At 72.3% G+C, this 57671-nt stretch carries 49 protein-coding genes and 1 pseudogene (2 of these 50 cut by a window edge); 31 read left to right on the top strand and 19 right to left on the bottom strand.

Going from position 1 to position 57671, the window contains the following annotated elements; genetic code table 11:
• On the top strand, positions 1-329 hold the 3' end of the coding sequence (locus AQI70_RS05105) for a hypothetical protein (RefSeq protein ID WP_062144658.1). It extends 730 nt beyond the left edge of the window; the window shows 329 of its 1059 coding nt (coding positions 731-1059); the start codon falls outside the window, past its left edge; its stop codon occupies positions 327-329.
• A gap of 92 nt (positions 330-421) precedes the next feature.
• Here AQI70_RS05105 and AQI70_RS05110 read toward each other — a convergent pair whose 3' ends face one another.
• The 3 genes from AQI70_RS05110 to AQI70_RS05120 all read right to left on the bottom strand — a co-directional run bounded on the left by AQI70_RS05110 (position 422) and on the right by AQI70_RS05120 (position 4138).
• A complete protein-coding gene (locus tag AQI70_RS05110) occupies positions 422-1564 on the bottom strand; it encodes a serine hydrolase domain-containing protein (RefSeq protein ID WP_062144660.1) in 1143 nt (380 codons plus the stop codon).
• Positions 1565-1656: 92 nt separating this feature from the next.
• A complete protein-coding gene (locus tag AQI70_RS05115) occupies positions 1657-3447 on the bottom strand; it encodes a TIGR03767 family metallophosphoesterase (RefSeq protein ID WP_062144661.1) in 1791 nt (596 codons plus the stop codon).
• Between the two features lie 232 nt (positions 3448-3679).
• Positions 3680-4138 (bottom strand): NUDIX hydrolase, encoded by a 459-nt coding sequence (locus tag AQI70_RS05120; protein ID WP_079051142.1) that lies wholly within the window; start codon positions 4136-4138, stop codon positions 3680-3682.
• Between the two features lie 195 nt (positions 4139-4333).
• Between AQI70_RS05120 and AQI70_RS05125 the strand changes: the two genes are divergently transcribed.
• Positions 4334-7621: a S8 family serine peptidase gene (locus tag AQI70_RS05125; RefSeq protein ID WP_062144663.1), complete on the top strand. Its 3288-nt coding sequence runs from the start codon at positions 4334-4336 to the stop codon at positions 7619-7621.
• 51 nt (positions 7622-7672) lie between these two features.
• Here the strand turns inward: AQI70_RS05125 and AQI70_RS05130 are convergent, their stop codons facing one another.
• Together AQI70_RS05130 and AQI70_RS05135 are read right to left on the bottom strand one after the other, a co-directional pair.
• Positions 7673-8419 carry a hypothetical protein gene (locus AQI70_RS05130; RefSeq protein ID WP_062144664.1) on the bottom strand — a complete coding sequence of 249 codons (747 nt, stop codon included), beginning with the start codon at positions 8417-8419 and terminating at the stop codon, positions 7673-7675.
• A gap of 1 nt (position 8420) precedes the next feature.
• Positions 8421-8969, bottom strand: a complete 549-nt coding sequence (locus tag AQI70_RS05135; protein ID WP_208607282.1) for an RNA polymerase sigma factor — start codon at positions 8967-8969, stop codon at positions 8421-8423.
• A gap of 341 nt (positions 8970-9310) precedes the next feature.
• Here AQI70_RS05135 and AQI70_RS05140 point away from each other — a divergent pair, with 341 nt between their 5' ends.
• Together AQI70_RS05140 and AQI70_RS39510 are read left to right on the top strand one after the other, a co-directional pair.
• Positions 9311-10327, top strand: a complete 1017-nt coding sequence (locus AQI70_RS05140) for an aspartate-semialdehyde dehydrogenase (protein ID WP_062144666.1) — start codon at positions 9311-9313, stop codon at positions 10325-10327.
• A gap of 149 nt (positions 10328-10476) precedes the next feature.
• Positions 10477-10584: pseudogene (locus AQI70_RS39510) on the top strand (aspartate-semialdehyde dehydrogenase); the annotation flags it as partial.
• Between the two features lie 69 nt (positions 10585-10653).
• Here the strand turns inward: AQI70_RS39510 and pepN are convergent.
• On the bottom strand, positions 10654-13233 hold the full coding sequence (pepN, locus tag AQI70_RS05145) for an aminopeptidase N (RefSeq protein ID WP_062144668.1): 2580 nt from the start codon (positions 13231-13233) through the stop codon (positions 10654-10656).
• Positions 13234-13345: 112 nt separating this feature from the next.
• Between pepN and AQI70_RS05150 the strand changes: the two genes are divergently transcribed.
• A complete protein-coding gene (locus AQI70_RS05150) occupies positions 13346-13822 on the top strand; it encodes a DUF1203 domain-containing protein (protein ID WP_062145100.1) in 477 nt (158 codons plus the stop codon).
• Between the two features lie 92 nt (positions 13823-13914).
• On the opposite strand, the gene AQI70_RS05155 is transcribed toward AQI70_RS05150, so the two are convergent.
• Genes AQI70_RS05155 through AQI70_RS05165 form a run of 3 tightly spaced genes read right to left on the bottom strand, consistent with a single transcriptional unit; the run spans position 13915 to position 16835 of the window.
• Complete coding sequence (locus tag AQI70_RS05155; protein ID WP_062144671.1) at positions 13915-14856, bottom strand: LysR family transcriptional regulator; 942 nt, start codon at positions 14854-14856, stop codon at positions 13915-13917.
• A gap of 14 nt (positions 14857-14870) precedes the next feature.
• Entirely contained in the window at positions 14871-15785 is a 915-nt protein-coding gene (locus tag AQI70_RS05160) for a DMT family transporter (protein WP_062144674.1), read from the bottom strand.
• Between the two features lie 57 nt (positions 15786-15842).
• Positions 15843-16835 carry an EamA family transporter gene (locus tag AQI70_RS05165; protein WP_244181447.1) on the bottom strand — a complete coding sequence of 331 codons (993 nt, stop codon included), beginning with the start codon at positions 16833-16835 and terminating at the stop codon, positions 15843-15845.
• A gap of 106 nt (positions 16836-16941) precedes the next feature.
• Here AQI70_RS05165 and AQI70_RS05170 point away from each other — a divergent pair, with 106 nt between their 5' ends.
• A complete protein-coding gene (locus AQI70_RS05170; protein WP_062144677.1) occupies positions 16942-17457 on the top strand; it encodes a MarR family winged helix-turn-helix transcriptional regulator in 516 nt (171 codons plus the stop codon).
• Positions 17458-17518: 61 nt separating this feature from the next.
• On the opposite strand, the gene AQI70_RS05175 is transcribed toward AQI70_RS05170, so the two are convergent.
• Complete coding sequence (locus tag AQI70_RS05175) at positions 17519-19048, bottom strand: FAD-dependent monooxygenase (protein ID WP_062144680.1); 1530 nt, start codon at positions 19046-19048, stop codon at positions 17519-17521.
• A 128-nt stretch (positions 19049-19176) separates the two neighbouring features.
• Between AQI70_RS05175 and AQI70_RS05180 the strand changes: the two genes are divergently transcribed.
• A complete protein-coding gene (locus AQI70_RS05180; protein ID WP_062144684.1) occupies positions 19177-19758 on the top strand; it encodes a TetR/AcrR family transcriptional regulator in 582 nt (193 codons plus the stop codon).
• Positions 19759-19885: 127 nt separating this feature from the next.
• Here AQI70_RS05180 and AQI70_RS05185 read toward each other — a convergent pair whose 3' ends face one another.
• The 3 genes from AQI70_RS05185 to AQI70_RS05195 form a co-directional block, all read right to left on the bottom strand.
• Positions 19886-20143: a hypothetical protein gene (locus AQI70_RS05185; RefSeq protein ID WP_004001241.1), complete on the bottom strand. Its 258-nt coding sequence runs from the start codon at positions 20141-20143 to the stop codon at positions 19886-19888.
• Between the two features lie 90 nt (positions 20144-20233).
• Positions 20234-22366: a 4-alpha-glucanotransferase gene (malQ, locus tag AQI70_RS05190; RefSeq protein ID WP_208607283.1), complete on the bottom strand. Its 2133-nt coding sequence runs from the start codon at positions 22364-22366 to the stop codon at positions 20234-20236.
• The gene (locus AQI70_RS05195) at positions 22367-22576 is read right to left on the bottom strand and encodes a hypothetical protein (RefSeq protein ID WP_244181473.1); all 210 of its coding nucleotides are present in this window, start codon (positions 22574-22576) and stop codon (positions 22367-22369) included.
• Between the two features lie 285 nt (positions 22577-22861).
• Between AQI70_RS05195 and AQI70_RS05200 the strand changes: the two genes are divergently transcribed.
• The 5 genes from AQI70_RS05200 (at position 22862) to AQI70_RS05220 (ending at position 27378) form a co-directional block, all read left to right on the top strand.
• Positions 22862-23467 carry an RNA polymerase sigma factor gene (locus AQI70_RS05200; protein ID WP_062144688.1) on the top strand — a complete coding sequence of 202 codons (606 nt, stop codon included), beginning with the start codon at positions 22862-22864 and terminating at the stop codon, positions 23465-23467.
• Positions 23464-24471 (top strand): zf-HC2 domain-containing protein, encoded by a 1008-nt coding sequence (locus AQI70_RS05205; RefSeq protein WP_062144693.1) that lies wholly within the window; start codon positions 23464-23466, stop codon positions 24469-24471. Before AQI70_RS05200 ends, AQI70_RS05205 begins: the two co-directional genes overlap by 4 nt.
• Positions 24472-24614: 143 nt before the next feature.
• Positions 24615-25415: an ABC transporter ATP-binding protein gene (locus AQI70_RS05210; protein WP_244181449.1), complete on the top strand. Its 801-nt coding sequence runs from the start codon at positions 24615-24617 to the stop codon at positions 25413-25415.
• On the top strand, positions 25412-26773 hold the full coding sequence (locus AQI70_RS05215; protein WP_062144695.1) for a hypothetical protein: 1362 nt from the start codon (positions 25412-25414) through the stop codon (positions 26771-26773). The genes AQI70_RS05210 and AQI70_RS05215 overlap by 4 nt, the downstream gene beginning before the upstream one ends.
• The gene (locus AQI70_RS05220; RefSeq protein WP_062144698.1) at positions 26770-27378 is read left to right on the top strand and encodes a hypothetical protein; all 609 of its coding nucleotides are present in this window, start codon (positions 26770-26772) and stop codon (positions 27376-27378) included. The genes AQI70_RS05215 and AQI70_RS05220 overlap by 4 nt, the downstream gene beginning before the upstream one ends.
• A 205-nt stretch (positions 27379-27583) precedes the next feature.
• On the opposite strand, the gene AQI70_RS05225 is transcribed toward AQI70_RS05220, so the two are convergent.
• Positions 27584-28120, bottom strand: coding sequence for an HNH endonuclease (locus tag AQI70_RS05225; RefSeq protein WP_004001233.1), 537 nt, complete (start codon positions 28118-28120; stop codon positions 27584-27586).
• A gap of 331 nt (positions 28121-28451) precedes the next feature.
• On the opposite strand from AQI70_RS05225, the gene AQI70_RS05230 reads away from it, so the two are divergent.
• From AQI70_RS05230 to AQI70_RS05245, 4 genes are read left to right on the top strand one after another with little or no spacing between them, the layout of a single operon-like run.
• The gene (locus tag AQI70_RS05230; RefSeq protein ID WP_062144701.1) at positions 28452-29546 is read left to right on the top strand and encodes a mechanosensitive ion channel family protein; all 1095 of its coding nucleotides are present in this window, start codon (positions 28452-28454) and stop codon (positions 29544-29546) included.
• A 36-nt stretch (positions 29547-29582) separates the two neighbouring features.
• Positions 29583-30413, top strand: a complete 831-nt coding sequence (locus tag AQI70_RS05235; protein WP_063801548.1) for an ATP-binding cassette domain-containing protein — start codon at positions 29583-29585, stop codon at positions 30411-30413.
• Positions 30413-31714, top strand: coding sequence for a DUF7224 domain-containing protein (locus AQI70_RS05240; protein WP_062144704.1), 1302 nt, complete (start codon positions 30413-30415; stop codon positions 31712-31714). The genes AQI70_RS05235 and AQI70_RS05240 overlap by 1 nt, the downstream gene beginning before the upstream one ends.
• Positions 31711-32409 carry a hypothetical protein gene (locus tag AQI70_RS05245; RefSeq protein ID WP_062144708.1) on the top strand — a complete coding sequence of 233 codons (699 nt, stop codon included), beginning with the start codon at positions 31711-31713 and terminating at the stop codon, positions 32407-32409. The genes AQI70_RS05240 and AQI70_RS05245 overlap by 4 nt, the downstream gene beginning before the upstream one ends.
• A 134-nt stretch (positions 32410-32543) precedes the next feature.
• On the opposite strand, the gene AQI70_RS05250 is transcribed toward AQI70_RS05245, so the two are convergent.
• The gene (locus tag AQI70_RS05250; RefSeq protein WP_062145107.1) at positions 32544-33476 is read right to left on the bottom strand and encodes a LysR family transcriptional regulator; all 933 of its coding nucleotides are present in this window, start codon (positions 33474-33476) and stop codon (positions 32544-32546) included.
• Between the two features lie 153 nt (positions 33477-33629).
• On the opposite strand from AQI70_RS05250, the gene AQI70_RS05255 reads away from it, so the two are divergent.
• The 14 genes from AQI70_RS05255 (at position 33630) to AQI70_RS05320 (ending at position 53644) form a co-directional block, all read left to right on the top strand.
• Positions 33630-34865, top strand: coding sequence for an MFS transporter (locus AQI70_RS05255; protein WP_062144711.1), 1236 nt, complete (start codon positions 33630-33632; stop codon positions 34863-34865).
• Positions 34866-35035: 170 nt separating this feature from the next.
• Positions 35036-36247: an ROK family transcriptional regulator gene (locus AQI70_RS05260; protein WP_062144714.1), complete on the top strand. Its 1212-nt coding sequence runs from the start codon at positions 35036-35038 to the stop codon at positions 36245-36247.
• A 100-nt stretch (positions 36248-36347) separates the two neighbouring features.
• Positions 36348-37685, top strand: a complete 1338-nt coding sequence (locus tag AQI70_RS05265; RefSeq protein ID WP_062144717.1) for an ABC transporter substrate-binding protein — start codon at positions 36348-36350, stop codon at positions 37683-37685.
• Between the two features lie 7 nt (positions 37686-37692).
• The gene (locus AQI70_RS05270; protein WP_062144720.1) at positions 37693-38634 is read left to right on the top strand and encodes a carbohydrate ABC transporter permease; all 942 of its coding nucleotides are present in this window, start codon (positions 37693-37695) and stop codon (positions 38632-38634) included.
• Positions 38635-38636: 2 nt separating this feature from the next.
• A complete protein-coding gene (locus AQI70_RS05275) occupies positions 38637-39527 on the top strand; it encodes a carbohydrate ABC transporter permease (RefSeq protein ID WP_062144723.1) in 891 nt (296 codons plus the stop codon).
• A gap of 7 nt (positions 39528-39534) precedes the next feature.
• Complete coding sequence (locus AQI70_RS05280) at positions 39535-40800, top strand: 6-phospho-beta-glucosidase (protein ID WP_062144726.1); 1266 nt, start codon at positions 39535-39537, stop codon at positions 40798-40800.
• A complete protein-coding gene (locus AQI70_RS05285; RefSeq protein ID WP_062144729.1) occupies positions 40791-41762 on the top strand; it encodes an N-acetylglucosamine kinase in 972 nt (323 codons plus the stop codon). The genes AQI70_RS05280 and AQI70_RS05285 overlap by 10 nt, the downstream gene beginning before the upstream one ends.
• A gap of 625 nt (positions 41763-42387) precedes the next feature.
• Positions 42388-43791: a hypothetical protein gene (locus AQI70_RS05290; protein WP_062144732.1), complete on the top strand. Its 1404-nt coding sequence runs from the start codon at positions 42388-42390 to the stop codon at positions 43789-43791.
• A 14-nt stretch (positions 43792-43805) separates the two neighbouring features.
• Positions 43806-44879, top strand: coding sequence for a glutamate ABC transporter substrate-binding protein (locus AQI70_RS05295; RefSeq protein WP_062145110.1), 1074 nt, complete (start codon positions 43806-43808; stop codon positions 44877-44879).
• Positions 44880-44968: 89 nt separating this feature from the next.
• Positions 44969-46300 (top strand): hypothetical protein, encoded by a 1332-nt coding sequence (locus tag AQI70_RS05300; protein WP_062144735.1) that lies wholly within the window; start codon positions 44969-44971, stop codon positions 46298-46300.
• A 22-nt stretch (positions 46301-46322) separates the two neighbouring features.
• Complete coding sequence (locus tag AQI70_RS05305; protein ID WP_062144738.1) at positions 46323-49049, top strand: serine/threonine-protein kinase; 2727 nt, start codon at positions 46323-46325, stop codon at positions 49047-49049.
• 3 nt (positions 49050-49052) lie between these two features.
• Positions 49053-50564, top strand: a complete 1512-nt coding sequence (locus tag AQI70_RS05310) for a PP2C family protein-serine/threonine phosphatase (protein WP_063801553.1) — start codon at positions 49053-49055, stop codon at positions 50562-50564.
• 96 nt (positions 50565-50660) lie between these two features.
• Positions 50661-52007: a vWA domain-containing protein gene (locus AQI70_RS05315; protein WP_062144743.1), complete on the top strand. Its 1347-nt coding sequence runs from the start codon at positions 50661-50663 to the stop codon at positions 52005-52007.
• A 125-nt stretch (positions 52008-52132) separates the two neighbouring features.
• A complete protein-coding gene (locus AQI70_RS05320; protein WP_062144746.1) occupies positions 52133-53644 on the top strand; it encodes an FHA domain-containing protein in 1512 nt (503 codons plus the stop codon).
• A gap of 54 nt (positions 53645-53698) precedes the next feature.
• Here AQI70_RS05320 and AQI70_RS05325 read toward each other — a convergent pair whose 3' ends face one another.
• Positions 53699-54724 (bottom strand): methyltransferase domain-containing protein, encoded by a 1026-nt coding sequence (locus tag AQI70_RS05325; RefSeq protein ID WP_062144749.1) that lies wholly within the window; start codon positions 54722-54724, stop codon positions 53699-53701.
• Between the two features lie 118 nt (positions 54725-54842).
• Between AQI70_RS05325 and AQI70_RS05330 the strand changes: the two genes are divergently transcribed.
• Complete coding sequence (locus AQI70_RS05330; RefSeq protein ID WP_004001214.1) at positions 54843-55256, top strand: globin; 414 nt, start codon at positions 54843-54845, stop codon at positions 55254-55256.
• A 32-nt stretch (positions 55257-55288) separates the two neighbouring features.
• On the opposite strand, the gene AQI70_RS05335 is transcribed toward AQI70_RS05330, so the two are convergent.
• The 3 genes in view from AQI70_RS05335 to ettA are tightly spaced (at most 6 nt apart) and all read right to left on the bottom strand, a layout consistent with a single transcriptional unit that may run on beyond the window.
• Complete coding sequence (locus AQI70_RS05335; protein WP_062144752.1) at positions 55289-55972, bottom strand: DUF8010 domain-containing protein; 684 nt, start codon at positions 55970-55972, stop codon at positions 55289-55291.
• Positions 55969-56385, bottom strand: coding sequence for an acyl-CoA thioesterase (locus tag AQI70_RS05340; RefSeq protein ID WP_062144755.1), 417 nt, complete (start codon positions 56383-56385; stop codon positions 55969-55971). Before AQI70_RS05340 ends, AQI70_RS05335 begins: the two co-directional genes overlap by 4 nt.
• A gap of 6 nt (positions 56386-56391) precedes the next feature.
• Positions 56392-57671 carry the 3' portion of an energy-dependent translational throttle protein EttA gene (gene ettA, locus AQI70_RS05345; protein ID WP_062144758.1) on the bottom strand. The gene runs 385 nt beyond the window's last position, so the window shows 1280 of its 1665 coding nt (coding positions 386-1665); its start codon lies beyond the right edge, outside the window; it ends in the stop codon at positions 56392-56394.

Raw genomic sequence — 57671 nt, forward strand, 5'->3', positions numbered from 1 at the left:
GCCTGCCCGACCCCGTCTGGAACGTCGACCTGCGTCTGCCGGGCGGCCCCCACCTCGGCGGCCTGGACGCCTACTGGCCGGAGCAGGCCGTGGCGGTGGAGCTGGACACGCGCGCGCCCCGCCAAGGGCATCGGCAGGACGACGACGCCCTGTGGTCGGAGTACGCCCGCAAGCGCGAGCACCTGGAGCGCCTCGGCATCACGGTCGTCCACCTCACCCCGAAGAAGCTCCGGGACGCGATGGAGCAGCAGGCGGCGGTGGTCCGTACGGCGCTGATGGCGGCGGCGGACCGTGATCCGGCCGCCTATGTCGTGGTGCTGCCCCGGTAGTGACGGACCGGGAGGGCAGCATCAGGAGGGGAGAGGAGGGGCCGCCGGGCACTGGGCCGGGTGGCCCCTCCTCGCGTTCGCCGGCCGGTTCCTCACCGGCCCTTGCCGCAGAATTCGGCCTCGATCACCGCGTCGCTGTCGCCCGACCAGTCCCCGTTGAAGTTGAACGCCAGGGCGTGGCGCCCGTCCACCGTCGTCACCGCGTCCGTGTTCGAGCCGTGGATGCCTCCGTCATGGCCCCAGACCTCGACACCGCAGCTGAGCTTGCGTTCGACGAGGCCCAGGCCGTAGCGGTTCGTGCCCCTGGCCCTGACCGTCGTCTTCATCTCCTTCAGCTGCTCGGGCGGGAGCAGCCTGCCGCGCAGCAGGGCCGTGTAGAAGCGGTTCAGGTCGGCCGAGCTGGAGATCATGTCGCCCGAGCCGAAGGCCAGCCGGGGGTTCAGTTCGGTGACGTCGTACGTCGGGCCCGTCGCCGTCCGGGCGAGCTTGGAGTAGGCGCGGCTGCTGGGCCGGGGGAGGGTGACCCGGGTGCCGGGGACCGATGTGGCCGTCAGGTGGAGGGGGGCGATGACGCGGTGGCGGATCTCGTCGGCGTAACTGTTGCCGGTGGCCTTCTCTATCACCCGGCCGGCCAGCGCGTAGTTCGTGTTGGAGTACCGCCAGGAGGTGCCCGGCGCGAAGTACGGCTCATGGGTCATGGCGATGGCGATGAAGTGCTCGGGTTCCTTCTGGTCGAAGCGGTGCTCGAAGAAGCCCTCCGCGGCCATGTACATCTGCTGGAAGGCCGGGTCCGCCAGATAGTCGTAGATGCCGCTGGTGTGGTTCAGCAGCTGGCGCAGGGTGATCCGGCTGCCGTCGTGGCCGTTGCCCCGGACCACTCCCGGCAGCCACTTCTCCACCGTGTCGTCCAGCGACAGCTTTCCCTCCGCCTCCAGTTGGAGCATCACGGTCGCCACGAAGGTCTTGGTGATGCTCGCGACCCGGTAGCGGTCGTGCGGCGAGCGCGGCTTCCCTGTCTCCAGGTCGCCCACGCCCGCGGTCGCCGTCCAGCCCCGCCGGCCGTCCTTGACCGTCGCCGTCACACCGGGAACGCCGTCCGCGACGGCTGCCTCCAGGGCCCGGCGGGTGGCCTCGTGGCCGTCCCCTCTGCCGGGCGACGCCGCGGCCGCCGGTCCCGCCAGAGCCGCCGACAGCACCACGGCCGTCACCGCCGTCATCGTCGTGCGCACAGTCATGACTACCCCCAGTCTCGCGCTCTGCTCGTTCGAGGGGACTGACCGGGGGCGCGAGACGAAGGTTGAGGAGCCGTGCGGCAGTTGGGCGGCTTTCAGCCCTTCTTCAGCACCAGCTCCGTGTTGCGGTCCCTGCGCTCCCCCGCCAGCGTCGTGCGCGCGCCCGGCGCGTTGAAGGACAGCTCGCGGTAGAGGGCGGCCAGGCCCGTCTGGGAGAGGTCCGTGAAGTCCGTGCGGTGCGGGGCCGAGGACTCGATCAGGGTGGTGAACAGGGAGAGCGTGCCGTCCTTGTTGTCCACGACCTCGATGATCCGGGCGAGTTGGGGGAAGTCGACGTGGGAGGCGGTGGAGATCTCCCAGAAGGAGCGGCCGTCGGGGGCGGAGTGCGGGGTGATGACGTTCTTGTGGATGTGGCCGTTCACCCAGGCGAGGACGTTGCGGTGACTGGTGAGCAGCTCCACCACCTCGGCGCCGCCCACCCGCCGCTCGTTCGGGCGGGCCGGGTCGCGGCGGAGGTTGTCCATCGTCTCGCTGGTGTGATGGCTGAAGATGATCGCGTACGAGTCCCTGTGCTCCCGCAGCGTCCGGTCCAGCCACTTGAACTGGGCCGCGCCGATGGACCCTTCGTAGTGGCCGCCGGGGTCGGTGGTGTCGAGGCTGATGCCGATGACGTCGTCGGCGATGCGGAAGCTGTAGTACTGGGTGCCTGCGTCCAGGTTGGCCGTCGAGTAGCCGTGCCCGACCGGGCCGAGGCCCCGGAAGGCCGGGTCGAGGTGGGCCCGCAGGTAGTCCCCGGGCGTGAACGGGGCCCGGCTCTCGTCGGGCGTGACCGAGCGCATCGAGCGGGCGTGCGCCTTGAGGAAGTCCTTGAAGACGGTGCCCCGCGGGTCCTTGTCCCGCTTCAGCGAGTCCTGGAGCTTCTTGGCGTCCGCCGCCGAGACGTTCATCAGCTTCTTGCCGCCGACGGCGAGGTCGGTGAGGTAGGAGTCGCTGTGCGAGGCGTAGGCGCCGAGCGGCATGGCGTCGTGGTTGCCGACCGTCGAGTACCAGGGGATGTTCAGGCCGGGGCTGCGCAGTTCCCGGATCGCGGCGGCCAGGAAGCCCTCGATGTGCGGGAAGCCGAGCTGCTTGTCGGCGTCGCGGACGCTGTCGTCGGCCTGCCAGTACAGCTTCAGGCCGCTGTTCTGGACGCCCTCGTAGTGCCGCGGGTCACCGGTGTTCGGGGTGACGCGGCCGCCGCTCATCACCGTCAGGAACCACTCCAGCTCGGACCCGCAGTTGTTGTCCGTGTTGTCGCCGGTGGTCATGGCGAAGTGCAGCGGGGCGCCGGTGACGGGGGCGCCCCGCAGCGCGTTGATCCGCTCGACCAGCGCCACCGCGCCCGGCACGGTCAGCGCCTCCTGCGGCCTCCAGGCGTGTACGTCCGTCGCGCGCAGGTACTCCAGCCGGAGCGGGTGCTGGGCGTCGATCAGATGCAGGTCGGTGAGCTGGACGAAGGCGGCGAGCGCGGTACGGCGCTTCTCGCGCCCCGACTTGGCGGCGGCCAGGTTCTCGCGGACGACGCGCCGCCAGCCGGGTCCGTGACCGAGCCGGCGGTAGCCGGAGGTGCCGCGCGGGGTGGCGACCGAGGTGAGGGTGGTCCCGCGGGTGTAGGGCGCGAGCGCGGCCGGGAGCTTGCGGGAGGCGCCGACGGGCACCTCGGCGGCGGCGCTGCCCGTGCCGCTGCCCGGCGGGCGCACGGTGCCCGTGGCCGTGGCGGCCTGACTGTCGGTGGGCCGCAGGGCGTAGCCGACGCCCGCGGAGAGGGCCACCGCTCCGGTGGCGGCGAGCAGGGTACGGCGGTGGACCCCCAGCGCGGAGCTGGCGACAGAGCGTATGCGCGACATGGCGCGATCTCCCCGAGTGCGAACGCGTCGGCAGTGGTCGCGAGCGTCCGCCGGTCGCGAACGTCCCGCTCACCGTGGATCGTTGGCACCCGGGGTGACCTGCGCATGAACATGACCGCAACGCGCAACGCCGATCACCATACGTGGATCTTGGACTACCTTGCGCGTTCACGGCCGCTCGTCGAACGGCCGGGGCCCGGTCACTCCGTGTTCATCTTCCGGGGTAGTGAAGCTATCTCCCGGCGGCCGGGATCCGCCCCGCGGCCGGCCTCTCGCGCCACAGCGACAGCCCCTTGTCGACCATCGACACCCTGGTCAGGCCGGTGACGTCGGCGAGCGCGTGCCAGGCGGCCATGTCCGTGGAGCCGTCGGCCTCGTGGCGAAGGTCGCCGCCGGTGATCCGGACCTCGTAGACGAGCCGCACGCCGTGATGGTCGACGGTCCGGCCGAAGCGGCCCGGGAAGCGGTGGCGGGAGGAGTCGACACCGAGCAGGCCGGTGGGTTCGACGAGGTAGCCGGTCTCCTCCTCCACCTCGCGCACGACCGTGTCGTAGGGGTCCTCGCCGTGCTCCATGCCGCCGCCCGGCAGCACCCACTCGAAGCCGCCGCGAGGCGCCGGGGAACGGGCGAGGAGGACTTGTCCGTCACGTACGCATATGACGTAGGCCGCCACCCTCAACTTCTTCCGCATGTAGGGACATTATCGCCAACAGCCGACTTACCCCTCTTTGTTACCCATCTCCCCAAAGTCCCTCGGGGGTTTTCCCCATCCGTCTATTTCGATTCGGTCAACTCTTCCCAAACATCCTTCCCTTGCATAAAGCTGTGCGGTCGTCCGGGATCACATACCGGACGACCCATGCTCCTTTACCAACAAGGGATGCCGATGACCCTCACCCCCCAGCGCGAGCCGCAGCCGGGCGCGAGACGCGCGGCCCGCATAGCCGTGGCCGCCGGCCTCGTCGCCGCGCTCTCCGCGGCCGGGCCGATACCCATGGCCGTCGCCGCGGACCCCGCGCCCGCCGCGGCGGACCCGAGCGTCAAGTCCGCGCACGACAAGCTCGGTTCGGACGACGCCGATCTGCTCGCCGAGGCCAAGGCCGACGGCGCCAAGAACGTCACGATGATGGTCGCGACCGCGCCCGGGCAGACCGAGAAGGTCTCCGAGCAGCTGGACGCGGTCGGCTCTGTGGGCCGTACCTACGACAAGCTCGGCTACGTCCGGGCCACCGTCCCCACCGGCAAGGCCGACTCGGCCATCGCCGCCGCGACGAAGCTCTCCTCGGTGCACGGCATCGACCTGCGCGAGGAGATACCTCTGGACGACCCCGCCGTCGACACGAAGAAGTCGACGGCCGCCGCCACCTCGTACTCCGCGCCGGACAAGAACACCCCGGCCGAGAACCCGTACAACCCCTCCTTCGAGACGGGCGCCGTCGACTTCGTCGAGGACCACCCGAAGGCGGACGGCCGCGGCATCACCATCGGCATCCTCGACAGCGGTGTGGACCTCGGCCACCCCGCGCTGCAGAAGACCACGACCGGCGAGCGCAAGATCGTCGACTGGGTCACCGCCACCGACCCGATAGTCGACAGCGACCGCACCTGGCGCCCGATGGTGACCTCCGTCTCCGGGCCCACCTTCACCTACGGCGGCAGGACCTGGACCGCGCCGGCCGGCTCCTACCAGGTCAGCACCTTCCTGGAGTCGTACACCACCGGCGGCGACGCGGCGGGCGACGCCAACCGCGACGGCGACAAGACCGACTCGTGGGGCGTGCTGTACGACGCGGCGGCCGGCACGGTCCGCGTGGACCTCAACAACAACAACGACTTCGGTGACGACACCCCGATGAAGCCGTACAAGGACGGCTTCCAGATCGGGTACTTCGGCACCGACAACCCGTCCACCGATGTCGCCGAGCGGCAGCCGTTCGTCGTGCAGATCCGCAAGGACGTGCCGATGGACCCGCTGGGCGGGACCTGGGTCGGCCAGAAGCGCGACTTCGTCAACATCGGCGTCATCGAGTCCGAGCACGGCACGCACGTCGCCGGCATCACCGCCGCGAACGGCCTGTTCGGCGGCGAGATGAACGGCGCGGCGCCGGGCGCCAAGCTCGTCTCCTCCCGTGCCTGCACCTGGACCGGCGGCTGCACCAACGTCGCGCTCACCGAGGGCATGATCGACCTCGTCGTCAACCGCGGCGTCGACATCGTCAACATGTCCATCGGCGGTCTCCCGGCGCTGAACGACGGCAACAACGCCCGCTCGGAGCTGTACACCCGCCTGATCGACACCTACGGCGTCCAGCTCGTCATCTCCGCCGGCAACTCCGGCCCCGGCGCCAACACCATCGGCGACCCGGCCCTGTCCAACAAGGTCATCTCGGTCGGCGCGACCATCTCCAAGGCGACGTGGGCCGCCAACTACGGCTCCGTCGTGGAGAAGAAGTACGCGATGATGCCGTTCTCCTCGCGCGGCCCGCGTGAGGACGGCGGCTTCACCCCGACCCTGGTCGCCCCGGGTGCCGCGATCAACACGATCCAGACCTGGCTGCCGGGCGCCCCGGTCGCCGAGGCGGGCTACTCCCTCCCGGCCGGCTACGGCATGCTCCAGGGCACCTCGATGGCCTCCCCGCAGGCGGCGGGCGCGTCCGCGCTGCTGCTGAGCGCCGCCAAGCACAAGGGCATCGCCCTCACCCCGGCGAAGCTGCGCACCGCGCTGACCTCGACCGCCGACCACATCAAGGGTGTCCAGGCGTACGAGGAGGGTGCCGGCCTCATCAACATCGAGGATGCCTGGGACTCGATCCGTGACGGCGCCACCGCCCACGAGTACACGGTGAAGGCCCCGGTCGACACCGCGATCGACCAGTTCCTGAAGACGCCGGGCTACGGCACGGGCGTCTACGACCGCGAGGGCGGCCTCAAGGCCGGGCAGAAGAAGACGTACGACGTCACCATCACGCGTACGTCCGGCGCGGACAAGGCGATCCGGCACGAGCTGCACTTCGAGAACAACGCCGGTGACACCTTCCGGATCGTCGGCTCCGACGAGATCAGCCTCGGCCTGAACAAGCCGGTCACCGTCCAGGTCGCCGCCAAGCCGTCCTCGGCCGGCATCAAGAGCGCGATCCTGGAGGTCGACGACCCGCGCACCGAGGGCATCGACAAGCAGGTCCTCAACACGGTCGTGGTCGCCGCGCCGCTCAAGTACACGTACTCGGCGTCCGGTTCGGTGCAGCGCAACAGCACCAAGCACTACTTCGTGACCGTCCCCGAGGGCGCCAAGTCGCTGGAGGTGGCGATCGGCGGGCTGAAGGACAAGAGCCAGACCCGGTTCATCGCCATCCACCCGTACGGCGTCCCGTCCGACCCGACCGGCACGCCGAACTGCTACAACAACTACCTCGGCGGCAACGGCTGCAAGCCGGACGTGCGTGCGTACGCCGACCCGCAGCCCGGCGTCTGGGAGATCGAGGTCGAGTCGCGCCGTACGTCGCCGCTGCTCGACAACCCGTACACCCTCGACGTCACCGTTCTGGGCGCGGCCTTCGACCCGGAGACCGTGACCGTCCCCGAGGCCAAGGTCGGCACCCCGGCCGCCGCCTCCTGGAAGGTGACCAACAACTACGCCGCCATCGACGGCAAGCTGGCCGGCGGCCCGCTCGGCTCATCGAAGACGGCGCGTCCGACCATCGCCGAGGGCGCCACCCAGACCACCACGGTCGAGGTACCCGAGGGCGCCACGTCGCTCGACGTCACCATCGGCAACGTCTCCGACGCCGCCGCGGACCTCGACCTGGTCGTCTACGACGCGGCCGGCACCGAGGTCGGCAGCTCCGCCGACGGTGACTCCGAGGAGTCGGTCAAGGTCGCGAACCCGGCCGCCGGGACGTACCGCATCGAGGTCATCGGCTACTCGGTGCCGGGCGGCTCGACGGCGTACGACTACCTGGACGTGTTCTACTCCGCCTCGCTCGGCACCGTCACGGTCGACGGGTCGGCGCCGGTGAAGCTGGGCACGGGTGACTCGGCCACGGTCACCGGCAGCGTCACCGCGAAGGCCGCCGCTCCGGAGGGCCGCGAGTTCTTCGGTCAGGTCCGCCTGGTGAACGCGCGCGGCACGGTCGCGGGCCTGGGCAACGTGAAGATCGAGAAGGTCACGCCGTAATCCGTGGTACGGCAGTGGGGGGCGGGCGTCCGTACGGGCGCCCGCCCCTCGTCATGCGCAGGTGAGTTTCCGTGCCTCGGGCAGCGCGGCGGTGATCCAGTCCCGTTCAGGGGCGATGTCCTGCTCGCCGACGGCCCAGAAGTCCGGTCCGGCGGCCCGCCGGGGAATGCCGACCAGGATGTGTTCGCCCTTGCCGACGGCGGCCTCCTCCATCAGGAAGGTCACCTCGTCCTCGCTCTTCTCCGGCTGGTAGGAGCGGGTCACCCGCAGCGTGATCCGCTCCTGTCCCGTCCCGGGAACCGGCAGCACGGCGGTGACGTCGCCCTCGGCGATCAGGCGGGCGCAGGCCAGGTAGCGGGGGCTGCCGAAGCCGGCTTCGGCCTGCTTGGAGCTCGCCTGGTCGGCGCTGCCTCGCGAGGACAGGCCGGCGTCCCCGGCCTGGGAGAGCAGCCAGCCCAGGCCGGCCACCACGGAGGCGACGGCGGCCACCGCGAGGGTGCCGAAGGCGAGGCTGAACCCACGCCGCCGGACGCGGGAGGGAGGGTCTCGTACGGGAACGGGTTCGGGCTCGGGAGCCGGGGCCGGGGCCGGGGCCGGTGGCTCGCCGAGTGCCCGCCCGACGATCTCCAGCTGCTCCCGCAGCAGCGTCACATCGGCGACGGCAGCGCGGTGCTCGTTCATGAAGGCGGCATCCGCGCGGGCCTCGTCCGGCAGCGGTTCGCCGGTGATCGCAGCCATCAGCGCGTCGGCGCCGGTACGGCCGTCACGGCCGTCACGGCCTTCGTGCTCGGCGGTCATCTCACACCACCTCGTCCTCGTGCAGGCGGGCGCGCAGGGCCCGTACCGCCGTGTGCAGCCTGCTCTTGACCGTGCCCTCCGGGATACCGAGCTCCTCGGCGATCCCGCGCACCGGCAGGTCGGCGTAGAAGCGCAGGACGAGGACCTGGCGCTGGGCGTCGGGCAGCTCGTCCAGGCCCCGGGCCACGGCGAGGGAGAGCAGGCTGGTGTCCTCGCCGGAGGGGTGTTCGAGCTGGCGCAGGGAGGCGAGCCGCTCCCCGAGCCGCTCCTGGCGCTTCTTGGCCCGGTGCCAGTCCATGGCGAGGTTGGAGGCGACGACCGCCGCCCACGCCGACACGTCCCGCGGCGCCTCGCGTCCGCTCGCGGCCCGCTCCAGCAGCCGCAGGCGGACCTGCTGCACCCCGTCCAGCAGGTCCGCCTGCGGCACCCCGCCCAGCGCGAGCACCGCGCGCACCCGGCGCTCCTGGGCCGCGTCCAGCGGATCGTCCAGCACGTCCTGGACGGCGCCGCCCCCCTGGCCGCGGCGGGCCTTTCTGCGCAGCACAGCCACCCCTCCCCTCGCCGTGTTGTCACTGTGACGCCGGGACGGGCCGAAACGTTCGGCGGAAGTCCCGGAGATTTCCCGGGACGGGACAGAGGCGTACGTCACACCGCCGCGTAGCCCAGTGGCGGGCGGGCAGGCGAGCTTGCGGCGCGGGGCGGCCGTAGGGCGAATTTCTGCAGCTCAGACCGGGTGGGAGCCGCAGAACCGCAACCGGGGCCCGGGCCCTGCGCGTCCCGGCCTTTGAGCATCCCGGTCAAACAATTGGACAGGCGGGCCGAGAGTCACCGCATGATGGAAACGCCTCGGCCATGCAGCAGACACAGACAAGCCACGTAGAAGGAGTCGCCGTGAGGGTCGGAATCGTCGGAGCCACCGGTCAGGTCGGCACGGTCATGCGCAGGATCCTCGCGGAGCGTGACTTCCCGCTCACCGAGCTGCGCCTGTTCGCCTCGGCCCGCTCGGCGGGGACGGTCCTGGACGGCGTGACCGTGGAGGACGCGGCCACGGCCGACTACACCGGCCTGGACATCGTGCTGTTCTCCGCGGGCGGCTCGACCTCCAAGGCCCTGGCCCCCAAGGTCGCCTCCCAGGGCGCCGTGGTGATCGACAACTCCTCGGCCTGGCGCCGCGACCCCGAGGTCCCGCTGGTCGTCTCCGAGGTGAACCCGCACGCGATCGCCGACCGCCCCAAGGGCATCATCGCCAACCCGAACTGCACGACGATGGCCGCGATGCCGGTGCTGAAGCCGCTGCACGCCGAGGCGGGCCTGGAGGCCCTGGTCGTCGCCACCTACCAGGCGGTGTCGGGCTCGGGTCTGGCCGGCGTCGACGAGCTGTTCGAGCAGATCAAGAAGGTCGGCGACGAGGCGCCCAAGCTGACCCACGACGGCTCGGCGGCGGAGTTCCCCGCGCCGAACAAGTACGTCGCCCCGATCGCGTACAACGTCCTGCCGATGGCCGGCTCGATCGTCGACGACGGTCTGAACGAGACCGACGAGGAGCAGAAGCTCCGCCACGAGTCCCGCAAGATCCTGGAGATCCCCGGGCTGAAGGTCTCCGGCACCTGCGTGCGCGTCCCGGTCTTCTCCGGCCACTCCCTCCAGGTCAACGCCCGCTTCGCCCGCCCGATCAGCGTGGAGCGCGCCAAGGAGCTGCTGGCCGGCGCCCCCGGCGTGGCCCTCACCGACGTCCCGACCCCGCTGCAGGCGGCCGGCCAGGACCCGTCGTACGTCGGCCGCATCCGCACCGACGAGACGGTCGAGCACGGCCTCGCCCTGTTCCTCTCCAACGACAACCTCCGCAAGGGCGCGGCGCTGAACGCCGTCCAGATCGCGGAGCTGGTGGCAGCCGAGCTCAAGGGCTGACGCCCCCACACACCCCGAGGGGGCGGCCACCAACAGTCGGTGGCCGCCCCCTCGTCGCCGCACGGCCCGCTACGGCCGGCCGGCCGCCGCATCCGCCGCCTGCGCCTTCAACGCCCGCTCCACGCCCGCCCGGGACTCGGAGACGAGGCATCGAGCGCGGCCTCGCCCTGTTCCTCTCCAACGACAACCTCCGCAAGGGCGCGGCGCTGAACGCCGTGCAGATCGCGGAGCTGGTGGCAGCCGAGCTCAAGGGCTGACGCCCCCACACACCCCGAGGGGGCGGCCACCAGCAGTCGGTGGCCGCCCCCTCGTCGCCGCACGGCCGACTACGGCTGATCGGCCGCCGCATCCGCCGCCTGCGCCTTCAGCGCCCGCTCCACGCCCGCCCGGGACTCGGAGATCAGGCGTCGCAGGGCCGCGTTCGGCTCCGCCGAGGACAGCCAGGCGTCCGTCTTGCGCAGGGTCTCCTCGGAGACCTGGATCGTCGGGTACAGGCCGATCGCGATCTGCTGGGCGATCTCGTGCGAGCGGGAGTCCCAGATGCCCTTGACGACCTCGAAGAACCTGTCCGTGTAGGGCGCCAGAAGGTCGCGCTGGTCGGTCTGGACGAAGCCGCCGATGACCGCCTCCTGGACGGCGTTCGGGAGCTTGTCGGAGTCGATCACCGACGACCAGGCCTCGGCCTTGGCCTCGGGCGTCGGGCGGGCGGCGCGGGCCGTGGCGGCGTGGCGCTCGCCGGCCGCCGTCTTGTCCCGCTCGTACTCGCCGGCGATCTCCGCCTCGTCGAACCGGCCCACGGCCGCGAGCCGCTGCACGAACGCCCAGCGCAGCTCCGTGTCCACGACCAGGCCCTCGATCGTCTGCGTACCGTCCAGCAGGGCCTCCAGCAGGTCCAGCTGCTCGGGGGTGCGGGCCGTCGCCGCGAACGCCCGCGCCCACGCCAGCTGGTGGTCGCTGCCCGCCTCCGCGGCGCGCAGGTGGGCCAGCGTGGCGTCCGTCCAGCGGGCCAGCAGGGCCTCGCGGGCGGCCGGGTCGGCGTACAGCTCGATCGCCAGCTTCACCTGGCGCTGCAGCGACTGCACGACGCCGATGTCGGACTCCTTGCCGATGCCCGACAGGACGAGGGAGAGGTAGTCGCGGGTCGCGAGCTCCGCGTCCCGGGTCATGTCCCACGCCGACGCCCAGCACAGCGCGCGCGGAAGCGACCACTCGAAGTCGCCCAGGTGCTGCGTCACGAAGGCGAGGGACTGCTCGTCGAGGCGGACCTTGGCGTACGACAGGTCGTCGTCGTTGAGCAGGACCACGGCCGGGCGGCGCTTGCCCACCAGCTGCGGCACGGCGGTCAGTTCGCCGTCGACGTCCAGTTCGACGCGCTCGGCGCGCACCAGCTTGCCGGTCGTGTCGTCGAGGTCGTACAGACCGACCGCGATGCGGTGCGGGCGCAGCGTCGGCTCGCCCTTGGCGCCGGCCGGGAGCTCCGGGGCCTCCTGGCGGATCGCGAAGGACGTGACGACACCCTCGGCGTCCGTCTCGATCTCCGGGCGCAGGATGTTGATGCCCGCCGTCTCCAGCCATGCCTTCGACCAGGTCTTCAGGTCGCGCCCGGAGGTCTCCTCCAGGGCGCCGAGCAGGTCGGACAGGCGCGTGTTGCCGTAGGCGTGCCGCTTGAAGTACGCCTGCACACCGCGGAAGAACTCGTCCATGCCGACGTACGCCACGAGCTGCTTCAGGACGGAGGCGCCCTTGGCGTACGTGATGCCGTCGAAGTTGACCAGGACGTCGTCCAGATCACGGATCTCGGCCATGATCGGGTGCGTGGACGGCAGCTGGTCCTGGCGGTACGCCCACGTCTTCATGGAGTTGGCGAACGTGGTCCAGGAGTGCGGCCAGCGCGACCCCGGCGCATGGGCCTGGCAGGCGATGGAGGTGTACGTGGCGAACGACTCGTTCAGCCACAGGTCGTTCCACCACTCCATGGTGACCAGGTCGCCGAACCACATGTGGGCCAGCTCGTGCAGGATGGTCTCCGCGCGGACCTCGTACGCCGCGTCCGTCACCTTCGAACGGAACACGTACTGGTCGCGGATGGTCACCGCGCCCGCGTTCTCCATCGCGCCCGCGTTGAACTCCGGCACGAACAGCTGGTCGTACTTCTGGAACGGGTACGCGTAGTCGAACTTCTCCTGGAACCAGTCGAAGCCCTGCCGGGTCACCTCGAAGATCGCGTCCGAGTCGAGGTACTCGGCCAGCGAGGGGCGGCAGTAGATGCCGAGCGGGACGGACTGGCCGTCCTTCTCGTAGACGCTGTGCACGGAGTGGTACGGGCCGACGATGAGCGCGGTGACGTACGTCGAGATGCGCGGCGTCGGCTCGAAGGACCAGACGTTGTCCTTGGGCTCCGGCGTGGGCGAGTTGGAGATGACCGTCCAGCCCTCCGGCGCCTTCACGGTGAACTGGAAGGTCGCCTTCAGGTCGGGCTGCTCGAAGGACGCGAAGACGCGGCGGGCGTCCGGGACCTCGAACTGGGTGTAGAGGTAGGCCTGCTGGTCGACCGGGTCGACGAAGCGGTGCAGGCCCTCGCCGGTGTTGGTGTACGCGCAGTCGGCGACGACCCGCAGGATGTTGCGGCCCGCCAGCAGGCCCGGCAGGGCGATCCGGGAGTCCTTGAAGACCTCGCCCGGGTCGAGCGAGTCGCCGTTGAGGGTCACCTCGTGGACGGTCGGTGCCACGAGGTCGATGAAGGAGTCGGCCCCGTTCTCCGCGACGTCGAAGCGCACCGTGGTCACGGACCGGTAGGTACCGCCCTCCTGCGCGCCGGAGAGGTCGAGATCGATCTCGTACGAGTCAACGGTGAGCAGCTTCGCCCGCTGCTGAGCCTCTTCGCGGGTCAGGTTTGTGCCAGGCACGCGGTCATCTCCTCGATATGTGTGGGTTGCGCCATCCTTCCATGGGTCCCGCGCGGAACGCGATGTCCGTTTACCGCCGGTGAGCGGGGCGGACGCGCGCGAGGCTGGGGACATGACGACCTCTCTCGTACGCCCCATCGATCCGAGGGCCCTGAAGGAGTTGCGCTCTGCTGACGACGCGGGGCGCCGAATGGTTCCCCTGACCGACGAGGAGGGCGGGCAACCGCTGCGCTGCTGCCTGCGCCACAGCGTGCCCGGTGAGCGGATCGCCCTCGTCTCGTATGCTCCCCTGCTCCGCTGGGCGGCCGAGTCCGGCGCCGATCCCGGGCCGTACGACGAGCAGGGGCCCGTCTTCATCCATGCGGAGGAGTGCGCGGGGCCCGGCGGGGACGCCCTGCCGTTCGGGACGTCGCAGCGCACGGTGCGCCGCTATTCGGCCGAGGGACGCATCCTGGGCGGACGGCTCGTCCCGGAGGGCGGGGACCTGGAGGCGGCCTTCCGGGAGGCGTTCGACGACCCGGCCGTGGCCTTCGTCCATGTCCGTGCCGTCGAGTACGGCTGCTTCCTCTACGAGGTGCGCAGGCGCTGAGCGAATACGAGGGGCGCGGAACGGAGCGGGTACGAGGCGCGGGACGGAGCGGGTACGAGGGGCGCGGGGTCCGAGCGGGGACTCCTCGCGGCTCAGGCACCGGACGCGGGTGAGCCGCGGGAGCCGCACTCCTCGGACAGCCCGGCCGCGGTCTCCCGCAGAGCGCTCAGCACCCGCCCCACCGCCGCCCCGGCCTCCGCGCCCTTGCGCACCGCTGCCACCACATGCCGGACCGGCCGTCCCTGCGCGACTTCCCGCATCACCACCCCGCCCCTGCCCACCGCGGCCATCCGCGGCACCAGCGCCACCCCCATCCCCGCCTCCACCATCGCCAGGATCGCCGTCCACCCGGCCGCCGAATGCCCCTGCCGAGGGCTGAACCCGGCCGCCTCGCACGCCCCCCGCGTGATGTCCGACCACGGCCCGCTCCCGCCGAAGATCCAGTCCTCCCCGGCGAGATCGGCCAGCCGCACCTGTCCGGCCGCCGCCAGCCGATGCCCCGGAGGCAACGCGACATCCAGCGGGTCGGCCAGCAACGGCACCCTCGTGAAGCGCGCGTCGCCCACCGTCGGCGCCTGCGCCGCGAGCGACAGCGCGAGGTCCACCTCCCCGCCGGCCAGCAGTTCGTACGCCTCCCCGGCCTCGGCCTCCCGGACCCGTACGACCACTCCGGGATGCGCCTCGCGCAGCACCCGCACGGCCGGTACGACCAGCGCGGGCACCGCCGTGGAGAAGGCCGCCACCCGCACCTCCCCCACCTCGCCGTGCACGTAGGCCGCCAACTCGGCGTCGGCCCGTTCCAGTTGCTCGAAGACGGCCTCGGCGTGCCGCAGCACCAGCCGCGCCGCGTCCGTCAGCCGCACCCGCCGCCCCTGCGCCTCCAGCAAGGGCACCCCGACCTGCCTGGCGAGGTTCGTCAGCTGCTGCGACACGGCCGACGGCGTCATCCGCAGCGCTTCGGCCGTCGCGGTCACGGTCCCGCGCTCCCGCAGCGTCCGCAGGATGTGCAGCTTGCGGATGTCCCACTCGACCATGGCGGCAACCTACGTCACCGCCGCGCCGCCGCGCCCAGGGCGACCCCGCCCAGGATCAGCGCCATGCACCCCGCCTGCGCCCAGCCGGTGGCCTCACCGAGGACGGCCCAGGACAGCAGGGCCACGCACACCGGCTGGAGGTGGTAGACGGCCCCGGCCCGGCTCGGGCCGACCAGCGCGATCGCCCGGTTCCAGGCGAAGAACGCGACGGCGGAGGAGGCGATGCCCACGTACAGGATCGGCAGGACCGTCCCGGCGGTCGGCTCGAAGCCGCCCTGCACCGCGAGGCTCACCCCGTGCGCGGGCAGCAGCAGCACCGTGCCCAGCAGGAAGGTGGTGAACAGGAAGGCAGTGCCGCCGAGTTCCGCCGGCTTGCGCCGCAACAGGCCGCTGTACGACGCGAAACAACAGGCCGCCGCCACCATCCACAGATCCCCGGCCGCGAAACCCGCCCCGCCCGTGCCTCCCCCGATCAGCAGCACGACCCCCACCCCGGCCGTCAGCAGCCCCACCACGCGGCGCGCCCCCAGCCGTACCCCCGCAGCCCGCTCGAACCCGGCCATCAGGACCGGTGAAGCGGCCATGATCATGCCCATGTTGGCGGCGGACGTGGTCGTTCCCGCCTGGTTGACAAGGGTGTTGTAGGCGGTGACTCCGAGCAGTGCGGCGAGGAGCACGAAGCCGAGGTGACGGCGGATCAGCTCCCGCTGCCGCCAGGCCTGCCGGGCCCCGAATGGAGCCACCGCGACCAGCGCCACCACCCACCGCCAGAACGCCTGCTGCACCGGCGGCACGCTGTCGTGCAGCGCGCGGGAGGTGACGAAGCTGCCGGACCAGACGACCGTGGCGAGGGCGGCGAGCGCGACGCCGAGGGCGGCTGCCCCGGGGAGGGGGGTCGGGGTGGCTGTCCTGGGGAGGACGACGGTCACGGAGATCCTTTCGCCGGCGGTGATCGGGCTCGATCTACCGTCGCAGCGCCAGATCCGTCACGTCCATCGAATCTTTTCGAGGCTTCTTTTCAGGAGAACTGAACGATCGCCGGGCCGCGGTCCGCGCACCCGCACCCACACTTGCACCCGCACCCGCACCCGCGCCCACTCCCGCGCCCGCGCCCCGCGCCCCGCGCCCGCACCGATCTGACCCAGGACCGTCGCCCCGAAGGCGAGAGCCATGCCCGCCAGCTGAAGCGGGGTCAGCGCCTGCCCCAGCGCCGCCCAGCCGACCACCGCGGCGGTCAACGGGGACAGCGGGCCGAGGAAGGTGACCTGAGTGGCGGCGAGGCGGCCGATGCCGCGGAACCAGAGCCAGTACGCGACCGCCGTGTTCGCGAGGGCCAGATAGAGGTAGCCGACGGTCGCCCGGCCGTCGAGCGCGGGCGGGGCGCCCTCGACCAGGAGGGCGAGCGGGGCGATGAGCAGGCCGCCCGCGGTGAGCTGCCAGCCGGTGAGGGCGAGCGGGCCGACACCCTCGGGGCGGCCCCAGCGCTTGGTCAGTACGGTGCCGGCGGACATGGCCGCCGTGGAGGCCAGGGCCGCCAGCACGCCGACGAGATCGAGGGCGCCGGCCGCCTTCAGCACGACCAGGCTGACGCCGAACGCCGCCACGATCCCGGTGAGGACGGTGCGGGCCGTCGGCCGCTGCCCCAGCAGCAGCGCCGAGAGGCCCACGACGAACAGCGGGCCGACCGAGCCGACCACGGCCGCCATACCGCCGGGCAGCCGGTAGGCGGAGAGGAACAGGAGCGGGAAGAAGGCGCCGATGTTCAGCGCGCCGAGGACCAACGCCTTCCCCCACCAGACACCGCGTGGCAGCACGCGGGCGGCGGCGAGCAGCAGCAGACCGGCGGGGAGGGCGCGCATCAGGCCGGTGAACAGGGGGCGGTCGGGCGGCAGGAACTCGGTCGTGACGGCGTAGGTGGTGCCCCAGGAGATCGGGGCGAGCGCGGTGAGGAGCGTCAGGGTGGCGCGGTCGGCGGCCATGGGAGGCACCCTTCGAGTAGATCAGTGAAAAGTAGCTTAGCAGTAAGCTACTTTCCGGCAAGCCACTTTCTTGCGGCCGACCCTCCCGACGCCCGATACTCGGCGCATGAACGCACGCTCGCCCCAGCGCAAGGACGCCGTCGACGCGATCATCGACCAGTGGGCGGCCGTGCGGCCCGACCTCGACACCGCCGCGATGGAGGTCTTCGGCCGGATCCACCGGCTGTCGCGCGCGATGAGCGACCGGGCGGAGAAGGCGTACGCGCCCTACGGCGTCTCACGCGGCGAGTTCGACGTCCTCGCCACCCTGCGCCGCGCCGGAGAGCCCTACGCGCTCTCGCCCCGCCAGCTCTCGGCGACGCTGATGCTCACCACCGGAGGCATGACCGGGCGCCTCGACAAACTGGAACGGGCCGGCCTGCTGCGCCGCTCCCCCGATCCGCACGACCGCCGCGGCCTTCAGGTCACCCTCACCGAGAAGGGACTGAACCTCATCGACGAGGCGGTCGGCGCCGGCCTCGCCCTCCAGACGGAGGCCCTGTCCGTCCTGAACGACGAACAGGCCGGCCAACTGGCCGACCTGCTGCGGGAGTTGCTCTCGGGAGTGCCCGAATCCCGGTAGGCGCCGGACCCGATGAGGGCCGGATCCCGGTAAAGGGCCGCGCGTCGGCACAGGCCTTCACTCACCCCACGTGCGCGGCGACCGCCCGCTCGATCCCCGCCGCGTCCGCGGCGTCCGCCGCCCAGGCCACGTATCCGTCGGGCCGCACCAGCACGGTCGTACGGCGGTCGCTCGCCCAGCGTTCCACGGCGAGCCTGTCCTTGCGGGCCGCCTGGCTCTCGTACGACGCCGCCTGACTCTCGTACGACCGAGAACCCCGCGGAGCGATCAGCACGAACCGCCCGCCGCGCAGAGCCTCATGCAGCCGGCCGCTCTCCAGCGCCACATCGGGGACACGGGTGCCGACCAGGCGGTGGGAGCCGCGCGGGGCCGCGTACCGGTAGCCGATGCCCGAGATCTGGCCGAGGACCTTCACCTGGGCGGGCCGGGCCGCGTTGACGAATGCCGCGACGACGGCGCGTACGGCGCGCAGCCCCGGGCTCTGGGCCCGCGCCAGCCGCACCAGCCCGCCGCTGCTGCGCAGCACGGCCTTGCCGACCGGGTGGCGCTCGGCCTGATAGGTGTCCAGAAGGCCGTCGGGCGCCCAGCCCTTGACGGCCGCGGCGAGCTTCCAGCCGAGGTTGGCCGCGTCCTGCAGGCCGGTGTTCATGCCCTGGCCGCCGGCCGGTGAGTGGACGTGCGCGGCGTCCCCGGCCAGGAAGACCCGCCCGACCCGGTACTCGGGCGCCTGCCGCTCGTCGCTGTGGAAGCGGGAGAGCCAGCGCGCGTCGTGCATGCCGCAGTCGCTGCCCAGGGCGCGGCGGGTGACCTCCCTGACCTCGTCGAGGTCGAGCGGGGTGTCGTCGGGGACCTCGTGGCGGCGGTTCCAGCCCATGACCCGGTACCAGCCGTCGCCGAAGGACACGATCCCCGCGAAGGCGTCGCCCGCGCCGTCGATGGTGAGCACACGGTCGGGCCGCTCGGTGAGCCGGACGTCCGCCAGGAACATGGACCTGATGACGGAGGCGCCGGGGAAGGGCAGGCCGACCGCCTGGCGTACGGCGCTGCGGTGGCCGTCCGCGCCGACGGCATAGGCCGCGCGATGCGTGCCGACCGTCCCGTCCGGGCCGCGCACGTCGAGGTCGACCCCGCTGTCGTCCTGCCGCAGCCCCACGACCTCGCGCTCGAAGAGGAACTCGACGCCGAGCTCGCGCGCCCGCCGCTCCAGCAGCCGCTCGACCTCGTACTGCGGAGTGACGAGCAGGAACGGGAAGCGGGACGGCAGCCTTCGCAGGTCGAGGGAGAGACGGCGGAAGAGACGCAGCTCGGTGATGGTGCTGCCGGTGGCGAGCAGGTCGTCGGCCAGGCCGCGGGCGTCCAGCTGTTCCAGGGTGCGGGCGTGGACGCCGAAGGCGCGGGAGAGGTTGCTGGTCTTGTGGCGGCGCTTCTCGACGAGGGTGACGGGGACGCCGGCGGCGGCGAGGTCACCGGCCAGGAGGAGACCGGTGGGGCCGGCGCCCACGACGATCACGGGGTCGGGGCCGCTGCCGTCGGTGCCGTCGCCGTTGCTCCTGTGGCTGTTGCTTTTGCTGTTGGTGCCGGTGCCGTTCATGGGGCCTCCTGGATGCCAACGCTCGTTGGCCAACATCCGTTGGTCAACGCTTGTTGGCAACCGTACGAGCCCCGCGACCGGAGTGTCAACACTTGTTGGCCCACGCACGTTGGCCTACGGTTGTTGACATGATGCAGAGCAAGCCCGCCGCCCCCGCCCGCCGCTCCGAGGCCACCCGCACGGCGATCCTCGACGCGGCCCGCGAGCGCTTCGCGGCCGACGGTTACGAGCGCGCCACCATCCGCGCCATCGCCAAGGACGCGAACATCGATCCGTCCATGGTGATGCGCTACTACGGCAACAAGGAGGGTCTGTTCGCGGCGGCCGTCGCCATCGACCTGAGGCTGCCGGACCCGGCGTCACTGCCCCGGGACGAGGTCGGCCGGGGCCTTGTGACGCACTTCCTGGGCCTGTGGGAGAAGAACGAGGTGCTCACGGCCCTGCTCCGGGTCGGCGCGACCAACGAGGCCGGGGCCGAGCGCATGCAGGGCATCTTCGCGGACCAGTTGCTGCCGATCTGCCGTCGGGTGTGCCCCGACCCCGAGCAGGCCCCCGCGCGGGCCGCGCTGGTGTCGTCGCAGGTGCTCGGGCTGGCGCTCACCCGCTATGTCCTGCGCTTTCCGCCGGCCGTGGCGCTGGCCCCCGAGGAGGTCGTGGCATGGCTGGGGCCCACGGTGCAGCGGTATCTGACCGCACCGCACCCGGCGTGACGTGACCTGCCGGGACGGCCGGAGAACACACCAGAACACACCGAGGGCGCCGGCCTCGTCGCATACGCGTACGCACGACGGGGCCGGCGCCCTCGGGCAAAGCTGGGACCGGGCGGAAACGCCCTGGTCAGGCCTTCGCCTTGGCCTTCACCTTCGGCTGGCGGTCCGTGGAGCGGTCCAGGACCATCACGAGGCCCGCGATGACCAGGAACAGCACGGTCGGGGCCACGACGAAGAGACCCAGCGTCTCGATGACGCTCAGGCCCGGACCGGGGTCGTCGCCGTCGTCACGCGTGAGCGCGAGCGCAGGGGACGACATGAGCAGCATCATCAGCGTCGTACCGGCGGCCAGGGCGCCGGCGCGCAGGGCGTTCTTCTTGTCCACGGGGCCAAAAGTACCGAACGCCGGAAGGCGCCGCGCGCCCGGGGTGCCGTATGGGACGCGACCGCCCGGCCGCCACGCCGGACCCGGCCGTCACCCCCGCCGGGCCACCCCGTCCCGCAGCACCTCCACCAACGCCCGCACCCTCGGCGAAGCCGCCAGCTCCTCCAGCGTCACCGGCCTCCCCGCCGCGTCCGCGATCGGCAGCCGCCAGTTCGGGTACTGGTCCCACGTCCCCGGCAGGTTCTGCGGCCGGCGGTCCCCCACGCCGTCCGGGAGCCAGACACCGACCATGCGGGCCGGAGTGCGCAGCAGGAAGCGGTGGACGGCCTGGATCTCGGCCTCCTCCTGCGAGGCGCAGTACCCGCCGTCCGTGCCCCGCAGCAGCCCCAGCCGGGAGAGCACCTCCAGCCACTCGCCCGTGTCCGCCGCCGCCTCCGCGCGCTCCTGTTCCAGGGGGCGGGTCGACAGGCCCAGACCGTCGCGGAGTTCGACGTGCTCGCCGGTGAGGCGGGCCGCGGTGGGCGGCAGGTCGTGGGTGGTGGCGGTGGCGAGGCAGTCGGCGCGCCAGGACTCCGGCGGCAGGGGCCGGCCGTCGCCGTCCCAGTCCCGCTCGAACCACAGCACCGACGTGCCGAGCACGCCACGCGAGCGCAGCCTCTCGCGGACCCCCGGTTCCACCGTGCCGAGGTCCTCCCCGATCACCACCGCCCCGGCCCGGGACGCCTCCAGCACCAGGATCGCGAGCATGGCCTCGGCGTCGTACCGGACGTACGTGCCCGCCGTCGGCGCCTGCCCCTGCGGCACCCACCACAGCCGGAACAGCCCCATGACGTGGTCGATGCGCAGGGCACCGGCGTAACGGAACAGCGCCCGCAGCAGTCGGCGGTACGGCTCGTATCCCGACGCGGCCAGCCGGTCCGGTCGCCAGGGCGGCAGCCCCCAGTCCTGGCCGCGGGCGTTGAAGGCGTCCGGCGGCGCGCCCACCGACATCCCGGCCGCGAGGTACTCCTGCTGCGCCCACGCGTCCGCGCCGCCGGGATGGACCCCGACCGCCAGGTCGTGCACGATCCCGACCGGCATCCCCGCCTCCCGCGCCACCCGCTGGGCGGCGGTCAGCTGGGCGTCGGTGAGCCAGGCGAGACGGCAGTGGAAGTCGACCCGGTCCATCAACTCACGCCGGGCGCGGGCGGTTTCCGGCGACCGCGGATCCCGCAGCCGCTCCGGCCACCGCTGCCAGTCCGAGCCGTACACCTCGGCCAGCGCGCACCACGTGGCGTGGTCCTCCAGCGCCTCCCCCTCCCCGGCGAGGAAGTCGACGTACGCGGCCCGCCGCCCGGGCCCCAGCGGCACCTCGCGCACCAGCTCCAGCGCCTCCCGCTTCGCCGCCCACACGGCGTCCCGGTCGATCAACGCCCCCTTCTCCAGTACGGCTTCCCGCAGCCGTCCGGCCCGCTCCAGCAGCGCCCGCACCCGCTCACGGTCCTCGATGTACGCGAACTCGGGCACGTCCTCGACCCGCAGGTGCACGGGGTCGGGGAAGCGGCGGGAGGACGGACGGTACGGGGAGGGGTCGGTCGGGTCTCCGGGTACGGCCGCGTGCAGCGGGTTGACCTGTACGAATCCTGCGCCGAGCGCCCGGCCGGCCCAGGCGGAGAGTTCGGCGAGGTCGCCGAGGTCGCCCATGCCCCAGGAGCGGCGGGAGAGGAGGGAGTAGAGCTGGACGAGGAGTCCGTAGGAGCGTGCGGTGGGCGTGGGCAGCCGGGGCGGGGCTACGACCAGATGACCGGCTGCCGTACGGCCGTCGGGTGCGGTGGCGGTCAGCCGGTGCACCCCGGGCGGGAGTTGGTCGGCGGCGGCGCGGGTCTCGCCCTGTTCGGTCTCGATGTGCAGCCGGGTGCCGGGCGGCAGCTCGGCCAGCGCCTCGGACTCGGCGCCGCTCCAGCACACCACCGTCGGCGGCAGCAGTCGTTCGCGCAGCTCACGCTCCCGCGCGGCGAGCGCGGCAACGACGGCGGCGGGCGTGCTCGTGTCGACGTCGAGGGCGGCCAGGGCGAGGGTGAGTGCGGTGGCGGAGGCCGTGACCGTGCGGTCCGCGGACGGCTGGTAGGAGGTGGCGACGCCGTGCAGCTCGGCCAGCCGGGACAGGTCGTCGGAGGGGAGGTCCTGGGGGCCCGGACCATCGGGGCCCTCGGCCGGGGTTTCGGCCGACCGCTGTGCTGTCATCTACGGCCTCGGGAGGTACACGTCCATGTCCATACCGGTGTCCATACCCATATCCATGTCCAGGTCCCAGGTCGCCGCCTCGCTCGTCAGCGGCGCGGCATCGGCGAGCGGCGGCTCGCTGGTGAGCGGCTCGGCGTCGGGGAGTGGCGGTTCGCTGGTGAGGGGGATCTCGGCGCAGGCGCCCTCGGCGCTGAAGACGCAGGCGTGCATCTCGGGCTCGATGGGCGCCTCGGGTTTGGACAGGGCCGATGCTGTGGCCACGGGGGCCTCCTCTTCGAGTGCGGCTCGGGATTACCGCAGCCCTACCCAGCAGGCGCGACGGCAGACGTACGGAACACAACAACGTGCCCCTCGTCACATCCGTACACCCGTTCCGCACATCTGTTCCGCACGTCCGTTCCGTCACCGCACCCATGCGCCCGGGTAAACCTCGGCGGACCGCGAACCGGCGGCGCCGAACTCGTCGATAGACGGGGTGTGAGACTGTTCCGCCCCATGGGGGGCCATCGGGAGAAGGACGAGGGGGACTCGGACGCGGCGCTGTTGCGTGCCGTCGCGGCCGGGGACTCGGCGGCGATGGCCGCGCTGTACGACCGCCACGCGGGGTGGCTGCACGCCCGGCTGAGCCGGCGCTGCGCCGATCCGGAGGTCGTGCGCGAGGTGCTGCAGGACACGTTCGTCACGGTGTGGCGGTCGGCGGACGCGCACCGGGGCGAGCAGGCCGGCGGCTGGCTGTGGACCATCGCGGCGCGGCGCCTGGTCGACGCGCTGCGCGTGCAGGAGCGGGCCGCGCGGCTGGAGACGACCCCGATGGACGAGGCGGGGGCCGGGCACGCCGCCGCGGCTGCCGCGCCGTCCGTGGAGGAGCGGGTGCTGGCGGGGCTGGAGTACGGCGATGTCGGCACCGCCCTCGACCGGATCTCGCCCGAGCTGCGCGAGGTGCTGCGCGCCACGGTCGTCGACGGGCTGACCACCCGGGAGACCGCCCGTCTGCTCGGTATCCCGGAAGGCACCGTCAAGTCCCGGGCGATGCGCGCCCGCGCCGAACTGCGCGCCGCCCTCGCCCAGTTGAACCCGTCCCCGTTGGGAGGCCCGGCATGACCGGCTGGCACGCGTCCGACGACCTCGTCACCCGTTACGCGAGCGGCTCGCTGCCGGAGCCGGACGCCTGGTCAGTGGAGAAACACCTGGAGTCCTGCGGCGGCTGCGCGGCCCGGGTGTCCCTGGCGGTACGGCAGACGGCGGCGGGGGTCGTGCTGGCCGACGTGCGGGAGGCGGTGCTGGGAGCGGGGCTGGGGACAGCGCTGGGTACGGCGCTGGGTACGGCGCTGGAGGCGGGTGCGACCCGGACGGCACCGGGTGCGCGGACGGGGCGAGGGGCGCGGGCGTCAGCGGCGCCCGGGGCACCTGCCCCCTCGACCCCCGTCACGTCCCGGGCCCGTCTGTGGGCGTCCCGCCGGCTCGCCCCTCCCCCCGCCGGATCCCGCGCGGCCCGTGTCCTGTGGGCCGCCGGCCCCGCCGTGCGCGGGGCCTGGCCGGTGGCCGTGCTGGGCGTGGCGCTCGCCGCGGTCCTACTGGCCCGGTTCGCCGACTTCGCGGGGGCGCGGCCCCTGTTGCTGGCCGTCGCGCCGGTGGTGCCCATCGCGGGGGTCGCCCTGTCCTACGGCGCGCACGCCGATCCCCTGCACGAGATCGCGGCGGCCACCCCCTCGGCCGGGCTGCGGCTGGTCCTGACGCGGACGGCGGCCGTGCTGGCGGTGAGCCTGCCGCTGCTGACCCTGGCCGGGTTCCTGGTGCCGTCGTCGGGTGCCCCGGGCGCGGCGGCCTGGCTGCTGCCCGGGCTCGCGCTGACGCTGGCCTCGCTGGCCCTGGCCGGTTACGTCGGCTTCCGTGCCGCCACGGCCGTGACCGGCGGCGGCTGGCTGTGCGCCGTACTGTCCCCGGTCCTCACCGCGGACGGCCGGCTGACCGCACGCCTGGCCGAACAGGTATCCGCCTGCCTCGGCGGCGCCACGGCCCAGGGCGGCTGGGCGGCGGCGGCAGTCCTGTGCGCCGCGCTGCTGGCCGCCCGCCGGTCGGCGTACGACCGCCTGGAGCGGCGTTGACGGCGGACCCGGGCGCCGGGCCCACCCCCGCCGCCGCCCCGACGTCGGTTCCGCCGCACTCCGCCGCGCACCCCCTCCGCCCCGAACCCGGCCGGTCCGCCCACTCGGCCCCCACCACCCCACCCCACTCATCTGGAGCCTCCTTGCCCACCATCCGCGTGACCGGCCTGCACGTCCGGCACCGCAAAACGGTCGCCCTCGACTCCCTGGACGTCGACTTCGGCCCCGGCGTCCACGGTCTGCTCGGTCCGAACGGGGCCGGCAAGACCTCGCTGATCCGCGTCCTCGCCACGGTCGCCGAACCGGCCGGCGGCCGGGTGGAGATACTCGGCGAGGACACCGGTGACCACCGGCGGCTCGGGGACGTGCGGCGACGGCTGGGTTATCTGCCGCAGGACTTCGGCTACTACCCGGGCTTCACCGTGCGGGAGTTCGTCGCGTATGTGGCGTGGCTGAAGGAGATGCCCGCCGCCGCCACCCCGTCCGCCGTCGAACGGGCCGTCGCCCGCGTCGGCCTCGCCGACCGGATCGACGCGAAGGTCAGGACGCTGTCCGGCGGCATGGTCCGCCGCGTCGGCATCGCCCAGGCCATCGTCAACGCTCCGCAGGTGCTGCTCTTCGACGAGCCGACCGCCGGTCTCGACCCGGAACAGCGCGTGGAGTTCCGGGAACTGCTGCGCGAACTGGGCACCTCGGCCACGGTCATCGTCTCCACCCACCTGGTGGAGGACGTGGCCGCGGCCTGCACGGAGGTCACCCTGGTCGACGAGGGCCGGGTCGCCTACCGCGGCACCCCGCAGTCCCTCGCCGCCCTCGGCGAGACGGCGGTGGGCGTCAGCGGCGACAACCCGATCGAGCGCGGCTACACGGCCGCACTGCGCGCCCACCGCGCCCACGGGTCCGCCGCCCAGGCGGTCCGCACCCTCGAAGGGACGGCGCGATGACCCTCGTAGCGGAGAAGAAGCGGGAGCACAGGCCGCCGGCCGGCGTCCCGGCCCGCGCGTCACGCCATCCCCTGCGCGCCGAGTTCCGCCGCGGGTTCGCCCCCTGGGCCGGCCTGGCCCTGCTTCTCACGCTCGCCGTCGCCCTGGCCGCCTCGTCCGCGCAGTGGCAGGGCGGCTGGGCCGAGACCCGGGAGCGGCTGCACACGACGGCCCAGCTGCTCGGCGTCCCGCTGGCCCTGGCCGCGGGCTGCTGGCAGGGCGGCCGGGAGCGCAGACGCCGTACCGAGGAGCTGATGGCGACGGCCGTGCGGGGCGGGCTCGCCCGGTTCCTGGCCGCCGCCCTGCCGGTCGTCTGCTGGGTGGTCGCCGGGTACGCGGTCGCCGCCGCCCTCGCCATGCTCGCCACCGGCCTGTATGCCACCGGTGACCGCCCGGACCTCGTCGCGCCGGTCACGGACGCGGTCGCCCTGGCGTCCGGCGCCCTGGCCGGGCACGCCCTGGGCCGGCTGCTGCCCTGGCGGCTGACGGCACCGCTGCTCGCGGTGGCCGGTTATGTCGTCCTCGGCGTCGTGGCGTACGACAGCCGGGGCCCCCTGCGGCACCTGTCCCCCATCGGCTACGCCTCGGACACCGACGTACCGGTGTGGTGGCAGCCGCCGGCGATGACGGTGTGGACGGGCGGTCTCGCGGCGGCCGTGGTCCTCGCGTACGCCGCCCGGCGCCGGTTCACGGCCCTGCTGCCGCTGGCCGCCGCGACCGCCGCGGGGGCGCTGCTCGTGCAGACGGGTGAGGGCCTGTGGCACACCAACCCGGCCGCCGGGCGCCAGGTGTGCGACACCTCCACCACCCCGCAGATCTGTGTCAACGGCCGCTACGAGGAGCTCCTGCCGCAGGTCACGGACGCCCTGTCCGGTCTGACGGGCCGCCTGGACGGCGTACAGAACCTCCCCGTCCGCTTCACCGATCTGCCGGGCGAGCCCGGCCCGGACGAGGCGCACCTGCCGATGATCACGCCGCTCGGCTGGTCCGTCGTACGGGGGCGGCTCACCGATCCGCAGCAGTTCGCGTGGGAGGCCGGACAGGCGCTGTACGGCCGGATCGAATGCGACGAGGCCGTGGGCCCGCGCGTGGCCGCGGTCGACGACGCCGTGGTGCACTACCTGGCGCCGAGTCCGGCGGAGCGGCGCTTCGACGAGCTGGCCGCCGAGGGCGACGCGGCCGCCCGCGCCGAACTGCGGGACCGGCTCGACGCCCGCGCCCGGCTGAAGGCGATGGGTGACGAGGAGCGCCGCGCCTGGCTGTCCGAGTACTTCGCGTCCGCGGGCACGTGCGACCCGAGCGAGGTGCCGGCGCTGTGACGACCTCCGGCCTGCTTCTCTACGCCCGCTCGCGCACGCTCCCGCGCACGGTCGCCGCGCTCGCCGCGACCGCGGCGCTGGCGGTCTGGGCCGCGCACGGCCTGGACGCCTACCTGGACCCCAGCCGACGGGTCCCGGTCGTCGCACTCGCCCCGCTGGCCGCGTCCGCGCTGATCGGCGCCAGCCTGTACAGCGCCTCCGACGAACTGGACCGCACGGCCGTACGCCCGTGGTGGCGCCGCCGCCTGGTCCACCTGCTGGCCCTCACGGCCCTCGCCGCCGCCCTGCTGCCGTGGGCGGTGCTCGGGCACACGTCGTCGTTCGGCCCGCCCGCCATGATCCGCAACACCCTCGGCTGCGTCGGCCTCACCGCGGCCTCGGCCGTGCTGCTCGGGGCCCGGCTGAGCTGGCTGCCGGTCTTCGCGTACGTCAGCGCGGTGTATGTGGCGGCCGCCGGTGTGGACGGGGGTTCGGTGCCGGCCTGGGCCTGGCTCATGCAGCCGGCCGGGGAGCGGGGCGCGTGGCTGGTGGCGCTCGTCGCCTTCGCGGCGGGAACCGTGCTGTACCTGCTGCGCGGGGCGCGAGCGGAGGGGACGCGCGACTGAGGCGGGGCAGGCCGGGTGCCGGACGCGGGTCGGTTCCCGCGCCCGGCACCGGGCCGCCGCACCGGCGTGCGCTTCGTCGGCGTATACCTCGTCGGCGCAGCCGCGTGGGCGTATGCCTCGCGGGCGTATGCCTCGCGGGCGTATGCCTCGCGGGCGTATGCCTCGCGGGCGTATACCTCGCGGGCGTATGCGAAAGCCCGGACCGTCAGGCGGAAATGCCGTCGATCCGGGCCATGGCGTCCTCCGCGCCGAACGGCTGCAAGTACGGCAGCCAGCGCGGGTCCCGATGCCCGGTGCCGATGATGCGCCAGGCGAGGCCGGTGGGGGGAGCGGGTTTGTGGCGCAGCCGCCAGCCCAGCTCGAAGAGGTGTCGGTCGGCCTTGACGTGGTTGCAGCGGCGGCAGGACGCCACCACGTTGTCCCAGACGTGCTTGCCCCCGCGGCTGCGCGGGATGACGTGGTCGACGCTGGTTGCGACGCCACCGCAGTACATGCACCGGCCCCCGTCGCGCGCGAACAGCGCCCTTCGGGTCAGAGGAACGGGCCCCCGATAGGGAACCCGGACGAATCGCTTGAGCCGGACCACGCTGGGTGCGGGGACTGTGACGGTCGCGCTGTGCAGATAGGCGCCGGACTCCTCAAGGCATACGGCCTTGTTCTCCAGGACGAGGACGAGCGCGCGGCGGAGCGGTACGACGCCGAGTGGCTCGTACGACGCGTTGAGGACCAGGACATGCGGCACGGATGCCTCCTTGGGCGTCGGCGGCGCGTGGCTCGCGCCGGGACGATCTGTAGTCAGTCTCCCCTCTTGCCTGGTGAAAGCGCCACCATGTCCCGGTAACGGGCTGGGAGTGTTTTCGACCACATCTGATTCATCCCCCGGACGGCGAACTGTTCATCCCACCAGTACATCCCCAGGTGGGCACGGTTTCTCCCTCGAACATCGCGACGATCCACACACGACACCCCGATAGTGTGGTGGACCTGCCCCACCGGTGACCTTTTCGTGACCTTGACCTCGTGACCCTGACCATCTGCCGGTGGGGCGGGCCGCTGCACTGGAGGTACCTGCCGTGTCCTTGCCCGCCGTCCTACTGGCCGTCGGTTCGACGCCGTCGCCGTCTCCCTCGGAGACGACGGCCCCGGCGGTTCCCACGATCCAGGACGCCCAGGAGAGCGCGAACCAGGCCGCGAGCTGGGTCGAGCAGAACTGGTCGACCTGGCTCGCGATAGGCCTGAAGGTCCTGCTGATCCTGGTGATCGCGGCGGTCCTGAGAGTGGCGATCCGGCGGGCGATCACCAAGCTCATAGACCGGATGAACCGCACCGCCCAGGCGGTGGACGGCACCGCCCTCGGCGGCCTCCTGGTCAATGTCGAGCGCCGCCGTCAGCGCTCGCAGGCGATCGGCTCGGTGCTGCGCTCGGTGGCCAGCTTCCTGATCATGGGCACGGCCGCCCTGATGGTCCTGGCCACCTTCGACATCAACCTGGCCCCGCTGCTGGCCTCCGCCGGTGTCGCGGGCGTGGCGATCGGTTTCGGCGCCCGCAATCTCGTGACCGACTTCCTCTCCGGCGTCTTCATGATCCTGGAGGACCAGTACGGCGTCGGCGACACCATCGACGCGGGCGTCGCCTCCGGCGAGGTCATCGAGGTCGGCCTGCGCGTGACGAAGCTGCGCGGCGACAACGGCGAGATCTGGTACGTCCGCAACGGCGAGGTCAAGCGCATCGGCAATCTCTCGCAGGGCTGGTCGACGGCCGGCGTCGACGTCACGGTCCGCTCCAGCGAGGACCTGGACAAGGTCAGGAGCACCATCGACGAGGTCGCCGAGAAGATGAGCAAGGAGGAGCCCTGGAACGAGCTCCTCTGGGGCCCGATCGAGGTCCTCGGCCTGGACAGCGTGCTGCTGGACTCGATGGTGGTGCGGGTGTCCGCCAAGACCATGCCCGGCAAGTCCCTGACCGTCGAGCGCGAACTGCGCTGGCGCATCAAGCGCGCCTTCGACGCCGCCGACATCCCGATCGTCGGCCGCGCCCCCGTCACGGCGGAGGAGGACTCCGCCACGGACCCGACCGCGACCATCGCCGCCCCCTCGGCATACTCCAACGCCTCCTCCCCGCAGGCCCAGGCGGCTACGCCGCTGACGCCGCCGAGTGTGACCAAGTAGGCCTCTCGCCGGAACCGACTCAGGATCAGGACTCACGTGACCTCCTTACCGAGCACCGCCGCGACCGACTCCCAGCCGGTCGCGGCGGTCGCGGGCGTCACGGTCCGGTACGGACCGACAACCGCCCTCGACGACGTCTCCCTCGGGTTCCCCTCCGGGGTCACCGGCCTCCTCGGGCCCAACGGAGCCGGGAAGAGCACCCTCTTGTCGCTGCTGAGCACAGCGCGCAGGCCCAGGTCCGGCACGGTCACCCTCCTGGGCGAGAGTGCGTCGGGACGGGCGCGCGTCCAGCGTCTCAGGCAGCGGATCGGGGTACTGCCGCAGTCCTTCGGGTTCTACCCCCGCTTCACCGCGCTGGAGTTCACCGAGTACGCGGCGTGGCTGCGCAAGGTGCCCGCGGCCCAACGGCGCGAGCGAGCCTACGAGGCGCTGCGCCTGGTCCAGATGGAGAAGCACGCCGACCGCAGGATGGGCGCCCTGTCCGGCGGCATGCTGCGGCGCGTCGGCATCGCCCAGGCCATGGTCAACGAACCCTCCCTGGTTCTCCTCGACGAGCCGACGGTCGGTCTCGATCCGGCGCAGCGGGTCGGGTTCCGGAGCCTGATCAAGGAATTGGGCGATCGGTGCGCCGTCGTCATGAGCACGCATCTCGCGGAGGACGTGGCGCACGTGTGCGACCGGGTCGCCGTCCTGCTGGAGGGGACGGCCCGTTTCACGGGCACGGTCGCCGAGCTGTGCGCACTGCCGGAAGGGGGCACGGCCTCCGAAGGCGCGGACCCGGACGAGGCGACGGGCACGGAAGTGGACGGGGGCGCCGTGGAAGCCGGTTATCTGCATCTGGCCGGCATGGAAACGGTGGCCACCTGATGCGCGTCCTGCTGACCGAGATGCGGCGCGGCGAGGCCAAGTGGGCCGCCGCCCTCATGGGGGCCGTCGGCGTCCACCACTTCACCTCCGAGGCCCCCGGCGACAGCGACTGGATCGGCTGGTGGAACCAGACCAGCCTGCACGTCCAGCTCTTCGCGGTGATCGTCATGGGCTCGGTGATGAGCGCCGCGGCCGCCTGGGGAGCGGGCCGCCCCTTCCGCCACCGCACCCACGTCTGGGCCGACGCGGCCGCCAGGAACGGGTGGTCGCAGGCGCTCCTGCTGTGGCTCGCGGCCTGGCTGTGGGCCCTGATCGCGTACGCCGTGTTCATCGCCGTCGCGTTCTCCCGCACCTCGGCGGTCAGCGATGTCAGTGCACCCGCGTGGGCACCCCTGCTGCTGGGCGCGGCGATGATGGGCCTGGAGATCGCCGTCGGGGTCGCCATCGGCTCAGCACTGCCGTCACGCGTGGTCGCGCCCTTCGCCGGGCTCCTGTGGTACAGCCTCTTCGTCTTCGTCGGGTTCGTCCCGGACACTCCCCTCGCCAAACTGTTCCCGGCGATTGACGAGTTCTGGAGCTCCGAGTTCGAGCCGAACAGCACCCGCATGCTGATCGCAGTCGTGTGGTGTCTGGCGCTCGCACTGGTGCTGACCACGCTGCCCGCGCTGCGGCGCCGTGCCGCGCTCGCGCCCCGACCCCTGGCCCTGGGGGCGCTCACGGTGGTGGCACTGGTCGCGGGCAGCACCCTCGTGGCGTTCCGCACCCCCGTGCCCGACTCGTACTGGGCGGTGCGCAAGGAACAGCCCGCACACCCGCTCTGCGCCGCCAGCGGCCGCACGAAGGTGTGTCTGTGGCCCGAGGACCGGCACCTGCTGGCGTCGGCCCGCGCCGCCGTGCAGACCGTCGACTCGTCGCTCGGCTCCCTGGCCGGGCTCAACCGCGGCTTCTACGCGAGCGGACTGAAGCGCCCGGCGGGCGACACCGCCGAGCTGTCCTTGATGTCGCCCGCGGTGAGCCGGGCCGAGCTGACCGACGGCATGTTCACGGCGGCCCTGCCGCAGCCCGCTTCGTCGAAGTGCCCGCCCCAGCTGCTGGACGAGACCGGCGGCTACCCCGACACGTTCCTCTTCGAAGCCGTCGTCCGTGCCCGCGTCGGCGCGCCCGGCGAGTACTACGGCGACAAGTTCGGCCGCGCCCTGGACCGCGTCACCAGCGCCCCGCGCGCGAAGCAGGACGCCTGGATCGAGCAGGCGGCCAAGGCGATCCGCGCCTGCCGGCCCGTCCCGGAGCTTCCCCGGTGAGCCCCGTAGCCTCCACGCCGAGCCCCGCGGCGGACCCCGTGAAGAACCGTCGGGGACGCCTCGCCCGCAGCCCCCGGCTGGGCGCGGTCATCGCCTTCGTACGCTGCCGGGGCCTGGCCCGGGCCACGGGGGTCGCGCTGCTCTTCGCCCTGGCTGCGACCGCCTTCGCGGGGCAGCGGGTGGCGGTGCCCGAGTTCCGGTATCTGGTCGACTTCAGCGTGCCGGTGGCCGAGGTCGTCCCGCTCGCCCACGCGGTGGTGCTGGCCACCACGCTGTTCTCGCCCATGGCCGACCTGGAGCAGACGTCGGCTCAGCCGATGAGCCGCCACCGGGGCGTGTACGTGGTGGTCCTCCTCTCCCTGGCCCTGAGCCTGAGCGCGCTGCCACTGCTGACCGGCGCCACAGGGGAGGTTTTCGCTTCCGCCGCCCGCAATGTGGTCGGCAGTCTCGGACTCGCCATGATCAGCGCCCGCCTCTTCGGCAGCGGCCTCGCGTGGCTGCTGCCGTTCGGCATGTTCGGGCCCACCCTGCTCCTCGGCGTGCGCAGCGACAACACCCCCGAGCCATGGGCCTGGTCGCTGCAACCGTCGTCCCATGCCTCGGCCGCTGCCGTGGCCGTCGCGCTCTGGGTGATCGGTGCGTGCGCGGCCGCGACGGGTCGGCCACGGCAGACGGAGCGGGCGGAGCAGAACTGATCAGTGGATGCTCGGGTGCTCACGGGATGCTCGGGTGCTCACGGGATGCTCCGGTGGTCGCGGCGAGTCGTGGGCCCGCTCCTTCCTGATCACGGCGCCACTTGTCCGAAGGGCCTCCCGCACGGGTGGCCCGGTCACCCCGGCCAGGCCGGCGTCCAGGTGTCGGTGGCACGGCGGGCGTCGGGGCGGGCCGCGGTGAGGTGGACGCGCAGGGCCGTGAGCGCGGGGTGCGGGTTGTCGGCGCGCCAGAGCAGGGAGTGCGGATAGACCGGGGTCGGATCGCGCAGCGGAATGCGGCGCAGGTCCTGGTCGGCGGGCCAGACCAGGCGGGTGTCCGCGCCGACGAACGTCGCCAGTACGGCGGAGTCGGCGATCGTGTCGAGGAGCGGCTCGGTGCCGAAGTCGGGGCCGGTCGCCTCGATGGTGAGGCCGAACTCGGCGGCGAGGGCGTCGTAGTAGGCGGCCCATTCGGTGCCCTCGACGATGCCGGGCATCCAGATCCGGTGTCCGGCGAGTTGAGCGGGTGTCACGGCGCGGGCTGCGGCGAGTTCGTGGCCCGGGCCGGTCAGGAGCTGCACCGGCTCGTCGTACACGCGGACGGCCTCGATGCCGTCGGGCAGCAGCCGCGCGGGCACGGTCACGGCGCGGAAGCACGCGTCGATCGTGCCGGCGCGCAGGGCGGTGACGGCCGCGTCGGCGTCGAAGAGGGTCACGACGTCGAGTTCGGTGTCGGGGTGGGCGCGGTGGAAGCCGCGCAGCAGGACCGCCGGGGCGAGCCGCCGGCCGATCACGTCGACGCGCAGGGCGCGCCGGCCGGGCCGTACGGAGGCGAGGGCCCGTTCCTCGGCCTGGAGGAGGGTGCGAGCGTGCGGCAGGAAGGCCTGCCCGTCGATGGTGAGCCGCGCCCCGCGCGCGGTCCGCGTGAACAGCCGTACCCCCAGGTCCCTCTCCAGTCCGGCGATGCGCTTGGAGACCGCCTGCTGGGTGATCGCCAGGGTCGCGGCGGCGTCCTGGAACCGGCCCGTGTCCACGGCGGCGACGAAGGTGCGTACGGCGTCGAGGTCCACGACGTCATCGTAGGTGCACAACCAGTGGTTGTGCGGTAGGGAGCCGCTCGGTTGTTTGAAAAGGGGGATCGTCCCTGGCTTGGATGGCCCGGGTCGACATGAGGTTGTGGCGGGCGAGCAGGGCGGGACGGGCAGAGCGACGTGGTGGCGGGGATGGGCGGCGCGGCGGGGACGGCGGGGCGGCGGTCACTGGGGCGGGGGTTCGGGTGGCTGTGGGCGGCGTACGGGGTCAGCACGTTCGGGACCCGGCTGGCCTTCGACGCGCTGCCGCTGATCGCGGTCGTCGTGCTGCATGCCGGGGCGACCGAGGTGGCGCTGCTGGCGGCCTCGGGGCTCGCGGTGGGGGCGGCGGTGGCGGTGCCGCTCGGGGCGTGGGTGGAGTTCCGCCGGAAGCGGCCCGTGATGGTCTCGGCGGACCTGATCAGGTGCGTGGCGCTGCTGAGCGTCCCCGCCGCGTTCGCGCTGGGCGGGCTCGGCCTCGGCCAGTTGCTGGTGGTGTCGATGGTGGTCGCCGCGGCGGACATCACGTTCACGGCGGCGAGCGGGGCGTATCTGAAGTCCCTGCTGCCGCCGGAGGACCTGCTCGTGGCGAACGGCCGCTTCGAGGCCACCTTGTGGACGGCCACCGCGCTCGGGCCACCGCTCGGCGGGGCGGCGATCGGGGTGTTCGGTCCGATGACGACGGTGCTGGCGGACGCGGCCAGCTATCTGCTGTCGGCCCTGGGGATCCGGGCGGCCGGCGGTAAGGAAAGGCAACAGTTCAGTCCTGATGTGCCGTCAGACCCCCGGCCGGGCACCCTGTCGGCCGCCGACCTCGCGGCGGGGTGGCGGCACATCCTCACCCACCCCACCCTGCGCCCGCTGTTCCTCAACACGGTCCTGGTCAACGCCCTGATCATGACACCGGCTCCCTTGCTCGCCGTCCTCATGCTCGGCCAACTCGGCTTCGCCCCCTGGCAGTACGGCCTGGCCTTCGCCGTCCCGTGCCTGGGCGGACTGCTGGGCTCGCGCCTGTCGCGCCGGCTGGTGGCCCGGTACGGGCGGCGCCGGGTGCTGCTCACGGCCGGCACCCTGCGCGCCTGCTGGCCCGTCGGACTCGCCTTCATCGGCCCGGGCACGGCAGGCCTCCTCCTCGTCATGACCGTCGAGTTCGGCCTGATCATCTGCGTGGGCGTCTTCAACCCCGTGCTCGCCACCCACCGCCTGGACCTGACCCCGCCGGACCGTGTGACCCGCACCCTGTCGGCCTGGTCGATCACCGGCAGGACGACGACCGCCGCGATGACCGCGCTCTGGGGCCTGCTGGCCGCCGTCACCGACACGCGCACGGCGATCGCCGTCGCCGGCGTGCTCCTCCTGGCCACCCCTGCGCTGCTGCCGCGCAAGTAACGGCTCCGGCTCCTTCGGAAGGTCTCTTGACGCCTCCTTCCTCCCGGGCTTACCTTCCTCCGCAAGCGATAGGAAAGTTTCCTAACAGTGCTCCTTTCGAGGTACCCCCGAATGGACGTGCCCCACGAGCCGCTGAGAAGCTGGTCAGCCGAAAGGCAGGTGTCGATCCCATGGCAGGAACCGCCGGTACGCCGGGCACCCCGCGCGTCCTGCGCGCCATGAACGACCGTGCCGCCCTCGACCTCCTCCTGGAGCACGGGCCGCTGTCCCGCACCCGGATCGGCAAGCTCACCGGCCTCTCCAAGCCGACCGCCTCCCAACTGCTGGCCCGCCTGGAGGCCGCCGGCCTGGTCCTGGCCACCGGCACCACGGAGGGCCGACCCGGGCCCAACGCCCAGCTGTACGAGGTCAATCCGGCCGCCGGCCACGCCGCGGGGCTCGACGTCACCCCCGAACGCATCCTCGCCGCCGTCGCCGACATCACTGGCCGCACGGTGGGGTCGTACGAACTGCCCACCCCCGGCAGGCGCCCCGCCCATCCCGTCGTCCGGCAGGTCACCGACGCCCTCGACGGCGCGGTGAAGGCGGCAGGCCTCGCCCGGGACGACGTCCACCGGCTCGTCATCGGCACTCCCGGCGCCTTCGACCCCAACACGGGCCGTCTGCGCTACGCCTCCCACCTCCCCGGCTGGCACACCCCGGCGCTGCTCGACGAACTCGCCGCCGCCCTGCCGATGCCGGTCGAGTACGAGAACGACGTCAACCTCGTGGCGGTGGCCGAGCAGCGGCTCGGCGCGGCCCGCGGCCACGAGGACTTCGTGCTGCTGTGGAACGAGGGGGGCCTCGGCGCCGCTCTCGTCCTCGGCGGGCGCCTGCACCGCGGCTGGACCGGCGGCGCGGGCGAGGTAGGTTTCCTGCCGGTGCCGGGTGCACCCCTGGTCCGTCAAGTAACCAAAGCCAACAGTGGCGGCTACCAGGAGCTGGCCGGTTCCCAGGCGATCCCCCAGCTCGCGCGCGAACTCGGCCTCTCCGGCATCCCCTCGGGGCCGTACGCCGAGGCCGCCGCCACCCTCGTCGAGCGGGCCGCCACGGAGGACACCGTCCTGCACCGGCTGCTCCTGCAGACCTACGCGACCCGACTCGCCACCGGTCTGGCCTCCCTCGTCTCCGTCCTCGACCCCGAACTGGTCGTCCTCAGCGGCGCCTCCCTCACCTCCGGCGGCGAGGTGCTGCGCGCCCTCGTCCAGGCCGAGCTGGAGGAACTGGCCGCGGCCCGGCCCCGCCTGGTCGTCGGCGACGTCCGCGAACACCCCGTGCTGCGGGGCGCGCTGGAGAGCGCGCTCGCCACCACACGCGACGAGGTCTTCGACACCTCCCGCTGACCCCCAGCCCCTCCCGCACCGCCCCCTCCCGCACTGCCCCCTGCCCTGCCCTGCCCTGCCCTGCCCTGCCCTGCCCTGCCCTGCCCTGGGAGATCGAACCATGCCCGGAATATCCCGTAAAACAGCCATCGCACTCACGGCTTCCGCCTCCCTGGCCCTCCTGGCCACCGCCTGCACCGGCCAGTCGGAGTCCGGTGCCACCGACGACCCCGACGCCAGGACGACGATCACCTTCTGGCACGGCTGGAGCGCACCCGCCGAGGTCAAGGCGATCCAGGAGAACGTCGACCGCTTCGAGAAGGCCCACTCGAACATCACGGTGAAGGTCGTCGGCAACATCAACGACGACAAGCTCAACCAGGCGCTGCGCGCGGGCGGTTCGAACGGACCGGACGTGGTGTCGTCGTTCACGACCTCCAACATCGGCAAGTTCTGTTCCTCCGGCGCCTTCCTCGACCTCAAGCCCTTCATCGAGAAGTCGAAGCTCGACCTCGACAAGCTCATCCCGAAGCCGATGCTGGACTACACCCAGTTCGAGGGCACCCGCTGCGCCCTGCCGCTGCTGGGCGACGCCTACGGCCTCTACTACAACAAGGACGCCTTCGAGAAGGCGGGCATCAAGTCCCCGCCGAAGACCTGGTCGGAGTTCGCGAAGGTCGCCAAGAAGCTCACCGTCACCAAGGGCGACAGCTACCGGCAGCTCGGCTTCATGCCGACCTACCACGGCTACGAGACGGTCGTGGACCACTACATGTCCCAGTGGGACCACGCCTACTTCGACAAGGACGGCAAGTCCAACATCGCCAAGGACCCGGCCTTCGCCGAGATGTTCACGTACCAGAAGAAGCTCGTCGACGACCTCGGCGGCTTCGCGAGACTGGAGAGGTACCGCAACACCTTCGGTGACGAGTGGGGCGCCAAGCACCCGTTCCACACCGGCCAGGTGGCCATGCAGCTCGACGGCGAGTGGCGTCTCGGCATGGCGAAGGACGCGGGCGTCGGCTTCGAGATCGGCACCGCTCCGATGCCCGTGGCCGACGACGAGGCCGACGAGTACGGCAAGGGCTTCCTCTCCGGCACGATCATCGGCATCGCCCCGCGGAGCGAGAAGCAGAACGCGGCCTGGGAACTGGTGAAGTACCTGACGACCGACACCGAGGCCGTCGTCTCCTTCGCCAACGCCATCCACAACGTGCCGTCCACCTTCGCGGCCCTGAAGTCGCCCGACCTGAAGGTGGACCCCGGTTTCAAGACGTTCCTGGACATTGCCCAGCACCCGCACTCGAACACGCCGCCGGCCTCCGTCAACGGCTCCACGTACCAGACGACCCTCCAGGACTTCGGCTACCAGTACGAGTCCGGCAAGGTGAAGGACCTCAAGGCCGGTCTGGAGAAGACGGCCCGGCAGATCGACACCGACATCGAGCAGGCGAAGTAGCCTCCCGATGTCCACGCACCCGCTCCGCGCGAAGCGCCGCAGGTCGGCGCTTCGAACGGTGGCCTTCCTGTCACCGTGGCTCATCGGTTTCGGCGTCTTCTTCGCCTACCCCCTCGTGTCCACCGTGTACTTCTCCCTGATGAAGTACGACGGCTTCGGCACACCGGTCTTCCGCGGCCTGGGCAACTGGGCCTACGTCTTCTACGACTACCCGCTGTTCTGGCCGGCCCTGCGCAACACGCTCTGGCTGGTCCTGGTGATGGTGACCTGCCGCGTCGTCTTCGGACTCGGCATCGGCCTGCTGATCACGAAGATCAGGACCGGCGCGGGCGTCTTCCGCACCCTGTTCTACCTGCCGTATCTCGCCCCGCCGGTCGCCGCGACCCTGGCCTTCGTCTTCCTGCTCAACCCCGGCACCGGCCCGGTCAACTCCGTCCTGGGCGACCTCGGGCTGCCGACCCCCGGCTGGTTCACGGACCCCGCCTGGTCCAAGCCGGCCCTCACCGCGCTCGCGCTGTGGGGCGTGGGCGACCTCATGGTCATCTTCATGGCCGCGCTGCTCGACGTACCGAAGGAGCAGTACGAGGCCGCGGAGCTGGACGGCACATCGGCCTGGCAGCGCTTCCGCTACGTCACCCTGCCGAACATCTCACCGATCGTGATGTTCGCCGTCGTCACGGGCGTGATCCAGACGATGCAGTACTACACGCAGCCCCTGGTGGCCGGAAAGGTCGCCTCCGGCATCATCGGCGGCTCCGGCCAGCAGTTCGAGCCCGGCTACCCGGACAAGTCCACGCTGACCCTCCCGCAGCTCGTCTACAACCTCGGCTTCCAGCGCTTCGACTACGGCTCGGCCTGCGTGGTCGCACTGGTGCTGTTCGCCCTGGCCATGGCGTTCACCGCGCTGCTGATGCGGCGCCGGGGCGGACTGATCCAGGCAGGTGACTGACGATGACCCAAGTACTCGACCCACCGGTCGGCCTGAGCCCGCCGCCCGTCGCCAGGCGCACGGCCCGCCGTAAAGCACTCCTGGAATGGACAGCGGTCCATTCCCTCGGCATCGCGGCCGCGCTCTTCTTCACCCTGCCCTTCGTGTTCGTCGTCCTGACCTCGCTGATGAGCGACCAGCAGGCGCTCACCCGCGACCTGGTCCCGGACACCTGGGAGTGGGACAACTACCGCAAGGTCCTCGACACACCCGGCTTCCTGACCTGGTGGAGGAACACGCTGCTCTACGCCGGGCTCGGCACGGTCCTCACCGTCGTCTCGTCGATCCCGGTGGCGTACGCCCTCGCCAAGTTCCGCTTCCGCGGCCGGAACGTCACCCTGATGCTGGTCATCTCGATGATGATGCTGCCGCCGCAGGTGATCATCATCCCGATGTACCTGTTCTGGGCGAAGCAGTTGGACCTCTCCGGCACGCTCTCGCCCCTGATCATCCCGATGGCGTTCGGGGACGCGTTCTCGATCTTCCTCCTGCGCCAGTTCCTGATGACGATCCCGAACGAATACCTGGACGCGGCAAGGGTGGACGGCTGCGGCGAACTGCGCACACTCGTCCGCGTGGTCCTCCCCATGGCGAAACCGGGGATAGCCGCCGTAGCCCTCTTCCAGTTCTTCTACGCGTGGAACGACTACTTCGGCCCCCAGATCTACGCGTCCGAGAACCCGGGCGCCTGGACCCTCTCCTACGGCCTGGAGTCGTTCAAGGGAGCACACCACACCGACTGGAACCTGACCATGGCCGCCACGGTTCTCGTGATGGCCCCCGTCATCCTCGTGTTCTTCTTCGCGCAGAAAGCCTTCGTAGAGGGCGTCACGCTCACCGGAGTAAAGGGTTGACCCAGACATGAAACTCACCGTGGTCGGCGGAGGCTCGACCTACACCCCCGAACTCATCGACGGCTTCGCCCGCCTCCGGGACACCCTGCCCCTCGCGGAACTGGTCCTGGTGGACCCGGCAACGGACCGCCTGGAACTCGTGGGTGGCCTGGCCCGCCGTATCTTCGCCCGCCAGGGCCACAACGGCACCATCACCACCACCACAGACCTGGACGCGGCGGTGGAGGGCGCCGACGCGGTCCTCCTCCAGCTCCGTGTGGGCGGCCAGGCGGCCCGCGAACGGGACGAGACCTGGCCGCTGGAATGCGGTTGCGTCGGCCAGGAGACGACGGGCGCGGGCGGTCTGGCGAAGGCTCTGCGCACGATGCCGGTGGTCCTCGACATCGCCGAACGGGTCCGTCGTACGAACCCCAGGGCGTGGATCATCGACTTCACCAACCCGGTCGGCATCGTCACCCGCGCCCTGCTCCAGGAAGGCCACAGGGCGGTCGGCCTGTGCAACGTGGCGATCGGCTTCCAGCGGAAGTTCGCCACGCTGCTCGGCGTGGCGCCGTCCGACGTCCACCTCGACCATGTGGGCCTCAACCACCTCACCTGGGAGACCGGCGTACGCCTCGGCGGCCCCGAGGGCGAGAACGTCCTGCCGCGGCTGCTCACCGACCACGGCGACACGATCGCCGCGGACCTGCACCTTCCCCGCCCCCTGCTGGACCGCCTGGGCGCGGTGCCGTCGTACTACCTGCGCTACTACTACGCCCACGACGCGGTGGTGGAGGAACTACGAACCAAACCGTCACGCGCCGCGGAAGTGGCCGAAATGGAAAGAAAACTGCTCACGCTCTACGCGGACCCCGCCCTCGACGAGAAGCCGGAACTCCTCTCCAAGCGAGGCGGCGCGTACTACTCGGAGGCGGCGGTGGACCTGGCGGCCGCGCTGCTGAACGGCGCCGGCAGCCCCTACCAGGTAGTCAACACCCACAACAGGGGCACGCTCCCCTTCCTCCCCGACGACGCGGTGATCGAGGTACCGGCGGCGGTGGGCCAGAAGGGCCCGATCCCCCTCGCCCCCGCCCGCCCCGACCCCCTGTACGCGGGCCTGATGGCCCAGGTGACGGCCTACGAGGACCTGGCCCTCGAAGCGGCCCTGCACGGCGGCCGCACCCGGGTCTTCAAGGCCCTGCTCTCCCATCCCCTCATCGGCCAGTACGAGTACGCGGACAAACTCACCGACCGACTCATCGCACACAACCGGGAGCACCTCGCGTGGGCATGACCGCACGTGTCCTCGCCGTAGACGCGGGCAACAGCAAGACGGACGTGGCGGTGGTGGCGGCCGACGGCACCGTCCTGGCCACGGCCCGCGGAGGCGGATTCCGCCCACCGACCGTAGGCGTGGAACCGGCAATGGAAACCCTCGCCGCCACCGTCCACGAGGCGTTCACCGCGGCAGGCGTGACCTCCGTCGACCACGTCTCGGCCTGCCTGGCCAACGCCGACCTCCCGGTGGAGGAGGAGAGACTCACGGCCGCCCTGCACGCGCGCGCGTGGGGCACGACAACGGAGGTCCGCAACGACACCTTCGCCATCCTGCGCGCGGGCGTGACGGAACCCCGCGGGGTCGCGGTCGTCTGCGGCGCCGGCATCAACTGCGTGGGCATGCGCCCCGACGGCCGTACCGCCCGCTTCCCCGCGCTGGGCCGTATCTCCGGCGACTGGGGCGGCGGCTGGGGCCTGGCGGAGGAGGCCCTGTGGCACGCGTCCCGAGCGGAGGACGGCCGCGGGGTGCCTACGGCGTTGAGGCACACCCTCCCCGCCCACTTCGGCCTTGCCACCATGTACGCCCTGATCGAAGCCCTGCACCTCGAACACATCCCTCCCATCCGCCGCCACGAGCTGACCCCGGTCCTGTTCACCACAGCAGCGGCCGGCGACCCCGTCGCCCGCTCGATCGTGGACCGCCTGGCCGATGAAGTGGCAACAATGGCAACGGTCGCCCTGACCCGGCTCGACCTCCTGGAGGAGAAGACCCCGGTCCTGCTCGGCGGAGGCGTACTGGCGGCACGCCACCCCCAACTGACCGAAGGCATCCACACCTTGCTGACAGCCCGCGCCCCCAAGGCAGTACCGAAGGTGGTCACGGCAAGCCCCGTGCTGGGCGCGGCCCTGCTGGGCCTGGACGCGGTAGGGGCACCCGCGGAGGCACATGCCCGAGTCGGTCAACACTTCGACACATGACCCGGGTTGCACGGCCACCCACACCACGGCTGACCGAGGACGGGCCGCGCGACCCGGCGCTGACGGGGCACCGCCCGCGCCCATGGGCGACGACGACCGGGTACGCGCGGGCGCAGCGGGACGGACATGGCTGGACGCCGCGGCCAAGTGGGCGCACGCGCGGCTGGACGGACATGGCTCGGCACGCCGGACCGCGGGTGCGCCACTGGCCGCACATAGCTGGGCGCCTCGGTCGGGCGGGCGTGCGCAGCTGGGCGGACGTGGCCGGTTGCCGGGGTGGCCACGCGCGGCTCCACGGACCCGCAGTCGCCCACGGTGGCAAGGGGACGTGCCGGGTGGTGTCCGCCCGCAGTGGCCGGCGTCAACACGCGGTTCCTCTTGGCCCAAGGGGGCCGCCGGTCCGAGGACGGACACCACCCGGCGCGGCCCCGACCCACGACGCAACCCAAGGCGCTACGCGCACCCCCACCCAGCCCCCACAGGCCGCCGCAGGCATCGCAGCCGCACCCCATACCACCGAACATGGAACCGAACAGATTCCCCCGGCGTATTCATGGGCAGTGGTGCGGATGTCAGTCCCGGCGGCGATACTTGCGGCGACGGATGACCATGGGGGAGGTCAACAGTGACACACTCGCCGAGAAGCACCGCGGCACCACCACCGGCCCAGACCTACGGCCAGCCCCAACCCCAGACCCAGCCCCCAGCCCCCCGCCGCACCGCCTTCGCCGAGGGCCTCGACCAGCTCCGCGCCGCCGCCACCACCGAACCCGGCCGCCTCCGCGTCATCGGCGCGTTCCTCGCCGCCCTCGTCGTGGCCTTCGGCGCCGTAACCGCCTGGCAGATGACCGACAGGTCCACCGCCGCGGACGACGTGGTCAACCGCAGCCAGCCCCTCAGCTCAGACGCGGCCGACATCTACCGCTCCCTCGCCGACGCCAACACCGCCGCCGCCAGCGGCTACCTCGCCGGCCTCCAGGAGAAGCCGGCCATGCGCGAGGGATACGAGAAGGACATCCGCACGGCCGCCGCCAAGCTCGTCAAGGCCGCCGCCAACTCCGAACCGGGCTCCGCCTCGGCGAAGACGATCGCGGAACTCAGCAGGCTGCTCCCGGAGTACAAGGGCCTGGTCGAAACGGCGAGGGCCAACAACCGCCAGGGCTACCCCGTAGGCGGCGCCTACCTGCGCACCGCGAACGAGATGATGCAGCAGAAGATGCTGCCCAAGGCCGAGAAGCTGTACCAGACGGAGAACCAGCGCCTCCGCTCCGACTACGCGGACGCGAAGTCCTTCCCCTGGGCCGCCGCAGGCCTCGGCATCGTCGCCCTGGCCGCCCTCGCCTGGGCCCAGCACCGCAACTACCTGCGCACGAACCGCGTCCTGAACCACGGCCTCGTCACCGCCACGGCCGCCTCCGTGGTCGTCCTGCTGTGGCTCACCGTCGCCCACACCGTCGCGCGCGCGGGCCTGAACGACTCCTACGACCACGGCGTCCGCTCGCTGAACGTGCTGAACGAGGCCCGCATCGCGTCCCTCACGGCCCGCAGTGACGAGAACCTGACCCTGGTCCGCCGGGGAGCGGACACGAAAACGGTCAGCGACAAGGTCGTCGACGCGTACGAGTGGGGCTACGACCAGCAGATCGACCAGCTCGCCAAGGCTCTCACCCGAGCGGAGGGCCTCGCCGACGACTCGGCGGGCAAGAAGCCCGTCCAGGACGCGAACGGCTTCATGAAGGTCTGGAAGGACCGCCACGGCCTCGCCCGAGTCGACAACGAACGCGGCAACTACCAGGCCGCCCGCGACCGCGTCATCGGCGCCGCGAAGGAGCCGACGAGCGTCTGCTTCGACAACGTCGACAAGGCCCTGGCCACGGCGCTCACCCACGAACAGAACGAGTTCAGGCAGGCGGCGGGCGACGGCCGTGACTCGCTGGCCGGCCTGCCGACCGGCGCCGCGGTCCTCGCGGTCCTGGGCGCGGCCGGCGCGGTGCTCGGTATCGGGCGCAGGCTGTCGGAGTACCGGTGAGAGGGGGCGTGACGATGAACACACGCGATGACACCGGCCGCCTCCACGACGCGCCCCTTCGGCGACGCCTGCGGGCCGCGCTGCGCGGCTGGGGCGGCGTGGGCGCGATGGCGGCCGTCTGCGCCCTGACGCTGGCCTTCGCGCTGCTGCTCCCCCTCACGCAGTCGCAGAGCCAGGACGCGGGCACGGCCATCACCGGCCGGGGCGTGGCTCACGGCAGCCAGGTGGAGGCGGAGGACTGCGAGAACCCGCAGAACCAGAGCCTGTCCCCGTCCGGCGGCGACGGCAGCACCCCGACCCTGGACGCCATCAAGGACCGCAAGGACCGCCGCCTGATCGTCGGCGTCGACACCAACAGCTACCGCTGGGGCTACCTCGACCCCAACAACCCCTCAGGTGAACTGGAGGGGTTCGACATCGACCTCGTCCACCGGATCGCCCAGGACATCCTCGGCGACCGCGACGCGGTGCAGTTCAAGGCCATCCCGACCAGCCGTCGCATTGAGGCAGTCCAGAAGGGCGAGGTCGACATGGTGGTCCGCACCATGACGATCAACTGCGCCCGCATCGAGCAAGTCGCCTTCTCCGCCCCGTACTTCGTCACCGGCCAGCAGGTCCTGGCGCCCAAGACGTCGACGATCACCGGGTTCGACAAGAGCCTGGCGAAGAAGAAGGTGTGCTCGGCGGAGGGCTCGACCGCGTACGACAACCTGGAAGCCGGCCAGAAGTCCGGCGACCTGCCCGCCTCCACCGACATCGGCACCACCGTCCCCAACCAGCTCGACTGCCTGGTGAAGTTGCAGCTCGGGGAGGTCGACGCGGTCGTGACCGACGGCGCGCTCGCCGCGAGTCAGGCCGCGCAGGATCCCGCGGTCGAGCTCAAGGGCGGCCTGTTCACCGACGAGTACTACGGCGTGGCGATGAAACGGGGCTCCGACGATCTGGTACGCCAGGTCAACCGGACCCTGGAGAACTACATAGAGGACGGCGGCTGGAAGGCGTCGTACGAGAAGTGGCTGCACCCGACCATGGACCAGGGCGACAAGAAGTCGGCGTCGGCGACCCCTCCCGAAGCGGACTACAAGTGACCGACCATCAACTGACCGACGATTGACAGAGCCACACGCGGAACCGACGGACCACACCGACGGACCACAACAGCAGCGAGAGGTGATCGATGGGCGTCACGGACCCCGCCGGGCCGGTGATGGACCGGGACGAGGTGGACCGTGCGCTGGCGCGGCTCGGCGCGGAGCACGAGGCGATCGAGACCTCGCTCCTCGCCCTGCAGGACCACGCGGGCCGCAGACTCCTGGAGGGCGCCGAGCTCACCGGCATCACCAAGGAGCGCTGGACCACCACGGAGGCGTCGATCACGCTGCTGTGGGCGTACTTCGACGCGTACACGGACGCGCTGCGCGCCGCCCGCGAGATCCGCGCCCGCCGCCGCTGGTCCAGCCGCGACGACCTGGTGGAGCTGACGGAGCTGCTGCGCGGCGAGTCCGTGACCGTCGCGGGCTCGGCGACCGCGACCGCCAACGCCCCGACGCTGCACGGCGGTTCGGGCAAGCTCAGCGAACAGTTCTCCCTGGCCACGCTGGTCGACCGGATGAACGAGCTGTACGCGACGAGCCTGGACATGGTCGTCGCTGCCGACGCGGTCTGGTCGGCGCTGCCCGCCCGTATCGATTTACTCGCCGCGGAGCTCCAGCGCACACGCCAGCTCGCGCACTCCGTCGGCGTACGCCCCGGCGAGCACCCGGCGGGCGACGACCTGGAGCGCATCACGCGCACGCTCACCAAGCTGCGCGCGGAGGTGGTGTCCGACCCGCTCGCCTACTGGGTCCCGGCGCAGGGGAGTTCGGCGCCCGGCGGCGGCAAGCCCGACACCACGGTCTACGACCGTGAGGCGCGCGCCCTGGAGGACGTACGCCGTGAGATCGACGCGGTCCTGACGGTCCGTCAGGACGCGGAACAGCGTCTGATCAAGCTGCGCGACGTGCTCTCCCGCGCGGACCGCACGCTCGCCGAGGCCCGCACCGCGCGCGGCGAGGTGCTGGCGAAGATCGCCGCCACGGAGGTGCCGGTCGTCAGCGGCCCGCCGACCGTGCTGCAGGAGCAGCTGGCGACGGCTGCCGAGTACCGCAGACGGGCGCAGTGGCACCGTCTGTCGCCGCTGCTGGAGTCCCTGGAGCAGAAGGCGGAGGACGAACTGCTGCGCGCCCGCGAGTCGTTGACCGCGGTCACCGCGCCCCTGGCGGTCCGTGCCGAACTGCGCGGCCGTCTCGACGCGTACAAGGCGAAGGTGGCCCGGCACGGGCTCGCCGAGGACCCGTTCCTGATCGAGCGGTACGACGCGGCCCGCCGCATGCTGTGGAGCGCGCCCTGCGACCTGCGCGTCGCCGAACAGGCGGTCCTGCGCTACCAGCAGGCGGCCGCCGAGCTGCTCGGCACCGGGCGCGTACCGGGGCCGCGCGGGCCCGAGGACCGCGGGGGTCAGGGGGCATGAGGGACAGGGGGGAGTCGTCGTCATGAGCCAGGCACAGCAGACCTGCCAGCGGCCCGACTGCGGCGGGGCGTACGAGGACGTCGGCGGCGGCGAGCTGTACTGCGACACCTGCGGTCTCGCCCCGGTCGTCTCCGCGACCGGCATGGTCGGTTCGCCGCCCACCGGGGTGACGGGCGGCGGCCGGGGCTCGGCGGGCAGCGGCAGCTCCCGCGCCGGCAGCCGGGGCAGCTCCCGTACGTCGTCGCAGTCGTCGAAGTCCCGGCGCTCGGTGTCGGGACGGCTGTCCCGCGCCCTGTCGGGCCGTTCCACGAGCCGCTCGGTGTCAGTGCGCAGCTCCGGCTCCACGGCCGGCTCCAGCGGCCGAGGCCGGCTGGGCGCCGGGCTGGTCCAGGTGCCGGACGTGCCGCGCCCCGACCCGCGCGCGATGGTGCTGGAGAACCCGGAGGTGCCGGAGCGCAAGCGGTTCTGCTCCCGCTCGGACTGCGGCGCGCCCGTCGGCCGGGCCCGCGGTGACCGCCCGGGCCGCACCGAGGGCTTCTGCACGAAGTGCGGCCACCCGTACTCCTTCGTCCCGAAGCTGAAGGCCGGCGACATCGTGCACGGCCAGTACGAGGTCGTGGGCTGCCTGGCGCACGGCGGCCTGGGCTGGATCTACCTCGCCGTGGACCGGGCCGTCTCCGACCGCTGGGTGGTGCTCAAGGGCCTGCTCGACACCGGCGACCAGGACGCGATGGCGGCGGCGATCTCCGAGCGGCGCTTCCTCGCGGAGATCGAGCACGCCAACATCGTGCGGATCTACAACTTCGTCGAACACCTCGACCAGCGCACGGGCTCGCTCGACGGTTACATCGTCATGGAGTACGTCGGCGGCAAGTCGCTGAAGGAGATCGCCAACGGCCGCCGCACCCCCGACGGCAGGCGTGACCCGCTCCCCGTCGAGCAGGCGTGCGCGTACGGCATCGAGGCGCTGGAGGCCCTCGGCCACCTGCACAGCCGCAACCTCCTCTACTGCGACTTCAAGGTCGACAACGCCATCCAGACCGAGGACCAGCTCAAGCTGATCGACATGGGCGCGGTGCGCAGGATGGACGACGACGAGTCGGCCATCTACGGCACGGTGGGCTACCAGGCGCCGGAGGTCGCGGAGGTCGGCCCGTCGGTGGCGTCCGACCTCTACACCGTGGCGCGCACCCTGGCCGTCCTGACGTTCGACTTCCAGGGCTACACGAACGTCTACGTCGACTCGCTCCCCGACCCCGACAACATCGAGGTCTTCCGCCGCTACGAGTCCTTCTACCGCCTCTTGGTCCGCGCCACCGACCCCGACCCGGCCCGCCGGTTCGCCTCCGCGCAGGAGATGACGGAGCAGCTGACGGGCGTGCTGCGCGAGGTCGTGTCCCTGCAGACGGGGCGGGCGAGGCCGTCGCTGTCGACCCTGTTCGGTCCCGAAGTGCGGGTGACGGACACGGAGTTGTTCCCGAAGCTGGACGGGGAGGTGTCGCGGCTGGGGGCGCGCGTGGCCCCGCCGGGGCGATGGCGTCGCAGGGCTGTGTCCGGCTCGGCCGCCTCCTCGGGCACGGGCGCCTTGTCGGGCACGGGCGCCTTGTCCGGCACGGCCGCCTCCTCCGGCGCAGGTGCCCTCTCCGGCACCGGCGCTTCCGCCGGCGCCACGGCCCTTGCGCTCGCGCCGCCCGCCCACTCCCCCACGGCGTCCCGCCCCGTCGGCATCGCAGGTGCCGCGCGGCCGGGCTCCGGAGGCTTCGGGGGCACAGTCGCGAACGGCCCGGTCGCCGGTGCCGCGGGCATCGTCAAGGCCGTCAACGCCCCCGCCGCCGCCCTCACCCTTCCCGTGCCCCGTGTCGACCCCACCGACCCCAACGCCGGTTTCCTCGCGGGCCTGATGACCACCGCGCCGGCCGAGCTGCTGGGCGCGCTCGCCGCCGCGTCGGCGCCGTCGACCGAGACACGGCTGCGGCAGGTGCGGGCCCGGCTGGAGAACGGCGACGCCGGCTCCGCGCACGAGACCCTGCTTGAGCTGGAGGACGAGCGGCCCGACGACTGGCGGGTGGTCTGGTACCGCGGTGTGGCAGCGCTGGTCACCGGCGACCACGAGGGCGCCGCGCTCGCCTTCGACGCGATCTACGACGCCTTCCCCGGCGAACCCGCCCCCAAGCTGGCCCTCGGCCTGTGCGCGGAGGTGCTGGGCCAGCTGGACAACGCCGCCGAGTACTACCACCTCGTGTGGTCGACCGACCCGAGCTATGTGAGCGCCGCCTTCGGGCTCGCCCGCGTCCAGCTCGCGAGCGGTGACCGCCGCGGCGCCGTACGGACTTTGGAGTCGGTCCCGGAAAGCTCCATTCACTACACGGCCGCACGTGTCGCGGCCGTCCGCGCCCGGCTGCGTGGGCGCACGGCGGTCGCCGCCGACGTACCCTTCCTGGACGACCTGACCGCCGCCGCGGGCCAGGTCGAGGCGCTGGACGCGTACGGTCTGGATCCGGCGCGCCGGGAGCAGTTGTCGGCGGAAGTCCTCGGCTGCGCGCTGGACTGGGTACTCTCCGGGGGCCAGGGTTCCGCCCCGCCCGCCTCCGGAGGACGGACGCTGCTCGGCAGCGGCCTGGACGAGCGGGGACTGCGTTTCGGCCTGGAGCGTTCGTACCGCACGCTGGCCCGGCTCGCACGGGGCGGCGAGGAGAGGATCGACCTGGTGGAACGTGCCAACCGTTACCGCCCCCGGACGTGGGTGTAGTTGATGTCGCAGATGCCCCAGCTGTCCGCCTGCCCGAGCTGCGAATGGCCGCTCGAGTCGGGTGACCGTTTCTGCGGTGCGTGCGGATACGACCTGTCCGCCGTGCCCGTACGGCCGGACGACAACCCGACCATCGCCATGAACGGCTCGGTGCCGCCCCCTGCCACGGGCGCGCCCGGCGCGGACTGGCCCGTCAGCCCGGCGCCGGACGGCTCGGGCACCCGCGCGGGCGCACATTGGCCGACGAGCCGTCAGGGCACCGACCCGGGCGGGTACGGACTGCCTCCGGGCACGCCCCCGCCCCCGCAGTCACCGCCGCACGGCGCGCCGGTGTCCCCGGCGGCGAGCGTTCCCGACGTACCGCCGGGCTTCCCGGCGTCCACCGGCCCGGGTTTCCCCGGCGTACCGGCCCCCGGCGGCCCCGGCGTCCCGTCGGCCCCGGGGACACCGCCGGCGCCCGCCGATCCGCCCGCCCCACCCGCCCCGTCCGGCTCCCCGGTCTCCGGCGTACGGTTCGACCACCCACCCGAGCCCGACGAGTACCCCCTGCAGGCGCCGGACCCGCGCATCGCCGCCGAGCTGCCGACGCCGCGCGAGGGCACCAAGGTGTGCGTGGCCTGCCGTGCGGGCCACGTCGACCACGACGGCTACTGCGAGAACTGCGGGCACGCCCAGCCGCGCGAACGCGACCACATGGAGCAGGACGCCGGCCCGGTCGCCGCCGTCAGCGACCGCGGTCTGCGCCATCACCGCAACGAGGACGCGTTCGCCGTCGGCTGCACCGAGCTGCCCGACGGCCGGCCCGCGGTGGTGGCGATCGTCTGTGACGGCGTGTCCTCGGCGACCCGCCCCGACGACGCCTCGATGGCCGCGTCCCGGGCGGCGAGCGAGTCGCTGCTGGCCGCCCTGCCGCGCGGCACGCACCCGCAGCAGGCCATGCACGAGGCGATCGTCGCCGCCTCGAACGCGGTCAACGCCCTCGCCGACGAACCGGCCACGGCCCGCGAACACGCCCCGCACCAGAACGCCCCCGCCTGCACGATCGTCGGCTCCGTGGTGACGCCCGAGCTGCTGATCGTCGGCTGGGTCGGTGACAGCCGCGCCTACTGGGTCCCGGTGGACCGGAGCTCTCCCCCGGCCCGGCTCACCGAGGACGACTCGTGGGCCGCGCAGATGGTCGCCGCGGGCCTGATGAACGAGGCCGAGGCGTACGCCGACGAGCGCGCCCACGCCATCACCGGCTGGCTCGGCGCGGACGCCTACGAACTGGAGCCGCACACGGCGTCCTTCAAGCCGGACCGTCCGGGTGTCGTGGTGGTCTGCACGGACGGGCTGTGGAACTACGCGGAGGCGGCCGAGCACATGGCCGAGGTCGTGCCCCTCGACGCCGCCGCGCGCCCCCTGCACTGCGCCCAGGTACTGGTCGGTCACGCCCTCGACGGCGGGGGCCACGACAACGTAACAGTGGCCGTCCTGCCGTTCCCGGCGCCGCCGATGGGGGCAGGATCGGCCTGAGGCCGTGGAGCGGGGACGGGCCTCATCGGACCGGAGGGGACCGGTCCGCCGACAGCCATGGCCCCATCATGGGGTTTTAGGGGGATTTGAGAACGCATGGCCAATTTCTCGAAGTCGAACGTGCCGCAGTTCTCGGTGGACGTGTATCAGAACGAGTACCTGCCGGAGGGCGGTCGCGAGGTCAACGCGATCGTCACGGTGACCGCGACCGGCGGCGGCACGATCGGAAGCGCGGTCGCGGCACCCCACCTCTACGCGCCGGGACAGGGCCCGTCCGCGGCTGTGGCGATCATGGTCGACTGCTCGGGGTCGATGGACTACCCGCCGACCAAGATGCGCAACGCCCGCGACGCCACGGCCGCCGCGATCGACACCCTGCGCGACGGCGTGCACTTCGCGGTGATCGGCGGCACGCACGTGGCCAAGGAGGTCTACCCGGGCGGCGGCCGGCTGGCCGTGGCCGACGCCACCACCCGTGACCAGGCCAAGCAGGCCCTGCGCAGGCTGAGCGCGGGCGGCGGTACGGCCATCGGCACCTGGCTGCGCCTCGCCGACCGGCTGCTGTCCTCGGCCGACGTCGCCATCCGGCACGGCATCCTGCTCACCGACGGCCGCAACGAACACGAGTCGCCGCAGGACCTTAGGGCCGCGCTCGGCGCGTGCGCCGGCCGTTTCACCTGTGACGCGCGCGGCGTGGGCACCGACTGGGAAGTGAAAGAAGTCACAGGGATCGCCTCCGCCCTGCTCGGCAGCGCCGACATCGTCGCCGACCCGGCCGGTCTCGCCGCCGACTTCACGCGGATGATGGAGACGGCGATGGGCAAGGAGGTCGCGGACGTCGCCCTTCGGGTGTGGACGCCGGTGGGCACGACCATCAAGTTCGTCAAGCAAGTCGCCCCCACGGTCGAGGAGTTGACCGACCGCCGCACCGAGGCCGGGCCGCGCGCCGGGGACTACCCCACGGGCTCCTGGGGAGACGAGTCCCGTGACTACCACGTCTGTGTCGAGGTGCCCGCCGCCGGCCTCGGCCAGGAGATGCTCGCCGCCCGGATTTCCCTGGTCGTCCCGCAATCCGACGGCACCGCCCAGCCGTTGGGCGCCCAGGGCCTCGTACGGGCCGTATGGACCGACGACATGACCGCCTCGACCTCGATCAACCCGCAGGTCGCCCACTACACCGGCCAGGCCGAACTGGCACAGGCCATCCAACAAGGGCTTGATCTTCGCAAAGCGGGAGATGTCGATGGAGCAACGGCCAAACTGGGCCGGGCGGTTCAGCTCGCCAGCGAGTCCGGAAACGCGGATACGGCGAAACTCCTTGCGAAGGTGGTGGACGTGGTCGATGCCGCGGCAGGTACTGTGCGACTGAAGGCGAAGGTCGCGGAGGCCGACGAGATGACTCTCGAAACCCGGTCGACAAAGACTGTTCGTGTAAAGAAGTGACTCAGTAGAGCCGCAGTAGTGCCCTGGTAGTGCCCAAGCAGGACCCTGAAAAGCAGCGAGCCTGACCCCTTGGGGTTGGAGAAATCCGGTCGAAACGGCCGGAAAGGAGAGGGGGAAGCGCCGACATGCCGACCTGCCCGAACGGACACCAGTCGGGTTCCGACGACTGGTGCGAGGTCTGCGGTCACCGCATGGCCGGTGCCGTACCTCCGCCCCCTCCCCCGCCGCCCCCGCCCGGCGGTGGCTACGGCTTCCCGCCCCCCGGTGGCCCCGGCGGTCCGTCCGGTGGCCCGAACCCCGGTCAGCCGGGCGGCCGTCCGCACCCGTCCGCCCCGCCGGAGCCGGAGCTCTGCCCGCAGTGCCGTACGCCCCGTGAGGGCGGTGCGCCGTTCTGCGAGGAGTGCCGGTGGAACTTCCTGACCAACACGGCGACGTCGTACACCCCGGCCGCCCCGCGCCCCCCGGCGCCCGGCCCGGGCCTCCCGTCCCACTTCCAGCAGCAGTCGGGACCCCCGCCGTCGTACGGCGGCGCTGACCCGTACGAGTACCAGAGCTCGCGCCCGTCGCAGGTGAACCGCCCGGCGGAGCCGATCCCGCCCTTCGGCGCGGAGCCGCCGGCACCGGGAGGCCCTGGCCGTCCCGGTGGCATGGGTCACCCCGGCGGTCCCGGTGGCATGGGTGGCCCTGGTCAGGGACCTGGCGGTGCCGGCGGCCCGGGCGGCTTCGGTCCGGGCCCCGGTGGCCCGGGCCCCGGCGGTCCAGGCCCTGGCGGTCCGCGTCCCGGCGGTCCTGGCGCGCCCAATGGGCCTGGTGGACCTGGTGGGCCCGGTGGGCCTGGTGGCCCGGGGATGAACGGCCCTTCCGGCTTCGGTGGCGACCCGTCGCGGCAGGTTCCGCCGCCGCCCGGCCCCACCCCGCCCGGCGGTCCCGGCGCGACCGGTGGTGCTCCGCAGGCGTTCCAGCAGCCCGGCCCGGCCGGCCACGGCGCCCCGTCGGCCCCGCCCGGATTCCCGCAGGAGACGAACCGCCCGCAGCCGGGCGGCCCGTCCTTCGGCGGCGGTGACGACGACTGGGTGATCTCCCCGCCGTCGACGGGCCCCGGCGGTCACGGTGGCCCCGGCGGCCCCGGCGGCCCCGGCGGCCCCGGTGCCCCTCAGGGCGGTTACGGCTACCCGCAGCCCGGCTCGACCCAGGCCCCGCCGCCGCCCGGCCCCGCCTTCCCGCAGCAGCCGGCGACCTGGACTGCGACCATCGGCCCGGACCGCGAGTACTTCATGGCGATGATGCAGCGCTCCGGCCCCGAGGCCGCGGGCCTCAACCTGCCCGCGTACTCGCCCGAGCAGCAGCGCACGCTCACCGGCAACCAGGTCACCATCGGCCGCCGCCGCCACTCCACCGGCGACACCCCCGACATCGACCTGTCGGTGCCGCCGGAGGACCCGGGCGTCTCGCACCAGCACGCGGTCCTGGTCCAGCAGCCGGACGGCAGCTGGGCGATCGTCGACCAGAACTCGACGAACGGCACGACGGTGAACGGCGCGGAGGAGCCGATCACACCGTTCGTGCCGGTACCGCTGCAGGACGGTGACCGGGTGCACGTGGGAGCGTGGACGACGATCACCATTCGGCGCGGCTAGCTTCCGGCAGCCGATCGACCGAGGAGGGGCCGGATGTCCGGCCCCTCCGGCGTTTCAGCCGGGCAGCGCCCAGGCGTACGGCCCCTCGGGGTCGTCGAGCCAGGCCCACTCGTGCTCGCCGCTCACCGTGATCCCGTACCGCTCCCGCTGCGGCTGCCCCTCGCGCTCCCACAGCGCGTACGCCTCCTGCGGATCGAGGCTGCCGCGGGTCAGGGCCAGCAGGAAGCGGAACAGCTCGTGCTCCCGGGCGCCGCGCGGCAGTCCGCCCACGTGGGCGGGTTCCCGCTCCGCCCGGCCGCCGAGCTCCCGGCCTCGTTCGAGCGGGGAGGTGCCCCCACCGCCGCGCAACGGCACGAAGTAGGCGGGCGTGTGCAGGAAGCGCCCCTCGGCGTGCTCGGCGTCCCGCACCGTGAGGGCGACCAGGCCGGTGGCCAGCGGCGTGAGGATGCGGGCCCCGGCCCGGCACTGGGCGAGCCAGGCGCGCGGGATCGACGGCAGGGCGCAGGTCGCGATGATCCGGTCGAAGGGAGCGCGTTCGGGTACGCCGCGTGCGCCGTCGCCGGTGACGACGGCGGGGTGATGTCCGGCGGCGGCCAGGTGCTGCCGGGCCGCCTCGGTGATCTCCGGCTCCAGGTCGACGGTGGTGACGAGATCGTCGTCGCCGAGCCGGTGGGCGAGCAGGGCGGCGTTGTAGCCAGTGCCCGCGCCGATCTCCAGGACTCGGTCGCCGTCCGCCACCTCCAGCGCGACCAGCATCATCGCCATCAGGGAGGGCTGACTGCTGGAGGAGAGCAGCTCGCCGTCGCGCAGCCGGGTGGCCAGCGGGGTGTCGGCATAGGCGCCGCGCACCCAGCGCTCACGCGCGGCCGCGTCGGGACTCTGCCCCCAGCGCCGCTCGTACCCGCCGGCGACGCCGACGTAGTAGTAGGGGACGAACAGATGCCGCGGAACCGCGGCGAAGGCCTCCCGCCACACCGGGTCGTCGGCCCACGCCCCGCTCGCGTCTATCTCGCGCACCAGTGCGGCCCGTGCCGCGGCGGCGAGATCGTCCAGGTCCTTGTCGAGAGCCTGTGCGCTCATAGGTCCACTGTGCTGCGGCGGGCGGCCCTAGGCGAGTGCCCTGGCCGACGGATCCGGGGCGGGTCACCCGGGACCGCCGGTCCTAAGCCTTGAGTCCTCCGTCTTCGCGTCTGAGACCATGGGGGATGTGAATGAGATTCGGCGCGGCACGCTTCAGGAGCAGACCTTCTACGAACAGGTCGGCGGGGAGGAGACCTTCCGCCGCCTCGTCCACCGTTTCTACGAGGGTGTCGCCGAGGACCCGCTCCTGCGGCCCATGTACCCGGAGGAGGACCTGGGCCCGGCCGAGGAGCGCCTCACCCTGTTCCTGATCCAGTACTGGGGCGGCCCGACGACCTACAGCGAGAACCGCGGCCATCCCCGTCTGCGCATGCGCCACGCCCCCTTCACCGTGGACCGGGCGGCCCACGACGCCTGGCTGAAGCACATGCGGGCCGCCGTCGACGAGCTCGGCCTCTCCGAGGAGCACGAGCGGACGCTGTGGAACTACCTGACGTACGCGGCGGCGTCGATGGTGAACACCGCGGGCTGAGCCGGGTCCGGCCGCGCGCCCGTCGGGCGGGGTCAGCGAACGCTGACGTCCAGCGCCCCGAGCCCCGCCCTGCGCACGGCGATCGACCCGTACGGCGTCCGCAGCCGCAGCCACGCCCCCGAGGACAACAGCCCCAGTTCGCCCTGGTCCGCCGCGCCACGAGGCCGTAGGAAGCCCAGCGACTGGGCGGCATGGACGGCCCGTACCGGCAGGCCCGTCTCCGCGACCGTCCGGGACCAGATCTCCCGTCCGATCCGGTCGAGCTCGGCCCGGGTACGCCGCTCCGGCGCCAGCTCCCGGGTACGGGACCGGAACTCGGCCACCGCCGCCCCGACCGTCGCCTGCAACTCGTCCGGCGCCGGCAGCCCCGCCTCGCGCCGCCAGCCGCCGCGTGGCGGGAGCACCCCGGCCCATGGCGGGCCGGTGACCGCGGCCGGGACGACGGCCGTGGCCGCCGCCTCGTCGACGGACTCCAGCAGCTCACCCGCGGACACGGTCACGTCCAGCGTGACGTCGAGCCCGTTCTCGTACGGCTTCGCCAGCCGTACGGCGCGGATCGCCAGCACCTCGAAGGACGGCGGCCGGCCGAAGACGGCGAGCGCGGTGCCGGCCGCCTGCAGGCGTACCGCTGCGGAACGGTCGTAGTGGAGCAGCCGGGAGAGGAAGGCCGCGAGATCCGCCGCCTCCCCCTCGTCGGCGAGGTGGAGCACCGTCATGCGGCGACGGCCTCCTCCTCGTCGTCGTCGTCCCTGTACTCCTCCAGGAACTCCCGCTCCTCAGCGGTGATCCGGCGAGGCCGCTGCGCCTCGAAGTCGAACGGCACTATCACCGTCGACGCCCGGACGTAGACCAGGTCGTCGTCCTTCACCTCGTAGGTGAGGGTGAAGGACGCGGCCCTGATCTCGGTGACCCACAGCTCGATGTCCACGGGGGTGTGCCGGTGGACGAGCTGCCGCTTGTAGTCGATCTCGTGGCGCGCCACCACGGACCCCTGCTTGAAGTCCTTCTCCGGGCGGAACAGGAAGTCGATGCGTGCTTCCTCCAGGTAGCGGAGGAACACCACGTTGTTGACGTGGCCGTACGCGTCCATGTCCGCCCAGCGCAGCGGGCAGCGGTAGATGTGCCGCAAGATCGATCAGCCCCGGGTCAGCTTCTTGTAGGTGGCACGGTGCGGACGCGCGGCGTCCGGGCCGAGCCGCTCGATCTTGTTCTTCTCGTACGACTCGAAGTTGCCCTCGAACCAGAACCACTTGGAGTCACCCTCGTAGGCGAGGATGTGCGTGGCCACGCGGTCCAGGAACCACCGGTCGTGGGAGACGACGACGGCGCAGCCGGGGAATTCCAGCAGCGCGTTCTCCAGGCTGGAGAGCGTCTCGACGTCGAGGTCGTTGGTCGGCTCGTCGAGGAGCAGCAGGTTGCCGCCCTGCTTGAGGGTGAGCGCCAGGTTGAGGCGGTTGCGCTCACCGCCGGAGAGGATGCCGGCCGGCTTCTGCTGGTCCGGGCCCTTGAAGCCGAAGGCGGAGACATACGCCCGCGACGGCATCTCGACCTGGCCCACGTTGATGTAGTCCAGCTCGTCGCTGACCACGGCCCACAGGGACTTCTTCGGGTCGATGTTCTCGCGGCTCTGGTCGACGTAGGAGATCTTGACGGTCTCGCCGACCTTGATGTCACCGGAGTCGGGCGTCTCCAGCCCCTGGATCATCTTGAACAGGGTGGTCTTGCCGGCGCCGTTCGGGCCGATGACACCGACGATGCCGTTGCGCGGCAGGGTGAAGCTGAGGTCGTCGATGAGGAGCTTCTCGCCGAAGCCCTTGCTGAGGTTGTTGACCTCGACGACGACGTTGCCCAGACGCGGGCCCGGCGGGATCTGGATCTCCTCGAAGTCCAGCTTCCGCATCTTGTCGGCCTCGGCGGCCATCTCCTCGTAGCGGGCCAGACGCGCCTTGGACTTGGCCTGCCGCCCCTTGGCGTTGGACCGCACCCACTCAAGCTCTTCCTTGAGCCGCTTCTGCCGCTTGGCGTCCTTCTGGCCCTCGACCTTGAGACGGGTGGCCTTGGTCTCCAGGTACGTGGAGTAGTTGCCCTCGTACGGGTAGGCGCGCCCGCGGTCGAGCTCAAGGATCCACTCGGCGACGTTGTCGAGGAAGTACCGGTCGTGAGTAATGGCCACAACCGTCCCCGCGTACTTGGCGAGGTGCTGCTCCAGCCAGTTCACGGACTCGGCGTCGAGGTGGTTGGTGGGCTCGTCGAGCAGGAGCAGGTCGGGCTGCTCCAGCAGCAGCTTGCACAGCGCGACGCGACGCCTCTCACCACCGGAGAGGTTGGTGACCGGCCAGTCGCCGGGCGGGCAGCCGAGGGCGTCCATGGCCTGCTCCAGCTGGGCGTCCAGGTCCCAGGCGTTGGCGTGGTCGA

This window comes from Streptomyces curacoi (genome assembly GCF_001513975.1).
Classification (GTDB): Bacteria; Actinomycetota; Actinomycetes; order Streptomycetales; family Streptomycetaceae; genus Streptomyces; species Streptomyces curacoi.

Excerpts from the sequence above, each read along its gene's own strand:
- AQI70_RS05110 (WP_062144660.1), bottom strand. The coding sequence starts at position 1,564 with ATGACTGTGCGCACGACGATGACGGCGGTGACGGCCGTGGTGCTGTCG.
- AQI70_RS05115 (WP_062144661.1), bottom strand. The coding sequence starts at position 3,447 with ATGTCGCGCATACGCTCTGTCGCCAGCTCCGCGCTGGGGGTCCACCGC.
- AQI70_RS05120 (WP_079051142.1), bottom strand. The coding sequence starts at position 4,138 with ATGCGGAAGAAGTTGAGGGTGGCGGCCTACGTCATATGCGTACGTGAC.
- AQI70_RS05125 (WP_062144663.1), top strand. The coding sequence starts at position 4,334 with ATGACCCTCACCCCCCAGCGCGAGCCGCAGCCGGGCGCGAGACGCGCG.
- AQI70_RS05130 (WP_062144664.1), bottom strand. The coding sequence starts at position 8,419 with ATGACCGCCGAGCACGAAGGCCGTGACGGCCGTGACGGCCGTACCGGC.
- AQI70_RS05150 (WP_062145100.1), top strand. The coding sequence starts at position 13,346 with ATGACGACCTCTCTCGTACGCCCCATCGATCCGAGGGCCCTGAAGGAG.
- AQI70_RS05155 (WP_062144671.1), bottom strand. The coding sequence starts at position 14,856 with ATGGTCGAGTGGGACATCCGCAAGCTGCACATCCTGCGGACGCTGCGG.
- AQI70_RS05165 (WP_244181447.1), bottom strand. The coding sequence starts at position 16,835 with ATGGCCGCCGACCGCGCCACCCTGACGCTCCTCACCGCGCTCGCCCCG.
- AQI70_RS05170 (WP_062144677.1), top strand. The coding sequence starts at position 16,942 with ATGAACGCACGCTCGCCCCAGCGCAAGGACGCCGTCGACGCGATCATC.
- AQI70_RS05175 (WP_062144680.1), bottom strand. The coding sequence starts at position 19,048 with ATGAACGGCACCGGCACCAACAGCAAAAGCAACAGCCACAGGAGCAAC.
- AQI70_RS05180 (WP_062144684.1), top strand. The coding sequence starts at position 19,177 with ATGATGCAGAGCAAGCCCGCCGCCCCCGCCCGCCGCTCCGAGGCCACC.
- malQ (WP_208607283.1), bottom strand. The coding sequence starts at position 22,366 with ATGACAGCACAGCGGTCGGCCGAAACCCCGGCCGAGGGCCCCGATGGT.
- AQI70_RS05195 (WP_244181473.1), bottom strand. The coding sequence starts at position 22,576 with ATGCACGCCTGCGTCTTCAGCGCCGAGGGCGCCTGCGCCGAGATCCCC.
- AQI70_RS05200 (WP_062144688.1), top strand. The coding sequence starts at position 22,862 with ATGGGGGGCCATCGGGAGAAGGACGAGGGGGACTCGGACGCGGCGCTG.
- AQI70_RS05205 (WP_062144693.1), top strand. The coding sequence starts at position 23,464 with ATGACCGGCTGGCACGCGTCCGACGACCTCGTCACCCGTTACGCGAGC.
- AQI70_RS05215 (WP_062144695.1), top strand. The coding sequence starts at position 25,412 with ATGACCCTCGTAGCGGAGAAGAAGCGGGAGCACAGGCCGCCGGCCGGC.
- AQI70_RS05240 (WP_062144704.1), top strand. The coding sequence starts at position 30,413 with ATGCGCGTCCTGCTGACCGAGATGCGGCGCGGCGAGGCCAAGTGGGCC.
- AQI70_RS05255 (WP_062144711.1), top strand. The coding sequence starts at position 33,630 with ATGGGCGGCGCGGCGGGGACGGCGGGGCGGCGGTCACTGGGGCGGGGG.
- AQI70_RS05260 (WP_062144714.1), top strand. The coding sequence starts at position 35,036 with ATGGCAGGAACCGCCGGTACGCCGGGCACCCCGCGCGTCCTGCGCGCC.
- AQI70_RS05265 (WP_062144717.1), top strand. The coding sequence starts at position 36,348 with ATGCCCGGAATATCCCGTAAAACAGCCATCGCACTCACGGCTTCCGCC.
- AQI70_RS05270 (WP_062144720.1), top strand. The coding sequence starts at position 37,693 with ATGTCCACGCACCCGCTCCGCGCGAAGCGCCGCAGGTCGGCGCTTCGA.
- AQI70_RS05275 (WP_062144723.1), top strand. The coding sequence starts at position 38,637 with ATGACCCAAGTACTCGACCCACCGGTCGGCCTGAGCCCGCCGCCCGTC.
- AQI70_RS05280 (WP_062144726.1), top strand. The coding sequence starts at position 39,535 with ATGAAACTCACCGTGGTCGGCGGAGGCTCGACCTACACCCCCGAACTC.
- AQI70_RS05295 (WP_062145110.1), top strand. The coding sequence starts at position 43,806 with ATGAACACACGCGATGACACCGGCCGCCTCCACGACGCGCCCCTTCGG.
- AQI70_RS05300 (WP_062144735.1), top strand. The coding sequence starts at position 44,969 with ATGGGCGTCACGGACCCCGCCGGGCCGGTGATGGACCGGGACGAGGTG.
- AQI70_RS05305 (WP_062144738.1), top strand. The coding sequence starts at position 46,323 with ATGAGCCAGGCACAGCAGACCTGCCAGCGGCCCGACTGCGGCGGGGCG.
- AQI70_RS05310 (WP_063801553.1), top strand. The coding sequence starts at position 49,053 with ATGTCGCAGATGCCCCAGCTGTCCGCCTGCCCGAGCTGCGAATGGCCG.
- AQI70_RS05315 (WP_062144743.1), top strand. The coding sequence starts at position 50,661 with ATGGCCAATTTCTCGAAGTCGAACGTGCCGCAGTTCTCGGTGGACGTG.
- AQI70_RS05320 (WP_062144746.1), top strand. The coding sequence starts at position 52,133 with ATGCCGACCTGCCCGAACGGACACCAGTCGGGTTCCGACGACTGGTGC.
- AQI70_RS05325 (WP_062144749.1), bottom strand. The coding sequence starts at position 54,724 with ATGAGCGCACAGGCTCTCGACAAGGACCTGGACGATCTCGCCGCCGCG.
- AQI70_RS05330 (WP_004001214.1), top strand. The coding sequence starts at position 54,843 with ATGGGGGATGTGAATGAGATTCGGCGCGGCACGCTTCAGGAGCAGACC.
- AQI70_RS05335 (WP_062144752.1), bottom strand. The coding sequence starts at position 55,972 with ATGACGGTGCTCCACCTCGCCGACGAGGGGGAGGCGGCGGATCTCGCG.